The following is a 56177-nucleotide window of genomic DNA, read 5'->3' as shown; positions in this document are numbered from 1 at the left end:
GGCAAGCCATCTGGCGCAGCAGGCGGAACGCGCCGAGCAGGCGCTGGAGGCCGCGCGCATTGGTGTGGAGCAGGGCGGTGAAGTGATCAGCGGCACGGTGCGCCTGACCTGTACTGACTCGGTGCTGCAAGGCTTGCTGTTACCGGCGCTGGCGCAGTTCATGCCGCAGTACCCAGCGTTGACCCTGGAACTGAGTACGTCGAATGATTTCGCAAACCTCAGCCGCCGCGACGCGGATATCGCCCTGCGCCTGACCCGCACGCCGCCGGAGCATCTGGTGGGCCGGCGCCTGGGCAATGTGGCGTATCAGGTGTGCGCCAGTCCGGGTTTCGCCCAACAGCACGAAGGCCGCGAGCTGGCAGACCTGCCCTGGATTGCCCCGGATGACTTTCTGCCCGATCACCCCACCGTCGTCTGGCGCCGCGAGCAACTGCCGGGCGTGCGTCCCAGCTATCGCTGCAACAGCATGTTGTCGGTCACCGAACTGGTACGCGCGGGGTTGGGAGTGGCGGCGTTGCCGGACTTTCTATTGGGCAACGGCCTGCAACCGCTGGGCCCCGCATTGGCGGGGCACGACACGGCGTTATGGTTGCTCACACGCCCCGATTGTCGAGCGCTGCGCTCGGTGGTGACGCTGTTTGACGAGCTGGGGCGACACCTGCGGTTACCTTAGGTTTTTCGCACAAAGTGCTCGTGCATTTCGCTAGTCAGGCTTTCGATGTGTTCTGTCAGCTGTTTGGTCATTTCCGTCAGCCGGGTGTTTTGTTCGAGCAGTTCCAGCAACTGTTTGGTGGTTTGCGCGGCCTGGGCCTGGCGCTCGGTGTTGGCGATGGCCAGGGCTTCACGGTGTTGCGCGTCGGCATCTGACTGCGCTTTGTCGCGAGCCGCCTGGCGGGTCTGGGCCAGCAGGATCAGCGGCGCGGCATAGGCCGATTGCAGGCTGAACGCCAGGTTGAGCAGGATAAACGGGTACACGTCGAAGTGCGTGACGCCGGTCATGTTCAGCACCACCCACAACACCACGATGGCGGTTTGCGCGCCGAGGAAGGTGGGCGTGCCGAAGAATCGGGCGAACGCTTCGGCCTTGAGCGCAAAGGTGTCGTTGCCGAAGGTCGGTGCCAGGTGGGCATGAGGGCGGTGGAAACGCAGGTGGTCGACGGGAGCGGTTTCGGTCTTTTCTGGGGTCATGGCAGGCTCGGATCATTTGCTTGAAGACAAGCAAGCACTATAGACCGAGCCCCCAGCGCTCCGTATGAAGATCGGGTCAGTTGCCACCGCGCTCATTGGCGAATGCACTCACCGCTTGCACGGCCTCGCTGGTGCCTTCGCGGATCTGCACGATGACGGTACCGGCTTGGTTAGCCAGCTCCACACCCAGGGCGGCGCGGTCGCGGGTGCCGTCCATGCTGTGGATGGCCTGGCGGGTTTCGTCCTGGATCATCGCGATCATGCTGGAGATTTCCGCCGTGGAGCCGCTGGTGCGCGCAGCCAGTTGCCGCACTTCATCGGCCACCACGGCAAACCCGCGACCTTGCTCGCCGGCCCGCGCCGCCTCGATGGCGGCGTTGAGCGCCAGCAAGTTGGTCTGGTCGGCGATGCCGCGAATGGTGTTGACGATGGCGGTGATCTGCTGCGAGCGCTCGCCCAGCTTGGCGATCAGCTGCGAGGAGCCGTCGATGTCCGCCGCAATATCGCGCATGCCGCTGGCGGTTTGCTGGATCACTTCGGCGCCTTTTTCGGCAATGTCCCGGGTGTTCAGGGAGATGTGGTACGCCTGGGCCGCGCTGGCGGCGTCGGCGGTATGTTGCTGCACCATGGCAGTCACGTCGGAGGCGAACTTGACCACTTTGCACAGGCGCCCGCCGGCGTCGTACACCGGGTTGTAGTTGGCTTCGAGCCACACGGCCTGGCCGTTCTTATCCACCCGTTCGAACTGGCCGCTGAACATTTCGCCTTGGTTCAGGCGCTTCCAGAAGTCGCTGTAGGTCGAGCTGCTGGCCACGGCCGCGCTGCAGAACATGCGGTGATGCTGGCCCTGGATCTGCGCCAGGGTGTAACCCATGCGCTGCAGGAAATTGGTGTTGGCCGTGATGATGGTGCCGTCGAGGTTGAACTCGATCACCGCCATGGCGCGGCCGATGGCGGCCAGTTTGGCATTGGCTTCGCTTTCAGCCTGCAGGCGCGGCGTGACGTCCATGGCGTACTTCACCACTTTGGTGACTTGGCCTGCTTCGTCACGCACCGGGTTGTAGCTGGCCTCCAGCCAAACCGATTGGCCATCGCCCGCCACCCGTTCAAAGGTGCCTGACTGGAACTGGCCATTACGCAGGTTCGACCACAACTGGTTGTACTCGGCGCTGCGGGCGAATGCGGGGGTGCAGAACATACGGTGGGGCTGGCCCTCGATCTGCTCGGCGCGGTAGCCCATGGTCTGGAGGAAGTTGGCATTGGCCCGCAGCACGGTGCCGGACAGGTCGAATTCGATCACCGCCATGGACCGCTCGATGGCATCCAGCAGGCTGGCCTGTTGGGCGACGGTGTGTTGCAGGGCATTGATGGTTTTTTTATGGGCGTTGAATAGCATGTTCGGGTGCTCGGGCAAGCAAGCTACTGGATTTCCTTGGGTATGCGCCTGCCCCCGTAAGGCATTCGCTATACGGTTGACTTGCTCATTGTCAGCTTCCTTGTGCCGACAGCGGGGGTGGAACAACGGGTTCAGAGTGATCAGCCTGGCAAGAAGTTCGCCTCAGGGGCAGGACCTTTTTTGGGTAGCCGACAAGTGGTGGCATTATGCTTTCTCCTCGCGCACAGGCAGGAAGATTCAGACGAGGAGTCGTAGGACAACCTCAGGCGGAATGAGCGATCACTGCTTCGCTGATGTTGACCCGGTTGCGTCCGGTGTCCTTGGCGGCATACAGCGCCCGGTCCGCCGCATTCAGCCACATGGCGGCGTCGGTAAAGAAGGGTTGGAAATCAGCCAGGCCGATGCTCAGGCTCACGCGCAGCTCAGGGATCTGCGGGTTGCGGTAATTGCTGAAGGTCTCGCGCATGCGTTCCATCACCTGTGCCGCCTCTTCCAGCGGAACTTGCGGAAGAATCACGCAGAACTCATCGCCCCCGTAACGCCCGGCCAGGTCGTTTTCACGCAGGTTGCGTCGCAGTTCCAGGCTCAGTTGGCGCAGGACGGCGTCGCCGACGATGTGGCCGTGAGTGTCGTTGATCTGCTTGAAGTGATCGATATCGATCAAGGCGATGGTGGCGTGGCTTTGCTGCTGTTGGCACTTATGAAATTTAAGGTGCAGCAAGTCTTTCCAGGAGCCGTGGTTCAGCAGGCCGGTGAGGCTGTCGGTTCGGCTGAGGGCACTGAGTGCGCGTTTGTGTTCCGATAATTTGATCGCCAACTGGTAGCAGACCGTGCCGATGGCCATGGGGTAGAGCGTCAGCATCGGCAGGCAGGTGTAGACCTGGGTGAGGCTGACGTTGGGGTTGAACCGGATGCCGAAAAGCGCGCACGCCACCCCGATACCGGCCATTTGCGCCAGCAGCCCGCGCAGGAACAGCCGCTTGCCACCCGCTGCCACGTTGTTCATGGTCATCATGGAAAGGATGGTGACGGTTGTCAGTGGTGTGAACTGCGTGGCAGCGGCCCAGAACCCGCCGAACAATGAGTCGTACAACAGGTTGCGTTGCTCGGTCTGATAGGGGAATTGCGACCGCACTGAGAGTTGGTAGGCCACATGCGCCCAGGCGAAACCGTTGAACAGCAGGAATACCCAGACCCAGCCCGGCATTGCGAGCGGATAAAGTGCGCCTGTGACACTGATGCAGCCGATGCCCAAGCCGATAATCCTTGGCTTGTAGATACGTCTGGCAAATGAAAGCCCTTTGCCTCGTCTGTTTTCCATAATTTCCTGGAGCCGTTCTTTTTCTGCAGGTGCGGCAAGATGCGTCAGCGGGTCGAACCGTTGATCGGATAATAGTTGTGAATATTGTCAGTTATTCGCGTGGGAATAATCAGTGTCCTTCCAAGCCATTTGTGTAGGACGGCGTGCGAATATGTCAAAAACGACCAGGAATGTCGTTCACACATCAGGTTTTTACGGTTGGCGGGATTGGCTGACTTCGTAGCCGGCCAGGAACAGGTCGATGGCCGACTCGATAACACTGGCCTGACTGGCGGCGTCCAGGACCGGCTGCCCCAGGGTAATCTGCGGCCAGAAGGCAAACGCCTTGAGCAGGCTCTGAATCTGGTGGGCGGCAAAGGCCGGGTCGCTGCAATTGAGTCGACCGTCTTCCTGGGCTGCACGTACCCATTGGGTAAAACCTTCTTCGCGCTTGCTCAGGCGGGTGACCATGTCTTGCGCACGCTCCGGCGAATGGATGGTGGCGGCGATGGCGACCCGGGCCAGGTCGAGGAAATTGGCATCCGCCATCATCTTCATCTTGGCCTCCAACAAGCCGCGCAATTGTTCGCGCAGCGGGCGGTCGCTGGCGTAGCTGACGTCGAGTTGGGCCACACTGCTGGCCCAGAGTTGATGAAGAATTTCAGCGAACAACTCTTCCTTGCTGGGGAAGTGGTTGTACACCGTACGCTTGGAAACGCCGGCGGTGGCGGCGATTTTGTCCATGCTGGTGACCTCGAAACCGTTCTCGCGAAATTCAGCGATGGCCGCGGCCACGATGGCTTCTCGTTTGCGGTCGGTGAGGCGTTGAGGGGCAGTCATGGAGGGCGCTCGGCTGGTCAAGGAAAGTTACACTCGGTAGTTTACTTGCTGTGTATTTTGTTGCAATCTTGAAACTACACTGTGCAGTGTAATTCAAGAGCGGTCTGTAGGAGTCACCTGTAAATGGCCACGATTTCGTCCCGTGTCGATTCTTCGCCGGCAGCGCCCAAGCAAGACCTGGGGCACTTCAGCAACGAGGCGCCCGTACAGCAGGGCGGCTTCGGCAAGACCTTGCGTATTTTCTGGAACATGCTGTTCAACAAGCCGCGCAGCACGCGGCCGGTGGGGCAGATTCCGGTACAACCGCTGACCCGCGAGCAGTTGCTGGCGGCGCCTGATCACAGCGTGTTCCGCCTCGGGCATTCCACTGTCTTACTGAAAATGCGCGGCAAATTCTGGGTGACCGATCCGGTGTTCGCCGAGCGTGCGTCGCCGTTCAGTTGGGCCGGCCCCAAGCGTTTCCACCAGCCGCCGATCAGTCTTGAAGAGCTGCCGCCGCTAGAGGCAGTGATTCTTTCCCACAACCACTACGACCATCTTGACCGCAAGGCTGTCGTCCAATTGGCCGATAAGACCCGCTATTTTCTCGCGCCGCTGGGTGTCGGGGACATTCTGGTGAAATGGGGCGTGGACGCCAGCAAAGTGCGCCAGTTGGATTGGTGGCAGGGCACTGAGGTGGACGGCATTCGGTTTGTTGCCACGCCAGCGCAGCATTTTTCCGGGCGCGGTCTGTTTGATGCCAACCAGACCTTGTGGTGTTCCTGGGTGATGATCGATGGGGCGCGGCGGATTTTTTTCAGCGGCGATACCGGTTACTTCGACGGCTTTAAACGCATCGGCGAACAGTACGGCCCGTTTGACCTGACGCTCATGGAAACAGGTGCTTACAACGTCGATTGGCCCCACGTGCACATGCAACCTGAGCAAACCCTGCAAGCGCATATCGATCTCAAAGGCCGCTGGTTGCTGCCGATTCACAACGGCACTTTCGACCTGGCGTTCCATGCCTGGCACGAACCGTTCGACCGCATCATGGCCCTGGCCTGGGAGCGCAACGTGTTTATCACCACACCGCAGATGGGCCAGGCGTTCAGTTTGAACCAGCCTGAGCGCGGGTATGCGTGGTGGCTGGAGGTGGAAAATCAAGGTGCAGAGGAGCGCCTCGTCAGCTGAAGGAAGAGGCGTCGGAAAAAGGAGTTTTCAAGCTGTTTCAGAGCTGCGACAGACGCCAGTCAACGGTGCGATGATCCCCGGAAAGTCATTTCTCGGGGACGGTTTTTATGGAGAGTAAGTGTCAGAAATATTGGCAGGCGGGTCTGGCTTGCCCGACGGGCCAACCTGCTTCAGTGCTCGCTGAAGCGTCTGGCCTGGCGACTACGCTCAACGAGCAAGTGAATCCGCGAGGTATCGCTTTTGGTGTCGAGCCGCTGGCTCGTGACAACCCAGGGCGAAGCGTCCCCATTCCTGGATATGACGCGCCAAGTCTTCCCCTGAAACCCTCGCGGGACCCGTCGCTGTCACTGATTGCCTTGAGTGGAGTTGATCCTTCTGGGCCTGTGATGGTGGAAGTCCCCCTGGTGGAAAACAACACGACCTTCACGGCGGATCACGCGCTCGGCGGCAGACGCGTGGGGTTTGCCGAGCGGTTTGTGGGGGGTAGCCAACATGAGCAGATCGAGCACCCCCCCTCTTTCCTGAGAGCCTTGGATGTCTTGCGCCGGTCTGGAACCGAGCTGGTACCGGTGCCTGCGCACCGGGCCAACCACACCCTGCATTCGCGCAACGAAATCGACGAGCTGGTGCGCGCATTCCGCCTGGACGCGTTGGTTTCCGACAGCCGCAGCAGCGCATTCCACGGAGCGTGCTGGAGTGGTTATCCAGGGTTTTGCGAGCCCCTTGGGGAGGGTGCGACGCTGTGGTTCTACGGCGCACGATGGGCCAAGGATTGGTTGCCGGCCTTGGTGCAGGGGTATCGACGCGCTCGTCGCGCGGCGGATCTGCTGGCTGAGCCACCCGCTGCGTTGAACTATCCCACACGCTGAATCGCCTGCGTCGCGCTGCCTGAGAGGAGTGGAGTTTTTAGACTGGGCCACGGATCAACGTTGGTCCTTCTTCATTTCTTACTCCTCAGGAGGTCGTATGTTAGGTATCGCGTATGGGATGGGCTCCATGGTCCGGCAAGTCGTACAGTCCTTTGCTGGAGACTACTCACCCGCTGCTTCAACACCCGTGCCCGCTGGCACTGAGTACCTAAGTGTCAAAGAGCTTGGCACGCAAATGGCCCAGCCGGGCGGACTCACCTCGGCCAGTCTGGTCGCTTACCTGCAGGAGCGGATCGGCAGGTTGGATCCGCAACTCAGCTCCGTCATAGAGCTCAACCCCAAGGCACTTGAGACTGCGCGTGAGTTGGACCGTGAGCGAGCCAGCGGCAAGGTGCGCGGGCCACTGCATGGCATTCCCATCTTGCTCAAGGACACGATCGAAACCGAAAGTATGCAAACCAGTGCCGGTGCGTTTGGGTTGGTCGGTGCTGCGGCCGGCAAGAATGCCCCGTTGGTGGATTACCTGATCAAGCAGGGCGCGGTGATCCTCGGTAAAACCAATATGACTGAAATGGCGGGGTTCCGTGGAGGTCCGGATGGCTGGAGCAGTCGGGGCGGGCAGACCCGAAATCCTCATCAATCAGATGCCGATGTTGGGGGGTCCAGCTCGGGTTCTGCCGCTGCTGTTGCAGCCGGGTTGGCGCCCTTGGCGGTGGGGGCGGAAACCAACGGTTCGATCATTGTGCCGGCAGCACGCAACGGTATTGTCGGGCTCAAGCCCACTGTCGGCCTGTTGGACCGCAATGGGATTATTCCCGCGAGCCATCATCAGGACACACCGGGCCCGATGACGCGTTCGGTGTATGACGCTGCCCTGATGCTCAATGCCATGTCTGGCGTTGATCCTAAGGACCCGGCAAGTGTGGGAGCGCCTCAAGGTATCGATTACACGCAGTTGCTGGTTCCAAGCGCTTTGAAAGGCAAGCGTATCGGCTATCCCGCCACGTTCTCCAAAGAGGGTGAAACCTTGCCTGTGGAGAACAGCGCGCAGTTCAATCGGACACTGGAAGTGCTTCGCGAGCAAGGCGCGGTGTTGGTGCCGGTCAACCTGCGGCTGGCTGATGCCTCGCGCTACGACGAGTTGCTGCTCTCGGATGTGAAGGAGGAGCTGAACACCTACCTGGGCAAACGTTCGGGGTTACCGGTCAAATCGTTGACCGAGTTGATCCGGTTCAATGATCTACGTGACGGCAGTGAGACGGATCATCAGCCAGTGCTCAAGGAAATCAGCGCCTCAACCCTGACGCCAGAGGAACGCAAGCCACTTTGGGATGCGCTCATTCAGGATTTCAGAAACACGATCGATGACCCGATCAAGGCAGAAAACCTGGACGCGATGGTGTCGGATTTCGACACCAATAGTTACTTCGGTGTCGCGGCGGCTGGCTATCCTGGAATCGCCGTACCGTCTGGTGTAGATGAGGATGGCCTACCCACCAGTGCCTACTTTTTTGGTACCCAATGGACCGAACCCACCTTGCTGGCAGTGGCCCATGGGTATGAGCAGGCCGCTCAGGTAGCGGTTAAACCGGATCTTTGATGCCATAACGTGCCGCTGGGGAGCGATGCGACAGGTTGGGCCCCAGGGCCAGGCGTGCTGTTTCGTAGGCGTCCCAGTCGAGGCTGTCGGGCAATGACGGGATGGTCACCTTTTCGCCCTGGGCAAGGCCTGCCAGTGCCGCATCCACCAGATTTTCCGTGCTCATGACGATGGTGTCGGGAAGGTTGTTCACGGGCAGCCCCGCAACATCCCAGAACTCGGTGGCGGTGGCGCCTGGCAGCACCACTTGAACACTGACCCCCTTGTCACTCAGCTCATGGTCGAGGGATTCGCTGAACGCCTGCACAAAAGCCTTGGTGCCGGCGTACACACCATTCAACAACTTAGGCGCGACCGCGACGATCGACCCGATGTTGATCAGGGTGCCACGACCCTGGGCGACAAAATTGGTCGCGGCGGCTTTTGCCAGGCGGGTGAGCGCGAGGACATTGAGCAGGATCATGGCGTCCATCTTGTCCGGGTCAGAGGCCAGCAATGACGCCGTCGCACCAACGCCGGCGTTGTTCACCAGCAGGCTGATGCGGCTGTCTTCAAGCAGAATCTGTTCAATGCGTGCCAGGTCGGCAGGCAAGTTGAGATCGGCGGCCACTACCTGGATGTCCCGTTGGGTCTCGACTTTCAGTCGGGCCGCCAGTTGGTCGAGTCGTTGCTGATTGCGTGCCACCAGAATCAAGTCGTAACCCTGGCGAGCCAGACGGTCGGCATACACGGCACCGATCCCGGACGAAGCTCCAGTGATCAGGGCATAACCTTTGGATTGAGTCATTGCAGTTGCTCCAGAAGGGCTGGGGAAGGGCGGCCTTGTTGGAGCCAAGATTATGGGTGTAATGTATTGGCTGCAATGTCGTATATCCCTCCTTTCGGGACATGAGGTTTCGCCATGGTATCCATCGGTATTCTGCTGTTTCCCGGGTTCCAGATGCTCAGCCTGGGCACCAGTACCGTGTTCGAATTCGCCAACTTCGAGTTGGACCAGCCGTTCTATCGCGTGGACCTGTTGTCGGAACATGGTGGGCCGATCAAAAGCTCCATGGGCTTCGCCATCGCTACCATGCCCTTCGGCCAACAGCACTACGACACATTGCTGGTGGTGGGAGACAACGAACTGCTGCAAGCAACGCCCGGCATGCTCACTTACCTGCAGCAAGCCATGCTCACTTCGCGTCGCGTGACATCGGCCTGCACCGGCTCCTTTTATCTGGCCGCCGCCGGGTTGCTGGAGGGCCGCAAAGCGACGACCCATTGGTACCACGCCCACACCTTTCGTCAGGCCTACCCGAATGTACGGCTGGAGGAAGACCGGATCTTCACCGTCGATGGCCCGCTCTGGACCTCCGCCGGCCTGACCGCCGCCCTCGACCTAGCCCTGGCCTTGGTCGAGCATGACTTGGGTGTCGAGGTTGCACGTGCAGTAGCGCGTAAATTGGTGGTCTACCATCGCCGTGCAGGCGGCCAGTCGCAATTTTCCGCACTGTTGGAAATCGATCCCAAATCCGACCGCGTGCAAACCGCCCTGGTCTACGCCCGGCAGCACTTGCAGGACGATCTCTCAGTAGAGCAGTTGGCTGAAGTTGCGCACTTGAGCCCGCGCCAATTCAGCCGATTGTTCCGTGCCGAAACCGGCCAGTCACCCGCCAAGGCTATCGAGCGGTTGCGCATCGAGGCAGCCCGCCTGCTGCTTGAATCTGGCGATCACTCCATTGACATCATCGCCCGCGAAACCGGCTTCGGCGACCCGGAGCGCATGCGCCGCGCCTTCCTGAGGGCCTTTGGCCAACCGCCGCAGATGATGCGTCGGGCGCTGCAACTGCAGGCTTGAGGCTTCCCGCATTACGCTAAAGCCCTTGGATAGGAGTGCTCTGCTCGGGTGGCAATCAGGCAAACAGCACTTCGATACGCCCCTGAGCACGAGATGCAGGCGCTGCACTGATAACGATCTGCACATCACGTCCTAACAGTGATAAGCACTCGAGCATTTTTGCCTCACTGATGCCTCTGAACTTTCCGCGAAGCATTTCGGAAACCTTCGGTTGTGACAAACCAAGGATGACCGAAGCCTGAGACTGGGTGAGATTACGGGCTTTGAGGATCTCGCCGATCTTTGCCGCGAGCTGCGCCTTGACCTGCATTTCACTGGCATCAGGTTGGCCAATATCCTCATAGACATTGCCACTGCTTGCTTCAATCTCAATCGCCTTGTGATGCTTGTGCATGATCCTGCGCCGCCTTGAGTCGCTGTTTGATCAGTTGTGTATCGTGTTGCGGGGTTGCAATGCCTTTAGTCGACTTTTTCTGGAAGCAATGAAGCACATAGACAGCAGAGCCAAACCTAACGGTGTAAACCCCTCGATAAGTATTGCCGTCGAAATCCTCGACGATCTCCAACACAGCATTACTGGCAAACCCTTTCAACGCCTTTGCCTGTGAATGCCTACCACCCTCCTGAGCAAGGTGCAGCGCAAAGCCAAATACGTCTTGCACAGCGCAGGGCATCAATTGGAGATCTTTTTTGCTAGCGCCCACCCACAAGAGTGGCTTCCATGAACTCATGAGAGAATATACCTAAATAGGGATAAGCGTGAGTGCAGGCTGAAAATTTACTCTGCCGTCTCAAATGCAACTTCAGTGGGGGGTGTGAGCAACGATCCCCTCACACTCATCCCCCACCCCGGCGCAAACCCTGGGAAGAACACCAGCCCTTCAGCCTCCAACCGAAACGCCAAGGCCAGGCGGGTTTCATCACCTACGTCATGATGGTGTTCAAACTGTTGAACCGCTTCAACCGCCACACCGGCCTGGCAAGCCAGGTCTTCCCGGCTCCAGCCCAGCATCGCGCGGGCCTGAACGCTGTGCTTGGCGGTGAATTGATGCAGGACGATCTGCTGTTCTACGAAAGAGCTCATTGCCAGAGAGGGCATGGGTTTTCTCCAGGTTCGACGGGGGAGGACAAACTATACTGTGTTTTTGTACAGTTGTTTTGACCGCTCATCAACTGGATTCTCGCGGACCCGCTATTCCACCCCTGGCGCCTCCCGAATGATCAGATGGTCCAGATTTTCGATGTTCGCGCTGAAGACCCCGAACGTTTGCTCGGGGTTCTTCTTGCTCGGCACCTGTTTCAGTTCCGGCGTCACCCCATAGAAGAAGCAGTACAACGCGCGCTCGCTGTCCACCGCTGCCTTGATCTGCTCTAAAAATGCTTTGCGCTTGCGGTAGTTCTCGATGAGCTTTTTGCTCAAGTAAACGTTGACCGAGTAGGGCTTCTTGTCGAGCCACACCTTCTTTTCGAAGTCGATGCGAAAGCTGCTGGTGTAGTCCTTGATCGCCTTGATCTTGCCCCAGTAGATCAGGCCCTTGTTGTCCTGCAGGTATTCGATCTTCTTGAAAAACGTCCAGTAGGTTGCGGCGTGCTCACCGATCTTCAACGGCATGGACTTGAGCTTGTCCTTGTCGTCGATGTTAGACACGAAACATTCCACCGGGTGGGCGAACACGCTGGTTTTGTCTGGAGTGCTATCACTGGCGCTGTGGGATACATAGCTTCGATTTAAAGGCGCCTTCACGGGATCGTGTGAGAAGTTTCCCTCTGCCCCGACAAGCGGCGTTTTGCGTTCGTACTGACGACGGGTGAGTACAAACTCCGATGGGAAATTGTCCTCACGCTCGTCTTCATTTTCACCTGTCGCAGCCTTGTGAGTGCTGGCGTAACGGCAACCGTCGATATGCCGGGTGCTGGTCTTGTTCTTGAAATGCGGCGTGCGCAGGTAATTGACGTTTTTGGCGTTGAAGGTGCTCAGCGCGTTGCCGGTATCAAACGCCGCGCGACACTCATCATTGGGGCAGAGGAAGCTGTCCTTGTCTGAATCGAAGTCGGTTGTTTCGTCGAAATTCAGGTCTCGTACGTCGTAGATCGACAGCTTGTCATCGAGACTCAGGCTGTAGGCCGTGTCGAATTTCATGGGGCTCGGGTCCGTGAGAGGTTTCGCTATTAATAGCGGGATCTTACGTAAATATCAGCAAGAACCTGCAACCCGTCGCCCGCTCAAGAAACACAGCGTTCCGCCCACCGCCGTCAACCCGGCCAGCGCATAAAACATCGTGGTCGGCGGTGAGTTGATCAATAGATAGCCACAAATCACCGGGCTCAGCGCGCCGCCAAAGGCCGCCAGGTTCTGTGCGCCGTAGTAGCTGCCCCGCAGCGACTCGGGGGCGAGGGTGTCGATAAACAGGAACTCGGACGGGAAGATAATCATCTCGCCCAACGTAAACACGAACATCGCCACACACCACGACAGCAGGCTGTCGGCCTGGCTGAAGCCGATCAGGCCACCGATGAACAGCGCAGTGCCCAGCAGGATCCAGTAGCGCAATTGCTCGCGCTTGAGGAAGCGGCCGATCTGGTATTGCAGCAACATCACGGTAATGGCGTTACAGGCTAGGACTGCGGAAAGAATCTTCAGCGCATCATCCGGGTTGTGGATCACCAACAGAAATTGCGACAGGTACAAGGTGTAGCGGCCATGCACGATGGTGCTCAACAGGCTGCCGCCGGTGAACAGCACCAGGCTGCGGTCGTTGCGCAGGGTCTTGAGGGTGCTGAGAAAACTCAAGGGTTTGCTGCTTTCATCACGCTGGGTGGGCGGGATGCCGATCATCAGGAACACGCTGATAAACGCAATGGCGCTGGACAACATGAACGGCAACAGCGGCATCTGCCCGGCAATCACCACGCCGACCATAGGGCCCGTGGCATAGCCGATATTGGTGAGGGTGTAGCGCAGGGAAAACACCTTGGCGCGCTGCTCAACCGGCAGGTTTTCGCTGATGATCGCCTTGGAGCCGATCAGGAACAGCGCCGATGCCGACTCGGTAATCACCAGCGTCAACGTGGTGAGGTAGAGGTTGGTGGCAAAGGTCAGCAACAGAAAACCAATGGAACTGGAGAGCATCGCCAGGATCAGCAATTTGCGCTTTTCCATGCGGTCGATGACGTAGCCGCCATACAAACCCATCAAGGTGGCGGTGAATACCGCGATGCCCATCAGCAAGCCGATGTCCTGCTGGTCGAGGCCCAGGCGTCGGCTCAGCAGCAAGGTCATCAAGGGACTGGTCATGGCCCGGCTGATGACGATGGTCAGCGAGCAAATCATCAGGCGGCGGATTACCAGGGAGTAGGTGGCCACGGCGGGGCGAGTGTCCTTATTGTTTTTACAACGCAACACACATCAAATGGGGGTGCAGGCAAGCCAACTCCCCCATTTAGATCGGGTTACTGGCCAGAGTTGATGGTGATCTTCTCTACAGCACCTTGCTCCAGATCCCACTTCTTCAGGATCTTGCCGTACGTGCCGTCATCGATCATGCCCTGTAACGCTTCACTGATCGCGGTGACCAGTTCCGTGTTGCTCTTCTCGATCCCCAGCCCGGTGAATTGCTTGGAAATCGCCAGGCCCACCGGCTTGTACTTGCCCTTGTCCAACGACATCAAATAAGGAATGGTCTCGCTGCCCTGCATCGCCGCATCCAACCGGTTCTGCTGCAACTGCGCCCGCGCGTCCGCCGAACCTTCAGTGCCGATCACCACGATCGCTGGCTTACCTGCCGCTTCGCAGTTTTCCTTGCTCCACGCGGCAATTTCCGACGGCCAGGTGGTACGGCGGCTGGTGCCGACTTTTTTACCGCACAGGTCAGTCAATGCCTTGAGGTCTTCACGCTTGGCCAGGGTGTACAGCTGCGGGCCGCTGGTGAAGTAGTCGATGAACGTCACGGATTTCTGGCGTTCGGCGGTGTCGGTCATGCCGGACAGCACGATGTCCACGCGCTTGGTGGTCAGGCCGCTGAGCATCTGCTCGAAGCCGGTTTCCTGCCACTTGATCTTCACGCCCAGGCGCTCGGCCAGGGCGTTGCCGAGGTCGAAGTCCAGGCCGGTGATCTTGTTGGTGGCCGGGTCCTTGAAATCCATCGGCGGATAGTTCGGCACGATGGCCGCGCTGATCTCACCCTTGTCCTTGATGACCGCCGGCAATGCCGCGAATACACAGGTGGAGGCCATCAGGCCTGCAAGCACGGTAGGGATGAACAATCTTTTCATTGGGGGCGTTCTCGTTTGTTTTTTAGTTAAGTGCGAACGGCAGAAATAAAGCTTTGGGTACGTGGGTTTTGTGGGCTTATTAGAATTTCTTCGGGGCTGCCGGCTTCCACAATCTGACCGGCATCCATGAACACCATGCGGTTGGACACTTCACGGGCGAAGCCCAATTCATGGGTGACCACGATCATGGTCATGCCGGTGGTGGCCAAATCGCGCATCACCGACAGCACTTCGCCTACCAGCTCCGGGTCGAGGGCTGACGTGGGTTCGTCAAACAGCATCAATTTGGGGCGCATGGCCAACGCGCGGGCAATCGCCACACGTTGTTGCTGGCCGCCGGACAACTCCACCGGGTAAGCATTGCGCTTGTCCGCCAGGCCGACGCGGGCCAGCAGTTCCAGCGCATCTTCGATGGCTTCCTTGGGCGAGCGCTTGAGCACCTGGCACGGGCCTTCGATGATGTTCTGCAACACGGTCATGTGCGGGAACAAGTTAAAGCGCTGGAACACCATACCGGTCGCCAGGCGCTGGCGGGCGATCTGCGATTCATTCATCTCATGCAGTTTGTTGCCGACGACGCGGTAACCCACCAGTTCGCCGTCGACCCACAGGCCGCCCTTGTCGATTTTTTCCAGTTGGTTGACGCAACGTAGCAGGGTGCTTTTTCCGGAACCCGACGGGCCGATGATGCACATCACTTCGCCTTGCTCGACCTCGATATTGATGTCGCGCAGCGCGTGATATTGGTCGTAATACTTGTTCAGGTTGACGGCCTTGACGATGCTTCTCATGGGGCAAATCTCCTCAACACAGGCTTACGAACGCTTGCCGGCGCCGCGGGCAAAACGACGCTCGAGGCGGCTTTGGCCAAATGAAAGAACAGTCACCACCGCCAGGTACCAGATGCCGGCCACAATCAGCAGCTCCATGACCCGTGCGTTGGCGTAGTAGATGTTTTGCGCGTTATGCAGCAGCTCCGAATACTGGATCACACTGGCCAGGCTGGTCATTTTCACCATGCTGATGAACTCGTTGCCTACAGGCGGAATGATCACGCGCATCGCCTGCGGAAGAATGATCCTACGCAGCGCCTGAAGGCTTGGCATGCCGATGGACTTGGCGGCTTCGTATTGGCCGGTGTCCACCGACAGCAAACCCGCGCGCACCACCTCGGCGGTGTAGGCGCCCTGGTTGATACTCAAGCCGAGCAGGGCGGCCACGAATGGCGTCATCAGGTCGACGGTGTCGATGCTGAACAGGCCGGGAATCGCGATCACCGGGAAGATCAACGCCAGGTTGAACCACAGCAGCAGTTGCAGGATCAGCGGCGTGCCGCGGAACAGCCAGGTGTAGGTGATGGCCACGTAACGCAGGATCGGGTTGGCCGACATGCGCATGATCGCCGTGATCACCCCGATCACCACACCCAGTGCCATCGCCAAAATCGACATGACAATGGTGTTCACCAGACCCCACAAAATGGCCTCAGACGTGAGGAACTGCCCGATGTAGGACCATTCGATCTGGCCGTTGGCGAATGCACGCAACAGCGCGGCCAACACGATCACGATCAAGGTGGCAAAAAACATCCGCCCGTAATAGCGACGCGGCACGTGTTCGTACTGCGTGATATCGAACTGGTTCTCGGACAACTTGCGCTCGGCTTCCAAGCGCTCTGCCGGGGTTTGGTTCATGGTGTTACTCCAAAACTAACAACGCTCTAACTGCTATACGCGGTCAAAATGTGGGAGCTGGCTTGCCTGCGAAGGCGCCAGCCCCAACGCCGCAGATTTAAATCCTGAAGCCCTGATAACTCTTTGCCCACTGCTGTTGAGCCGCTAATGCCGACTTCAACCGCCCAATCTGCTCCCGAACCCGCTCCGGCGCCGTCCCACCCCAGCCACTGCGGGCGGCAATCGCCGCTTCCAATGTCAGGCAGTCGCGCACCTCAGGGGTCAACCGAGCATCCACCTCCGCCAACATCGCCGGCGAGGCTTCCCACAATTCAATCTCATGCTTCTCACAGGCCTGCACCAAGGCGCCAGTAATCTCATGCGCCTCTTTGAACGGCACACCACGGGTGGCCAACCAATCGGCCACTTCCGTCGCCAAGGTAAAGCCCATCGGCGCCTGACGCCGCAGTTCTTCCACCTGCACTTTCATGGTCGCAACCATTCCAGCCATCGCCGGCAACACCAGCAGCAAGGTGTCCACACTGTCCAACACACTGTGCTTGTCTTCACTCAAATCGCGGTTGTACGACAGTGGCAACGACTTGAGCGTCGACATTAACCCCGTCAGGTTGCCAATCAACCGCCCCGCCTTGCCTCGCGCCAGTTCAGCGATATCCGGGTTCTTTTTCTGCGGCATGATCGAGCTGCCCGTAGCGTAGGCATCGTCCAGCACTACCCAGCGAAATTGCCGCGAAGACCACAGGCAAAACTCTTCGGACAAGCGCGAAATATTCACCCCGAGCATGCCCGCGACAAACAGGAATTCCGCCACGTGGTCACGGCTGGCGACTGCGTCAATGGAGTTTTCGCACGGCCCGGTGTAGCCCATTTCCTTGGCTGAATGCTCTGGCTGACGGGCAATCGCAGAACCTGCCATGGCGGCCGCACCCAACGGCGACAAGGCCGTGCGCGCATCCCAATCCACCAGACGTTGCACATCGCGCAGCATGGACTGAGCGTGAGCCAGCAGATGATGGGCGAACACAATCGGCTGCGCCTGCTGCAAGTGGGTGAAGCCGGGGCAAATGCTCTCGATATGCTGCTCGGCCTGATCCACCAGCGCCTGCTGCAAACCCAGCACTTCAGTGGTGATGGTGCGCGCATGGTCCCGTAGGAAAAGTCGCAGGTCATTGGCGGTCTGGTCGTTACGCGAACGCCCGGCGCGCAGCTTGCCGCCTAGGGCGCCGAGCCGCTCGGTCAATACGCGCTCGATGAAGGTGTGTACGTCCTCATCATCCAGGGTCGGATGCAGATTGCCGGCAGCGAAATCTGCGCCAATACCGTCCAGTGCCTCCAGTGTGCGCAGGGTCTCCGATTCGTCCAGCAGGCCGGCGCGCTGCAACTCCCGGGCATGGGCACGGGAGCCGGCCAGGTCGTAGGGCGTCAGGCGAAAATAGCGCTCAGGGCAACGGGACAATGCGGCCAATGCAGCAGACGGACCGGTCTTGAAACGAGCGCCCCAAAGGCGGTCGGTGGGCTGGGACATGGGTATTCCTCACGCTTGTTTTTAGAAGAGTCGGAGGCAGTAAAAATAAGTTTTCAACTAGACTGAACCAGCGTCTGACGCGCCGTATTCAAGGTTGCCAAGGGCGGATGTTTATGTTCATTATCGCCGCCTGGCTATGTTCAAGGATTGGGTTGAAGCCTGTTGAATATGGCACTTGAGGTCAACGCGTATTATGGAAACCCCACTTTCCACTTCTGGAAACCTACCGCCAAAACCCGGCTCAAGACCGCCCCTGCAACTGAGCGGGCTGGACTTCAAATTGCTGCGCGTGTTCATGGCCGTGGTCGAAGCGGGCGGCTTCAGCGCCGCGCAAAACGAGCTGAACGTGGGCCTGGCGGCGATCAGCAAACAAATCTCCGACCTGGAAATCCGCATCGGCATGCGCCTGTGTACACGGGGGCGGGAAGGGTTCGGGTTGACCGAAGAAGGCAAGCTGGTATATCAAGCCTCCATCGAATTGTTTACCTCGGTGGACAGTTTTCGCGACAAGCTTAGTTCGGCGCAAAACGAGCTTATTGGTGATCTTAGTGTCGGCGTTATTGATAACACGGTTTCCGATGTTAATTCCCCGCTGATTACCGCGTTGGGGACATTACATAGCGAATCACCCAAGATTAGATTGCGCCTACATGCCTCGCAATTGGACGAAGTTGAACGCGGCGTGGTGGAAGGGCGGCTGATTGTCGGCATCGTGCCTGTGTACCAACGCCGCGAAGAATTCGACTATTTCCCGCTGTACGAAGAAAAGGCTCACGCCTACTGTGCTGTAGGACATCCACTGTTCAACGCGAGCGACATCACGCCCGACGTACTGCGCCAATACGAAGTAGTGAACCACCGGTATGCGATCCACCGCGACAAGGTCAACTTCGTCACTTACGACAGTCAGTCCGCCTCAGCGTCCCAGGTCGAAGCCGTCGCCATTTTGATCCTCACTGGTCGTTTCCTGGGCTTCTTGCCAGAACACTACGCTGCGCCACTGGTAGGGGAAGGGCGCCTGCGCGCACTGTGCCCGGAGCAAGTTCACCTGAGCACCGCCTTCAACCTCATCCTGCGCCACAACGCCCCCAGAAGCCCGATGGTAAAAGCCTTCGCCACAGCGCTGGGCGTGGACCTCAAAGCCACGACATAAACACCCGTTGAACACCGATTAACGGGCTGACAAGGATCAAATGTGGGAGTTGTCGAGCCCCAGCGAGGCTACGAAGGGATCGACCCGGGTTCCCTGCCGAATCAGCCATCAGCATCGATACATTTTTCGGCTGGGCAACAAAAGACCTGACTTGTATTGTCACCCGCTAACCCAAAGGTGGGATGCCCATGACTCAAACAAAAAACAGCCCCCCAGCAAGAAGCACCTGGGACAGCTATTTTCTCCATGGCGAATCAGTGTCTGACGACTTTATGTCTAAGGGTGACCGATTGGAGGTTCTGGAATTGAATCAGATAGTTCAGGAACGGCTCGACGCCAGTGAAACGCCCATTCATGTGCCCCTCGACGATCTGATCAACGAGGCTGAGACAGAAACCGTCCTCAAGAATTGAGTTAGGCATCGACGCAGAGCGCGTATAAAAAAGCCCAATCTTCCAGATTGGGCTTAATGAAAACGAGATTTCGGGGCAACGTAATTTAATCTCTAACCCCTAGCACCCCATGCTAGTGCGCGATTACCGCAGCTGCTTGCGCTTCTTCTTCGCATGAAAATGCCGAAAATGCGCATCCTGCGCCGCCGCCAGCAACTCCCTATCCCCACGCGTATCGCCCCAGGCCCGCAGCCGATACTCGCCCAAATCCCCATACACCGCCTCAAGCCGCAGCACCTTGTTCTCACAGCGGCAGTTGTTCCCGGTGAGCTTGCCGGTCAACACTCCATCCACCACCTCAAGCTCAGTCCCGATCAACTTGATCCCGAGCCGATTCGCAAACGGCTGCAACACCAACGCCGGCGACGCCGAACACAGCGTGACCTCCGCCCCGGAGCCCAACTCCTGCTCCACCGACAACACCCCCGTCGGCCGCATCAGCCGCGCCCAGGTCTTCTGGCAATACTCCTCGGCCTTTTGCTGCACCCACGCCTTCTCCACCCCGGTCATAAAGGTGCGGATCAACTGCGCCTTCAACTCATCCCGGCTGATCTGCCGCACCAAAAAGCGCAGCCCTGGCACCGCCAGCTTGACCATCCGGCCATAGAACTCGCCAGGGCCAAAGGCAAACTTGAGGAAGGGCACGAAACTGTCGTGGTGGGTCAGGGTGCCGTCGAAGTCAAAGACGGAAAGTACTTTGGCGTCAGCGGGGCCGGCTTCGAGCATGTCTGGGGTCACGGGTTGGCCTCGGTCCTATCTGGTATTTTTTGAGTGTGCATCAGGTGTGACAGCGGGAGTTTACTCCCGTGCCAATCTTCCGACTTTGGCGTAAAGCCACATCGGTGAAGGCATCCCGATCACTACGCTGATGGCAATTGGGGTACAAGGCTACAGCATTGGTGATGCGATCCGAACCCTTTGGGGCGAGGTGGTCAGCTTGATGTGCTTCAAGACGTGGCCATTCACCGGGCATAAAAAAGCCCTGAACGTGTCAGGGCTTAATGGGGTTGATGGGCTGAGGAATCAATCCCAGCTCAGCGCGCCGCCAGTCTGGTACTCGATCACACGGGTTTCGAAGAAGTTTTTCTCTTTCTTCAAGTCCATGATCTCGCTCATCCATGGGAACGGGTTAGTCGTCCCTGGATACTCTTCCTTCAAGCCAATCTGCGACAGACGACGGTTAGCGATGAACTTGAGGTAGTCCTCCATCATCGCCGCGTTCATCCCCAGCACGCCGCGCGGCATGGTATCGCGCGCATATTCGATCTCCAGCTGCGTCCCTTGCAGGATCATCTGGGTCGCTTCTTCCTTCATCTCGGCATCCCACAGGTGTGGGTTTTCGATTTTGATCTGGTTGATCACGTCGATACCGAAGTTCAGGTGCATCGACTCGTCACGCAGGATGTACTGGAACTGCTCGGCGACGCCGGTCATTTTGTTGCGACGGCCCATGGACAGGATCTGGGTGAAGCCGCAGTAGAAGAAGATGCCTTCCAGCACGCAGTAGTAGGCGACCAGGTTGCGCAGCAGCTCTTTGTCGGTTTCGACGGTGCCGGTTTCGAATTTCGGATCGGAGATCGAACGGGTGTATTTCAAACCCCAGGCGGCTTTTTTCGCGACCGATGGGATCTCGTGGTACATGTTGAAGATCTCGCCTTCATCCATGGCCAACGATTCGATGCAGTACTGGTAGGCGTGGGTGTGGATCGCTTCTTCGAAGGCCTGGCGCAGGATGTACTGGCGGCACTCCGGGTTGGTGATCAGGCGGTACACGGCCAGCACCAGGTTGTTGGCGACCAGGGAGTCGGCGGTGGAGAAGAAGCCGAGGTTGCGCATGACGATGCGACGTTCGTCGTCGGTCAGGCCTTCGGGGTTTTTCCACAGGGCGATGTCGGCGGTCATGTTGACCTCTTGCGGCATCCAGTGGTTGGCGCAACCGTCGAGGTACTTCTGCCAGGCCCAGTCGTACTTGAACGGTACGAGTTGGTTGAGGTCGGCGCGGCAGTTGATCATGCGTTTTTCGTCAACGGCGACGCGGGCGGCGGAGCCTTCCAACTCGGCGAGGCCTTCGGCGACGTCGAGTTTGTCGAGGGCGGCTTTGGCGCGCACGATGGCGGCGGAGTCACTGGCGGTGACGGCGCGGGCTTCGATGGCGGCGGCGGCGCCAGCACCGTCGAGGCGATCCATGTTGGCTTCGGTGGCGTGGCCGGCGTTGGCTCCTTTGGTGGCTACTTCGCCTTCTTCTTCTTTGTCGAATTCGTCCCAGCTCAGCATGACGTGTCGTCTCCTGCGTGAGGGCTCAAAGGTGCCCGTGTGAAACCGGATGGTTGGGTGTTCACACGGCCCTGAGGCCGCGGTGGATCTTAAGGAATCGTTTGTTGCAGCTAGCGCACGCATTAAACGGAATAGGGTTACGGGTGGTCTGCGTGAGGCTTGAGGTGCGGAGCGGTAGGCGCTTGCTCCCGCGGGAGGCCTCAGGTCTGGCTCTTCATCCCTGTGTAAAGGGATATTGCAGGCCCGATTTACCCGCGCATTATAGGGAAAAAATCGACTTTGTGTTGTGGCGGATGGTCACGGATCGCAGACAAAAAGCCTGCTTTTAGAGCCAGGATGAGGATTTACGGGGGGATCGTTGCCTCAGGTATTTTAACGACGAGTGCGCATCTCCGATCGTCGGCAAACTGCCATGTGCCTTGCCTATGGCAATTCTCAAGCTTACATTGCATATGTCAGGCATAGGTCGGAGTTGAAGTCATGCGTACAGTCTCAATTTTCAAAAACGGAAAGAACCAAGCCATTCGGCTTCCAAATGATATGGCTTATGAAGGTGTTGGTGAGCTCGAAATTACGCGCAATGGTGACACCATTACGCTGCGTCCTGTCCGGCCAAGCTGGGGGTCGCTGAGTGATCTGCCGAAGGCGGACGAAGATTTTCTCCGGGAGCGTCAGGACGTCATTGGCGATGAAGGCAGGTTCAATCTGTGACGACATACATGTTGGATACCTGCATTTGCTCTTTCATCATGCGTGAGAGGCCTGAGTGTGTGCTTGAGCGACTGGCGGCAGAGGTTGCGAGGAGCAATCGGATAGTGATCTCGGCCATAACCTATTCAGAAATGCGGTATGGGCAGATTGGTAAGAAGGCTTCTCCCAAGCACAAGACATTGGTCGACGAGTTTTTGAGGCGACTTGATGAGGTATTGCCTTGGGGGCTCGCAGCTGTGGATGCGACGGTCGAGGTGAAGCGAAGCCTCGCTGAGGCCGGGTTGATCATTGGTCAAAACGACACAGCCATTGCAGGGCATGCAATTGCCGCGGGGTGTACGTTGGTGACTAACAACGTTAGGGAGTTCAGCCGTGTGCCGGGGTTGTCTTACGAGGACTGGGTTCACTGATAAAGGTGGGAAGGAAGGGGATGGCTGAAGCCGTCATCGCTGGCAAGCGAGCTACTACAGTTGATTTGCGATGGTTCTTAGCCGCAAGAACGATTTCTTGCGGCGAATAAGATCAGGTTCAGATCGAACGCATCAGGTTATTATCCGTTAGAGCAACCATTGCCCATCACGTGGTAATTAAGAATATGACGCTGACCTTGTGAGTCTTCATATTCCATCTTCACCGGTACAACTTCGCAGACTTCCGGGATAGTGCTCATGGACAATACTTTGGCAACATCCAAGTGGGTGCTGTAAGTGTAGTCCTCGACGATCGGGGTGTTGCGGCTAGCTACGTCAGTCGGGGCTTCGTCGGCCAGGGCGGCGGTGGCGCACAAGCTGCTGAGGGCCATAACTACTAAAGCTTTCATTTCTCTATTTACCTTATTCAGGGCGAGTGGGGTCACGGGGCCCTTGTGAGGCCGCGTGTGTAACTTAAAGTTGGGAAGTTCGGATTAACGTTGCCTTCGTGGGGGCTGTTGCGTTGTTAATCGCTGCTGTGTTGACCACAGTGTCGTGTTGACGGAAGTGATTTTAGGCTTCCGGGTTATATTCATATACCCGTCCTTTTGATAAACACTATTGGCGGTTTTTGTAACAATCCCGTGGTAAAGCTTTTTTCACAAAGCCGCGAAGCGCCGCAGCCCGCGGGCTAGAGGTGCACAAGGGGATATCAGGGCAATTTGTAGGGGCTTGTTACTACCATCGTCGAATGGTTCTATAGGTCGGCCCCGGCTACAACAGGGCCATACAACAACAACTATGTCACCGAGGTAAGAAAGATGAGTGCGGCTTCCCTGTACCCCGTTCGCCCCGAAGTAGCAGCCAACACGCTGACCGACGAGGCGACCTACAAGGCCATGTACCAGCAGTCGGTGGTCAACCCCGATGGCTTCTGGCGCGAGCAAGCCAAGCGCCTTGACTGGATCAAGCCTTTCACCACGGTGAAGCAGACCTCGTTCGACGATCACCATGTCGACATCAAGTGGTTCGCCGATGGCACCCTGAACGTTTCCTACAACTGCCTGGACCGTCACCTCGCCGAGCGCGGTGACCAGGCGGCCATCATCTGGGAGGGCGACGACCCTGCCGAGAGCCGTACCATCACCTACCGCGAACTGCACGAAGAAGTCTGCAAGTTCGCCAACGCCCTGCGCGGCCAGGATGTGCATCGCGGCGACGTGGTGACTATCTATATGCCGATGATCCCCGAAGCCGTGGTCGCCATGCTGGCGTGTACCCGCATCGGTGCGATCCATTCCGTGGTGTTTGGCGGTTTCTCGCCGGAGGCCCTGGCCGGTCGCATCATCGACTGTAAGTCGAAGGTGGTGATCACCGCCGACGAAGGCATCCGCGCCGGTAAGAAGATTCCGCTGAAGGCCAACGTCGACGACGCCCTGACCAATCCGGAAACCAGCAGCATCCAGAAGGTCATCGTCTGCAAGCGCACCAATGGCAACATCAAGTGGAACCAGCATCGCGACATCTGGTACGAAGACCTGATGAAAGTGGCGGGCACTGTGTGTGCGCCAAAAGAGATGGGCGCCGAAGAAGCGCTGTTCATCCTCTACACCTCGGGTTCCACCGGCAAGCCCAAGGGCGTGCAGCACACCACCGGCGGCTACCTGCTGTATGCGTCCCTGACCCATGAGCGCGTGTTCGACTACCGCCCAGGCGAAATCTACTGGTGCACCGCCGACGTCGGCTGGGTCACCGGCCACACGTATATTGTCTACGGCCCGCTGGCCAATGGCGCGACCACGCTGCTGTTCGAAGGCGTGCCGAACTACCCGGATATCACGCGGGTGGCGAAGATCGTCGACAAGCACAAGGTCAATATCCTCTACACCGCACCGACTGCAATCCGCGCCATGATGGCATCCGGCACCGCTGCGTGCGAAGGCGCAGACGGCTCCAGCCTGCGTCTGCTCGGTTCGGTGGGTGAGCCGATCAACCCTGAGGCGTGGGACTGGTACTACAAGAACGTCGGCCAATCCCGTTGCCCGATTGTCGACACCTGGTGGCAGACCGAAACCGGCGGCAACATGATGAGCCCGCTGCCGGGCGCCCATGCGCTCAAGCCGGGTTCGGCGGCACGGCCGTTCTTCGGCGTGGTGCCGGCGCTGGTGGATAACCTGGGCAACCTGATCGAAGGCGCTGCTGAAGGCAACCTGGTGATCCTCGATTCGTGGCCAGGCCAGGCACGTACGTTGTACGGCGACCATGACCGCTTCGTCGACACCTACTTCAAGACCTTCCGTGGCATGTACTTCACCGGTGACGGTGCGCGTCGTGACGAAGACGGTTACTACTGGATCACCGGTCGCGTGGACGACGTGTTGAACGTGTCCGGCCACCGCATGGGCACCGCCGAGATCGAAAGCGCCATGGTTGCCCACCCGAAAGTCGCCGAGGCTGCCGTCGTCGGTGTGCCGCACGACATCAAGGGCCAGGGCATCTATGTGTATGTCACCCTCAAGAACGGCGAAGAGCCCAACGAAGCCCTGCGCCTGGAGCTGAAAAACTGGGTGCGCAAGGAGATCGGGCCGATTGCTTCGCCGGACGTGATCCAGTGGGCACCGGGCTTGCCGAAGACGCGGTCGGGGAAAATCATGCGCCGTATCCTGCGCAAGATTGCCACGGCCGAGTATGACGGGTTGGGCGATATCTCCACTCTGGCGGACCCAGGTGTGGTCGCGCATTTGATTGAGACGCACAAGACTATGAACGTCGCGTAAGGCGCGATAGTCAGTAAAAGCCCCATTTGGCGTAGGCCGGGTGGGGCTTTTTTGTGTTCAGGGCAGGCTGTTGTGGTGAGCGACCTCTGATCGGAGGTCAATAAATATCGGTTTCTCTCGTAGGAGGTTTCTGAATGTTACCGTCGAACGCAAATGTGTAACCCGCCGCTCAAACATGAGGCAAAGTGCTACGCCCATGCCCCGAAAAACCGCGTTTTAGACGCCCCGGTAAATAAGATTAAACGCCAGACTTGCCGTGCTAGAAGGGTTTGCGAATAATAGGCCCGCAATTTGCAGCGTCTACAGGTTTAATGTCTTTTGTCTCTGCATAAAAAACAGAGGCTGTCAATGAGCTGGAACCGCTTTCTCGGTGCTTCTGTAAATTGTTGTCGCATTGAGGAAATATCGGCTTCCGGCCTGTCGTTAGAATGCCGATCACTCGCTCGTCGTCTCCAGTGTGTAGCTGGTGTAGGACGCAGCACCGCAATTCGGTTTCCCTTAAGTCGCATCGTGGGCCATGGCTCATACTGCTGTTTTGCCCTATACCGATGGAGTCCCAAGATGAAGAAACTCGTGCTGTTGGGCGCCCTGGCGCTGTCCGTGCTGTCCATGCAGGCTTTCGCTGAAGGCAAGCCCCTGAAAATTGGTATCGAAGCGGCTTACCCTCCGTTTGCCTCCAAAGCCCCCGATGGCAGCATCGTCGGTTTTGACTACGACATCGGCAATGCCCTGTGCAAGCAGATGGACGTGAAGTGCACTTGGGTCGAGCAAGAGTTCGACGGCCTGATCCCTGCGCTGAAAGTGCGCAAGATCGACGCGATCCTGTCGTCCATGTCCATCACGGAAGATCGCAAGAAATCCGTGGACTTCACCAACCGCTACTACCTGAGCCCAGCGCAGTTGGTGATGAAGGAAGGCACCACCGTCAGCGACAGCCTGGATGAATTGAAGGGCAAGAAGATCGGTGTGCAACGCGGTTCGATCCACGATCGTTTCGCCAAGGAAGTCCTGGCCCCTAAAGGCGCCACGGTTGTGCCTTACAGCTCGCAGAACGAAATCTACCTGGACGTGGAAGCCGGTCGCCTGGACGGCACCGTGGCCGACGCCACCCTGCTGCAAGACGGCTTCCTGAAGACCCCGGCCGGTAAAGGCTACGCGTTCGTGGGCCCACAGTTCACCGACGCCAAGTACTTCGGTGACGGCATCGGCATCGCTGTACGCAAAGGCGACAAGGAAAACCTCGACCGCATCAACGCAGCCATTGCCGCGATCCGTGCCAACGGTGAGTACAAGAAAATCCAGGACAAGTACTTCGACTTCGATATCTACGGCGCTGACGCCAAGTAAATCGTCGCAGCGGTCTGTCCGAAATGGCGCAAGCAACAGAATTCCTGAGGTTTGCGCCATTTTTTCATCCCCCTTTTCGAGGACCTGAATCATGTTGAAAGGCTACGGGGCCGTCATCCTCGATGGCGCATGGTTGACGCTTCAGCTCGCCTTGTCGTCCATGGCCTTGGCCATCGTTCTGGGTCTGATCGGGGTCGCGTTGCGCCTGTCGCCGGTGCGCTGGTTGGCCTGGCTGGGTGACTTGTACTCCACGGTGATCCGCGGGATCCCCGACCTGGTGCTGATCTTGCTGATTTTCTACGGCGGTCAGGACCTGCTCAACCGCGTCGCGCCGATGCTGGGCTACGACGACTATATCGACTTGAACCCCTTGGCCGCCGGCATCGGCACTCTGGGTTTCATCTTTGGCGCCTACTTGTCGGAAACCTTCCGCGGCGCCTTCATGGCCATTCCCAAGGGCCAGGCCGAAGCCGGCCTTGCGTATGGCATGAGCAGTTTCCAGGTGTTTTTCCGGGTGATGGTGCCGCAGATGATCCGTCTGGCGATCCCCGGTTTCACCAACAACTGGCTGGTCCTCACCAAGGCCACTGCGCTGATTTCGGTGGTGGGCCTGCAAGACATGATGTTCAAGGCCAAGCAGGCGGCAGATGCCACCCGCGAGCCTTTTACCTTCTTCCTCGCGGTGGCGGCGATGTACCTGGTGATCACCAGCGTGTCGTTGCTGGCCTTGCGTCATCTTGAGAAGCGCTACTCGGTAGGCGTAAGGGCGGCTGATCTATGATCTTCGACTACAACGTCATCTGGGAGGCCATGCCGCTGTACCTTGGCGGCCTGCTGACCACCCTGAAACTGCTCGCCATCTCGCTGTTCTTCGGCCTGCTTGCCGCCTTGCCTTTGGGCTTGATGCGCGTGTCCAAGCAGCCGATCGTCAATGGCGCGGCCTGGCTTTACACCTACGTGATCCGTGGCACACCGATGTTGGTGCAGCTGTTTTTGATCTACTACGGCCTGGCTCAGTTTGACGCCGTGCGCGAAAGCTTCCTGTGGCCGCTGCTGTCCAGCGCGACGTTCTGTGCGTGCCTGGCGTTTGCGATCAACACCAGCGCCTACACCGCCGAGATCATTGCCGGTAGCCTCAAGGCCACGCCCAATGGCGAGATCGAAGCAGCCAAGGCCATGGGCATGTCGCGCTACAAGCTGTACCGCCGGATCCTGCTGCCCTCGGCCCTGCGCCGCGCACTGCCGCAGTACAGCAACGAAGTGATCATGATGTTGCAGACCACCAGCCTGGCCTCCATCGTCACCCTGATCGACATCACCGGTGCCGCGCGCACGGTGAACGCCCAGTTCTACCTGCCGTTCGAAGCCTACATCACCGCCGGGGTGTTCTACCTGTGCCTGACCTTCATCCTGGTGCGCCTGTTCAAGTTGGCAGAGCGCCGCTGGCTGAGCTACCTGGCTCCACGGAAGCATTGATATGGAACGTATCGATCATCGGTTGCCTTGGGGTCACCTGGGCTGCGAGCGCCAACTGAGCGTATTCCGTTTCGGCCAGGGCGAGCGCAAGGCCTATATCCAGGCCAGCCTGCACGCTGATGAATTGCCCGGCATGCGCGCCGCGTGGGAGCTGAAAAAGCGCCTCACCGAACTGGAACAGCAAGGCGCGCTCAACGGCGTGATCGAGTTGGTGCCGGTCGCCAACCCGATGGGCCTGGGCCAACTGCTGCAAGGCAGTCACCAGGGACGTTTCGAGGTGGGCAGCGGCAAGAATTTCAATCGCGACTTCGTGGAGTTGAGCGAGCCGGTTGCCGATTTGCTCAACGGCAAGCTGGGCGATGATCCCCACGCCAATGTGCGCATGATTCGCCAGGCGATGAGCGATGTGCTCAGCGCGTTGCCCGAGCCAAGCAGCCAGCTGCAAGGCATGCAGCGTATTTTGCTGAGCCACGCCTGCACCGCCGATGTGGTGCTCGACCTGCACTGCGACGCCGAAGCCGCGCTGCACATGTACGCACTGCCTCAGCATTGGCCGCAGTGGCGTTCGTTGTCGGCGCATTTGAATGTGAAGGTCGGCCTGCTGGCGGAAGACTCCGGTGGCAGTTCGTTTGATGAGGCCTGTTCGCTGCCGTGGCTGCGTCTGTCCCAGGTGTTTCCTGAGGCGCAAATCCCGTTGGCCTGCATGGCGACTACGCTTGAGCTGGGCGGCCAGGCCGATACCGGGCGTGACGAGGCGATTTTCCACGCCGAAGGTATTCTCGCGTTCCTCGCCGAGCAGGGCCTGATCAAGGGCGAATGGCCTGCTCCGCAATTCGAACCTTGCGAAGGCGTGCCTTTCGAGGGCACCGAATTGCTGTTCGCGCCCCACGCCGGGGTGATCAGTTACCTGCGTAAAGCCGGTGATTGGATCGAAAAAGGCGAGCCGATTTTTGAAGTGATTGACCCCCTGGAAGACCGCGTGAGCACTATTTGCGCAGGCACTTCGGGAGTGTTGTTTGCCGTTGAACGGCTACGTTATGCCCAAGCGGGTTTCTGGCTGGCCAAGGTGGCGGGGCGCGAAGCGCTGCGTCACGGGCGCTTGCTCAACGACTGACCACCTGTTTTTGTGAGAACCGACCGCATGTACAAACTTGAAGTCCAAGACCTGCATAAACGCTATGGCAGTCATGAAGTGCTCAAAGGTGTGTCCCTGGCCGCCGCAGCCGGTGATGTGATCAGCATCATTGGTTCCAGTGGTTCGGGCAAAAGTACTTTTTTGCGCTGCATCAACCTGCTGGAGCAACCCCACGCCGGCAAGATCCTGCTCAATAACGAAGAGCTGAAACTGGTGGCCAACAAGGACGGCGCCATGAAGGCGGCGGACCCGAAGCAGCTGCAGCGCATGCGTTCGCGCCTGTCGATGGTGTTCCAGCACTTCAACCTGTGGTCGCACATGACCGCGCTTGAAAACGTGATGGAAGCCCCGGTGCACGTGCTGGGCATGTCGAAAAAAGAAGCCCGTGAAAAGGCCGAGCATTACTTGGCCAAAGTCGGCGTGGGTCATCGCAAAGATGCGTTCCCCGGTCATATGTCCGGCGGCGAGCAGCAGCGCGTAGCCATCGCTCGCGCCCTGGCGATGGAGCCTGAGGTGATGCTGTTTGACGAGCCCACCTCGGCCCTTGACCCGGAACTGGTCGGTGAAGTGCTCAAGGTGATGCAGGACCTGGCCCAGGAAGGCCGTACCATGGTGGTGGTGACCCACGAAATGGGCTTTGCCCGTGAAGTGTCGAACCAGCTGGTGTTTTTGCACAAAGGCATCGTCGAAGAGCGCGGCAACCCGCGTGAAGTGCTGGTGAACCCGCAGTCCGAGCGTTTGCAGCAGTTCCTTTCAGGTAGCTTGAAATAATCAAGACTGCCGTTGTGCACTGATATAGGGCATGCTTCGCGCTTTGCGCAACATGCACTATGTTGGTGGTTGCCACTTTTGGCCTTAACACTGTTACTCGCTTCGGATAGCCCTCCATGACCGCCCATCGCATTGGTTTCCTGATTTGGCCCAGCACAAAAGCACTCACGCTTGCGCTGGCTGAGGAGGCCTTGCGCGTTGCCCAGCGGGTGCATCCGGACGTGGTCTACGAGCTGTCGTTCCTGCAAGCCGAACCTGCGACCGAAGGCGCCTGGCAACTGCCGGGAGAGCCATGGGCCGGCAAGCTTGAAGGTTTTCAGAAGCTGTTCCTGCTGGCAGATGAACCGCCCACTGTCGTCGCCTCGCAACTGAGCACTGCACTCAAGCAGCTTGTCCGGGCCGGTTGTGTGATCGGCGGTTTGTCGGCCGGTGTCTACCCGCTGGCCCAGCTCGGCCTGCTCGACGGCTACCGCGCCGCCGTGCATTGGCGCTGGCAGGACGACTTCGCCGAGCGCTTCCCCAAGGTCATCGCCACCAGCCACCTGTTCGACTGGGACCGCGACCGCCTGACCGCTTGCGGTGGCATGTCGGTACTCGACCTGCTGCTGGCGGTGCTGGCCCGTGACCACGGCGCCGAGCTGGCCGGTGCGGTCTCCGAGGAACTGGTGGTGGAGCGCATCCGCGAAGGCGGCGAGCGCCAGCGCATTCCCTTGCAAAACCGTCTCGGCTCCAGCCACCCCAAGCTGACCCAGGCCGTATTGCTGATGGAAGCCAACATCGAAGAACCGCTGACCACCGACGAAATCGCCCAGCACGTCTGTGTGTCGCGACGACAGCTTGAGCGGATCTTCAAGCAATACCTCAACCGCGTCCCCAGCCAGTACTACCTGGAACTGCGCCTGAACAAGGCGCGCCAAATGCTCATGCAAACCAGCAAGTCGATCATTCAGATCGGCTTGTCGTGCGGCTTCTCCTCGGGGCCGCACTTCTCCAGCGCCTACCGCAATTTCTTCGGCGCGACCCCGCGCGAAGACCGTAACCAGCGGCGCAGCAGCAGCCCGTTTGAATTGTCGTCGGTGCCGGCCGAGCGCGGCTAGCTCTCACTCCTCCTCCATGGGCTCCGCCAAGGGTTGTTGCACGGGGTTGCCCTGGGCATCCGTGGTCGCTTCGACGACCTCGAAGTCCATTCCGGTCCTTCGGTAGTACTCACGCAGGTATTCAAGACTTTGCGCCGACCAGGGGTTGCCGCTCAGGTCGGAGTCCTCGTGGAAGGTTTGCGACATACTCAGCAAGTCAGGTGTGATCTCGCGGATTTGGTTCTGGCTCAAGTCCAGGTAGACCAGGTTGGCGTGCTGGAACACGCCGGTGGGGAGTTCGGTTATCCGCGTGTTGCGTAAGTGCAGGGAGCTGAGTTGCTGCAAGTTGCTGACGTCCGGTGCGTGACCCAAAGGGTTGTCACTCAAGTTCAGGAACTCCAGGGTCTGCAGGTCGCTCACGGAGCGTGCAGTGGCCGCGGACAACGTAATTGCACATCTGGGCAGTTCCAGCGTAGTCAGCTTGGGCAGCTCGAAGAGCGCGGGAGGCAGGCCGCCCAGAGTGCAGCGGCTCAGGCTCAGCGTTTGCAGGTTGGGGAGGCTGCGCAGGAAGTCATTTACCTGAACGGTGGTTGTCTCAGCGGAAAATTTAAAGCTGGTGACATGCTCAAGGCTTGTGCGCAGTTTAGGCAAGGCGCCCATGATCGGCGTTTCAATGATCAGCGTGTGCGTGGCTTTGTCATCCAGGTTTTCTTCATCCAGCGCACTTTCCCGGCGCCATGCCTCTTCCAGTTGGCGTTTGAAGTTGAGGCGATGGAGTTGGTCTTCGGCACGGGTAGCCATGTCCAGTGGGATCCCCAGGTTCGGATGTTGCGTAGGGACATCAATAGCCCATTCCTGCAGGTCGGCAGTCAGTTGCTCATAGTCCGTTTGGAGGCGGGTGAGTTCTGCGTCCACATCACTCATTCGGCCGGGCAGCGCAAATACGAAGCTGTCAGATGCACTATCGCTCAGGGTTGGATACAGGCGCTGGGCCCAGGCGCGTTGCGCTGCGGGTGCCTGTGCTTTGAAATGTTCCTGGGTGCGCTGGCAGTAGATCTTGATCTGATCCAGCGCCTGCGGCGACAGCGGGTTACCTGACAAGTCAAAGGCCTGGGTAACATCCTCCGGCAATGTGAGCAGGGCATCAGGCAACTGCTCTATAGCATTGGCGCTCAAGTTGATGAGCTGGCGCGGTAGCGTGTTCAGCAGGCTGGGCGGCACTGCTTGCAAGCCCGTGTCTTGCAGCAGAATTGCGCTCAAACCCGGCATACGGGTGAAGTCAGGGAGTTCCCCTACGGGGTTTCCGTTCAAGTTCAAGTGCTGCAAGTCGGGCATGCGCTCCAGGGCAGCGCGGGAGGCGGTGGAGAGGGTGATCGAGCAATTTCTCAAGTTGAGCACCCACAGGTTGGGTAGGTCGAGTATGGCCTGCGGAATGTCCCCCAGCGTGATCTGTTCCAGATTGAGGATGCGCAGTTCAGTGAAGTTGCCGATGAATGCGGACACGTTGATCGCCTGGTCTGTGCCCACCAGCTTCATCGCCCTGATATGACTGAATGGCACGTTTATCGGCGGCAGTTCCCCCGACAGGCTGCTGGGAATCATCAGCGCATGTTCAGGGTCACCCGCCAGTGCCGGCTCACGTCGCCAACTGCGCTCCAGCAAGCTGCGCAGGGCGATTCGCCTGGCGAACTCTGGCGGCGCGAGGTCGGGTGCGTTTTCCCAATAGGCAAGTTGTTGTTGCAACGTTTGCAGCTCGCCGGCCAGTCGGGCCAGTTCGATCTGGCCGGCTTCAAGCGAGCCGGGCAGGCCGTAGATAAACCGATTGAGCCTGTCCTGGTTCAAACTCGGATAGAGTGCTTGAGCGTCACGTAGATCAGTGGGCGGCGCATCGACTTCCCAGTAGGTGTCATAGCGTTGAAAGTAAGCCTTGACCTGTTCCATCGTCTCGCGCGACAGCGGGTTGTCGTGGAAGTCAAATTCGTTTGGACCACTGGGAGCGCGCTCAAAGAGCTCTGCAGGCAGCTCTGCAAGTTGATTGCCGTTGAACATTGCAATGCGCAAATGGGGGCGGCTGACCAAACCCTCCGGCAGATGCGCAATGCCGGTCTGCGAGAGGTCGATTTCAGCCAGTGCGGGCATGGCCTGCACGCTCGGCACCAATCCCAGTGGGTTGTCGAACAACACAAGGGTTTGCAAGCGGCTCATGGACGCGACCTGCGCCTGGCTTGTAGCGGTAAGCGTGATATTGCAACCGCTCAAATCCAGCAGGGTCAAGCGTGGCATGGCGTAGATCTGTGGCGGTGGCGTGCCTAAGTTGAAGCCGTCAAGACGCAGGTGCCGCAGTTGGACAAAACGTGTCAGAAACGCATTGGCGCCTGTGGTTTCGTAGCTTCCCGACAGACTCAGCATTGAAACGTGGTCGAAGCTTGCCGTCATCATCGGCAGTGGGCCGAACGTTGGCGAATCCAGGTGCAGGCTGTACCCGTCGTAGGCCGAATTGTCGGTCGGATGGACAATGGGGGTTTCGCGGCGCCAGCAGCGTCTGAGCCTCGATGTAATGCGGCGGCGGTTGCGCCGTTCGATGCGTTGTTGCATTGCCGACAGAGGGTTGCCAGTACGCGGGTGATTGTTCGGAACCTGTTGTTCCCAGGTTCTGAGGTCCTGGGTCATTCGCGCATATTCCTGGGCGAGCACCGTAATTTCATTGGCTGCGCCACCTGGTAAGGTGTGCAGATGGTTGAGCAGATCCTCGATCTGGCCCGCACGCATCTGCGGATACAGGTTGTGTATGCGAGCCTGCAAGGTGGGTTGCAGGGCAGGTTGTGCGGGCTGGGCTGGGTATCCCGCGTCCATGCCCAGCAATCGCAGCGTATCCAGGACAGGTTCGCGCGGCATATCGACGCCCAGTACCTGGCGCAGTTCATCGCGTGCTAGCGGGCGCTGGCGCAGCTGCTGTTTGAGCACCTGGCCCTGGTTGATGTGAATGCCCAGGGCGTCGCGCTGTGCGTCCGGCAGCGCGTTGAGAATGGCGGTGTACAGATCGGTTTCACCGAACAGCGGGCCTTTTTCATCGTGGGGCACATAGCGGCCCTCAGAGGTGCGCACTAGCGTGCGTTGCACCGGTGCATCATCGGGGCCGACCTGCAGCCAACGCTCGCCCGCAGGCTTGAGATGCCTGGCTTCAAGAAGGATTTGGTCCGACCAGCCCGGCAGCAGTTTCAACGTGTTCAGTGACAGGCGATCACTGTCGATAGTGTCGACGGCCTCCAGATGCAGGCCCTCGTAGGCGCGGTTCACCCGCATCTCGGCCAGCGCGTTGCGGGCCAGTTCGGCGAGGCGTGGCGGCGTGCGCCGGGCGTCCAGGGCCTGCAATTCGCGACCGTTGGCCTCGTCGAGCAGGTGTTCGGCGACCGTCGCCGGCAGGCCCGCAGCGGTGTCTATCAGGTGTTGTGCGTGTGCGGTTTGGGGTATTTGTCTTTGGGCGTAGCGTGAGTCAAACAGCTCGGTGCGATGCTCGACAGCCAGTCCCACAAGCTTTTTGCGCAGTTGCTTTACGCGGTTTTCCAGGCTCAGTTCGGGGTCGGCGGCACGTTCGCCGAACTGCGCACGGATTTCCTCCGGGCTCAGGCCTTGCAGGACGGTCTTGAGCAATTCGCCATTGCCCAGTTGCGTTTCGGGGACCTGCACGGCGGGCATACGGCTATCACCGAATTCCCAAGTCGTGTTGCCTTTGGCATCCACCATGCGCAGGGAGCGGGTCTTGGGCCAGTCGCCGTAAGTGGTGAGCAACTGGAGCATGTCTTGCGGGTCGACTTGTGCGTGCTGTGCCGGGTCATCGCTGTCGAGCCGGTCGATCAGGGTTTGCAGACTGCGGTCGATGTTCAGCCGGGCGAGCGTATCGTTCAGCAGCGGCGGCACCGGTTCACCGCGTACATGGGCTTTTCGCAGGACGTTTTCATGGGTGCCGCTGATGTCCAGCGCCAGGTTTCGGTCGGCTTCGCTCAACTCGCCGACGCTGTGGCCCAGGCGCCGGAGCAAGGTCGGACGGTCCCACTGCAAAGGCGTCTCCAGTTCGCTGTGCCAGGCGCCGGCGCCGTTGTGTTGCAGACGTGGGGTGTAGGCATCGGGACGCGTTGGGTGCTTGATCCCATAGCCTTGGTCATTCGCGAGTTTTTGCACGGCGTACAGCTTGCCCTCCAGTGGTAGCAACGCTTCGCCGCGCACCTGGTGCAGGCCCAGCGGGTCGACGCCCAGGCGCGGCGGCAGCGTGATGTCCTGTTGATAAGAGGTTAGGTCCGGTTTCCAGTAACGGCTGGCGCCGTTGGCAAGGCTGACGGGTTTGAAGCGGTCGATGAACGCCAGTACATCTGCCGGTAACACTTTGCGCAACTCTGCGGCGCCGATGGTGGTACCGGCGCCAAACGCCCCCAATTGCACCAAAGACTGCAACACACTCATCAAGTGGCCGAACGCCTCCTTGGGCAAGCCTTCGGCCCAGTCGACAATGCCTTCGAATACGTCATCGAGCAGTTGATAGGCCATATACCCCAGCATCAATTCTCCGAGCCCTGGGATAAACGGCGCGACAATCAGCAGCGCGGCATTGAGGATCGACGAAGCCACATTCACAAATGAATCCCACAGCGCCCAGCGAGCCTTACGGTCGACGTCTGCGGTGGACACTGCCTGAGTGCGCGCATCGTTGAGGATCTGGTTGAGTTTTTGCTGGTAACTGTGCTGCCAAAAGTCCCCCTCGATAGGTGTGGCGACAAATTGCAGTTTGGGGTCGTCGGTAGGTTCCTTGCGCCATGGCGCCAGGCTGCTCCCACGCTCGGGTGGGTGCCAGGTGATCCGCGCCAGGCGCGGGCTCAACTCGGCGAAAAATACGCCGCGGTGTTCATGGGCGACAAAGCGGCTGAAAAACGCCTGGTAGTCGGCGTCGCGCAATTTGCGGGTCAGTTCCTGTTTGAATGCCAGCGGCGAGGCGTATTCCTTGAGCGGGTGCTGCGGGTCGTCCGGCACGTAGGCGACCAGGCGGGACACGGAGCGGGTTGTTTCGAGGTTGGGGGAGAACAGCAGGATGCCCGTGAGTGGCGCGTTCATCATCTGCAGGTCGTGGCAACGCAGGGCCAGATTGCCGAGTGCCAGATCGCTGCGGCCTTGCAGCAGCCCCTCCACTTGTTGCGCGAAGTCGTCCTGAATATCACCGCGCAGGCGCGCTAGTTGTAGGGCGGCGCGCAGGGCGGCTTTTTGGCTGGCGTCAACCTTGGTGCGCATCACGGCGGCACTGACCGGCTCGTCCAGGCCCAGTTGCGTACGTAGGTAGGTTTGGTAGCGTGCGCCGATGTCCAGTTCGCGGCACAGGCCGGTAAAGGCGACCACGCTGGTTTTTTGTTGGATCGCGGGCAGTGTTTCAAACTGACCGTTGGTGGTGGGCTGGGTAATGAAAGTCGAGTCGGCCTCAAAGGCACCATCGACTGCTTCGCTGTGTTCAAAGTTGTGCAGGGCCGCCTCCAGCAGTGACACCGTCCAAGTGCGCGCTGCGCCGGAGGGCAATGAAAAAATGGGGATGTTGAGCGGGATGTAGAGGCGCAAGTACACCGTTTCGCTGTCAAGATCCAGGCCGAAGCGGGTCAGCAAGGCGTCTTCAAGGATTGCGCGGGCAAAGGTGCTAGGGCCTTGTACATTTTTCAGTGCGTCATCCACGGCATTTTGCGCGCTCCAGTGGGCGGCATTCAGGCGCTTTAATTCAGCGTTCGTGGGGTGCGGTTGTGGTTTGGCTTGGGACAGGGCCAACTGCTTGGCGCTCGATGCGCTGCCCAGCCAGCCTGGGATGGCCTCTTTCAAGAGGTGGTAGTGACTGTCGGGCTGGTCGGTGAACGAAGGCGTACTCATGCTCAATCTCGGATAACAGGAAAGCGCATCAGTAGATCAGCGCGTTTCACGCGGCCGGCTCTAGATAGTTAGTTTAAACTGCGCCATTGCGACGCTATTTGTCGCATTGGCGTAAACCCGCCAAAATCGCGGGTTGGCGCTATAAGAAGTTGTCGCTTGGCGGCAAGGCCGCGCTGAAAACTGTCCTTACAATCCCTGCATCGCCCGCCAGTTCCAGGCAGGCGTTCCTCTTCAGGAGACTCCGATGTCCGTTGAGCAAGCCCCGGTGCAACGTGCCGATTTCGACCAGGTCATGGTGCCTAACTACGCACCGGCCGCATTCATTCCTGTGCGTGGCGAAGGTTCGCGCGTGTGGGACCAGGCGGGTCGCGAGCTGATCGACTTTGCCGGCGGCATCGCGGTCAACGTATTGGGCCACGCCCACCCGGCGCTGGTCGGTGCACTGACCGAACAGGCCAACAAGCTGTGGCACGTCTCCAACGTCTTCACCAATGAGCCGGCGCTGCGCCTGGCCCATAAGCTGATCGACGCCACCTTTGCCGAGCGCGTGTTCTTCTGCAACTCCGGCGCCGAGGCCAACGAGGCCGCGTTCAAGCTGGCTCGTCGCGTCGCGTTCGACCGTTTCGGCACCGAGAAGTACGAGATCATCGCCGCGCTGAACAGCTTCCACGGCCGTACCCTGTTCACCGTCAACGTCGGTGGCCAGTCCAAGTACTCCGATGGTTTCGGTCCTAAAATCACCGGTATCACGCACGTTCCTTATAACGACCTGGCTGCGCTGAAAGCCGCTGTGTCGGACAAGACCTGCGCCGTTGTACTGGAGCCGATCCAAGGCGAAGGCGGCGTACTGCCGGCCGAGCTGGCTTACCTGCAAGGCGCCCGCGAGCTGTGCGACGCGAACAACGCGCTGCTGGTGTTCGACGAAGTGCAGACCGGCATGGGTCGCAGCGGCCACCTGTTCGCTTACCAGCATTACGGCGTGACCCCGGACATTCTCACCAGCGCCAAGAGCCTGGGCGGCGGTTTCCCGATTGCAGCCATGCTCACCACTGAAGCGCTGGCCAAGCATTTGGTCGTCGGCACCCACGGCACCACCTATGGCGGCAACCCGCTGGCGTGTGCGGTGGCTGAAGCGGTGATCGACGTGATCAACACCCCAGAAGTGCTGGCTGGCGTGAATGCCAAGCACGACCTGTTCAAGGCGCGCCTGGAGCAGATCGGCAAGCAGTACGGCATCTTCACCGAAGTGCGTGGCATGGGCCTGTTGCTCGGTTGCGTACTGAGCGAAGCGTTCAAGGGCAAGGCCAAGGACGTGTTCAACGCGGCCGAGAAAGAAAACCTAATGATCCTGCAAGCCGGCCCGGACGTGGTGCGTTTCGCGCCGAGTTTGGTGGTGGAAGAGGCGGATATCAAGGAAGGCCTGGACCGTTTTGAGCGTGCTGTGAAAGTGCTGACGCAAGGCTGATGACCCTTCACCACCTGGCACGCCGGGTGGTGAACCGAATTGTGTGTGTGCCGGGCCCGCCCGGCATTTTTTCCTCTGTGCAGGCTCCAGGCCTGCCTGTTTTTCGAGTTAAGGAGTGACACCATGCTGGTGATGCGCCCCGCGCAAATGGCTGATCTGGGCGAGGTACAGCGTCTGGCTGCGGACAGCCCGATTGGTGTCACCTCCTTGCCGGACGATGTGGAACGCCTCAGCGACAAGATCGCCGCCAGCGAAGCGTCCTTCGCGGCCGAGGTCAGTTTCAATGGCGAAGAGAGTTATTTCTTCGTGCTCGAAGACACCGAGACCGGCAAGCTCGCCGGTTGCTCGGCCATCGTCGCCTCGGCCGGCTACTCGGAACCCTTCTACAGTTTCCGTAACGAGACCTTCGTGCACGCCTCCCGCGAGCTGAAGATCCACAACAAGATCCACGTGCTCTCCCAGTGCCACGACCTCACCGGCAACAGCCTGCTCACCAGCTTTTACGTGGTGCCTGAGCTGGTCGGTTCGCCGTGGTCGGAACTCAATTCCCGTGGCCGCCTGCTGTTCGTGGCCAGCCACCCCGAGCGCTTTGCCGACTCGGTGGTGACCGAGATCGTCGGCTACAGCGACGAGAACGGTGACTCGCCGTTCTGGGACGCCATCGGCCGCAACTTCTTCGACCTCAACTACGCCGCCGCCGAGCGCCTGTGCGGGCTGAAAAGCCGTACCTTCCTCGCCGAGCTGATGCCGCACTACCCGATCTACGTGCCGCTGCTGCCGGACGAAGCCCAGGAAGCCATGGGCCAGGTGCACCCGCGTGCGCAGATCACCTTCGACATCCTCATGCGCGAAGGCTTCGAGACTGACCATTACATCGACATCTTCGACGGTGGCCCGACGCTGCATGCACGGGTGTCGGGCATTCGTTCGATTGCCCAGAGCCGCGTGGTACCGGTGAAGATCGGTGAGATGGTCAAGGGTGTTGGTCGCCAGTACCTGGTGAGCAACGCGCAGTTGCAGGATTACCGCGCGGTGATGCTGGAACTGGACTACGCGCCGGGTAAACCGGTGACGTTGGACCTCGCAGCGGCCGAAGCCCTGGGTGTTGGCGAAGGCGCGAGTGTGCGCCTGGTAGCGGTTTAAAAAGAGAGTTTCGCGGGTGGCTGACAACAGCGGCCCGTTCGAGGAGATAGCATGATCGTTCGTCCCGTACGCAGCAGCGATTTACCGGCCCTGATTGATCTGGCGCGCAGCACCGGCACCGGCCTCACCACCTTGCCGGCCAACGAAGAGCGCCTGACCCACCGTGTGGGCTGGGCCGAGAAAACCTTTCGCGGCGACGCCGGGCGCGGCGATGCCGACTACCTGTTCGTGCTGGAAAACGACGAAGGCCGCGTGGTGGGGATTTCCGCCATTGCTGGCGCCGTTGGCCTGCGTGAGCCCTGGTACAACTTCCGGGTCGGCCTGACGGTCAGCGCCTCCCAGGAACTGAATATCTACCGCGAGATCCCGACGCTGTTCCTGGCCAACGACCTCACCGGCAACTCCGAGTTGTGCTCGTTGTTCCTGCACGCCGATTACCGCACCGGCCTCAACGGCCGCATGCTGGCCAAGGCGCGTATGTTGTTTATCGCGGAGTTCCCGCAACTGTTTGGCAACAAGATCATTGCCGAGATGCGCGGTGTGTCCAACGACGCCGGACGCTCGCCGTTCTGGGAGAGCCTGGGCCGGCATTTTTTCAAGATGGAATTCAGTCAGGCCGACTACCTCACCGGTGTGGGCAACAAGGCGTTTATCGCCGAGCTGATGCCGAAGTTTCCACTGTACAGCTGCTTCCTGTCCGAGGATGCGCGCAACGTGATCGGCAAGGTCCACCCGGACACCGAGCCGGCGCTGAGCATGCTCAAGAGCGAAGGCTTCAGCTATCAGGGCTATGTCGACATCTTCGATGCGGGACCTGCGGTGGAATGTGAAACCACCAAGATCCGCGCCGTACGCGATAGCCAGTCGCTGGTGCTGGCGATCGGCACGCCGGGGGACGATGCCACGCCGTTCCTGATCCATAACCGCAAGCGCGAAGAATGCCGCATCACCGCCGCACCGGCTCGTCTGGCGGCAGGCACGCTGGTGGTGGATCCACAGACCGCCAAGCGCCTGCAACTGGTGGTGGGTGATCAAGTGCGTGCTGTTCCGTTGTCCGCTGCTCGGGAGTCGAAATAATGAATTCGCTGTATATCGCAGGTAGCTGGCTGGCTGGCCAGGGTGAACTGTTTGAATCGCGCAACCCGGTGACCCAGCAAATGCTGTGGGCCGGCAATGGCGCCACGACCGAGCAGGTCGAGTCCGCCGTGCAGGCTGCGCGGCAGGCGTTTCCGGCCTGGGCCAAGCGCCAGCTGGAAGAACGTATCGCTATTCTGGAAACCTTCGCCGCCACCCTGAAAAGCCGCGCCGACGAAATCGCCCGTTGCATCGGTGAGGAAACCGGCAAGCCGCTGTGGGAATCGGCCACTGAAGTCACCAGCATGGCCAACAAGATCGCGATCTCGGTGCAAAGCTACCGAGAGCGTACCGGCGAGAAGAGCGGCCCCCTGGGCGACGCCACCGCCGTGCTGCGCCACAAGCCCCACGGCGTGGTGGCGGTGTTTGGCCCGTACAACTTCCCTGGTCACTTGCCGAATGGGCATATCGTCCCAGCGTTGCTGGCGGGTAACACCGTGCTGTTCAAGCCGAGCGAGCTGACCCCCAAGGTTGCCGAGTTGACCGTGCAATGCTGGATCGAAGCCGGGTTGCCGGCGGGTGTGTTGAACCTGCTGCAAGGCGCGCGGGAAACCGGTATCGCGCTGGCGGCCAACCCTGGTATCGACGGGTTGTTCTTCACGGGCTCCAGTCGCACCGGCAATCACTTGCACCAGCAGTTCTCCGGGCGCCCGGACAAGATCCTTGCGCTGGAAATGGGCGGCAACAACCCGTTGGTGGTCGACGAAGTGGCCGACGTGGATGCGGCGGTCTACACCATTATTCAGTCGGCGTTTATCTCGGCCGGCCAGCGTTGCACCTGTGCCCGTCGCCTGTTGGTGCCGGAAGGCGCGTGGGGTGATGCGTTGCTGGCGCGCCTGGTGGCGGTCAGCTCGACGATTGAAGTGGGTGCGTTCGACCAGCAACCTGCGCCGTTCATGGGCTCGGTGATCTCCCTCGCGGCGGCCAAAGCCTTGATGGACGCCCAGGAATTGATGCTCGCCAATGGCGCCGTGGCGCTGCTGGAAATGACTCAGCCCCAGGACCAGGCCGCCTTGCTGACCCCCGGCATCATCGACGTGACTGGCGTGAGCGAGCGCGAAGACGAAGAACTGTTCGGCCCGCTGTTGCAGGTGATCCGCTACGCTGATTTCGAAGCGGCGATTGCCGAGGCCAACAACACCCAGTACGGCTTGGCCGCCGGTTTGTTGTCGGACTCCGAGGCACGCTACCAGCAGTTCTGGCTGGAAAGCCGCGCGGGCATCGTCAACTGGAACAAACAGCTGACCGGCGCCGCCAGTACCGCGCCGTTTGGTGGAGTAGGGGCGTCGGGCAACCATCGCGCCAGTGCCTATTACGCGGCGGATTATTGCGCGTACCCGGTGGCCTCGCTGGAAACCCCAACCTTGGTGGTGCCGGCAACCCTGACCCCGGGCGTGCGCTTGTCTTAAGGGTGCAATGAAACCCTGTGGCGAGGGAGCTTGCTCCCGCTGGGGCGCGAAGCGGCCCTAAGATTTTGGGGCCGCTGCGCAGCCCAGCGGGAGCAAGCTCCCTCGCCACAGAAGCTTTGTTATTGATGCCTATAAAAATACAGATGTTCGTGGAGCCTCGCCGATGAAATCCTATGAAGTCAATTTTGACGGTCTAGTGGGGCCGACCCATAACTACGGCGGTTTGTCCTTCGGCAACGTCGCGTCCCAGAGCAACAGCCAGCAGCATTCCAACCCCAAGGAAGCGGCGTTGCAGGGCCTGCAGAAGATGAAAGCCCTGATGGACATGGGTTTTGTGCAAGGTGTGTTGGCACCTCAGGAGCGTCCTGATGTGGCCGCCTTGCGCAGCCTGGGTTTCAGCGGCACCGACGCCCAAGTGATCCAGCAAGCGGCCAAGGATGCGATGCCGTTGCTGGTCGCGAGCTGCTCCGCATCGAGCATGTGGGTGGCCAACGCCGCCACCGTCAGCCCAAGCGCCGACACCGTTGACGGCCGCGTGCATTTCACCGCCGCCAACCTCAACTGCAAATACCACCGCAGCATCGAGCACCCGACCACCAGCCGTGTGTTGGGCGCGATGTTTGCCGATGATAAACACTTCGCCCATCACGCCGCATTGCCGGCGGTGGCGCAGTTCGGTGATGAAGGCGCGGCCAACCACACGCGCTTCTGCCGTGACTATGGCGAAGCGGGCGTCGAGTTCTTTGTGTTTGGTCGCAGCGCGTTCGATCCCCGTTACCCGGCGCCGCAGAAATATCCGGCGCGCCAGACCCTTGAAGCCTCTCAGGCCGTCGCACGCCTGCACGGTTTGAAGGATGACGGCGTGGTCTACGCCCAGCAGAACCCGGCAGTGATCGATGCGGGCGTGTTCCACAACGACGTGATTGCGGTCGGCAACGGCGAAGTACTGTTCTATCACGAGGACGCATTTCTCAATACCGAGCAGATGCTCGCCGAACTGCAAGGCAAATTGGGCAAGTTGGGCGGCAACTTCCAGTCCGTCTGCGTGCCCCGCGCCCAGGTCAGTGTCGAAGACGCGGTACGTTCCTACCTGTTCAACAGCCAATTGTTGAGTCGCGCTGACGGCTCGATGCTGCTGATCGTGCCGGAAGAGTGCCGTGCCAATGAGCGCGTCTGGCAGTACCTGCAAGGACTGACCGCTGCCGGTGGCCTGATCCGCGAAGTGAAGGTGTTCGACCTCAAGCAAAGCATGCAGAACGGCGGTGGCCCGGCGTGCCTGCGTTTACGTGTGGCGTTGAACGAAACGGAACTGGCGGCGGTGAATCCAGGGGTTATCATGACCGCGCCGTTGTACGAAACACTGACTCAGTGGGTAGGCAAGCACTACCGCGACAGCCTGCGCGAAAGCGACTTGGCTGACCCGCAATTGCTGCTTGAATGCCGGACGGCACTGGATGAACTGACGCAAATCCTTAAACTGGGCGCTGTTTATCCTTTCCAGATCAATTAAACGCCGCATGGCTGAGAGCTACTTATGACCACCGACACCCTGAAACTGATTCTTGAAGACACCGACGGCACCCAGCTGGAAACTTCCTGCACCCGCGTCGCCGTGGTCTGGCAGGGCAAGGAGATCTGGATCCAGCACGACGGCCGTGGCCAACTGCTGATCGGTGTGGACGTGGAAGAAGGTGACGCCGAATACGCTAACCTGCTGATGCGCCCACTGGCCACCAACCTGATGAGCCTGCAACTGGAAATGGAACCGGCCGACGTTGAAGGTGATGACGACGATCACGTCCACGGCCCAGGCTGCAACCACTAAGGAAGCTGCGTATGCTCGCCCTCGGCAAACTGCTTGAACTGACCCTCGCCGGTCGCGAACCGGCGCAAAAAATTCAACTGACTGTCGACGGCGTGCAGATGCGCTGGCTCAGCGAGGGCGCGCTTGAAGTGCGCCCACCTGAAGCGAAGGACAATGGCGGCGACCTGTTGCTGTCGTCCGGCATCCATGGCAACGAAACCGCGCCGATCGAACTGCTCGACCGCCTGTTGCATGGCATCGCCCGTGGGGAGATCAAACCCCGTACCCGTATTCTGTTCCTGTTCGGCAACCCCGAGGCCATGCGCCGCGGCGAGCGTTACCTGGAACTTGACGTCAACCGGCTGTTCAACGGGCGCCACGAAAAAAACATCGGCCCCGAAGCGATGCGTGCCGCTGAGCTTGAGCAACTGGCTCGCAGCTTCTTCAGCCAGCCTGGTCGTTCACGCCTGCATTACGACCTGCACACGGCCATTCGTGGCTCGAAGATCGAGCAGTTCGCGTTGTACCCGTGGAAGGAAGGCCGTCAGCATTCGCGCCATGAACTGGCCCGCCTGCGCGCTGCCGGCATGGAAGCGGTGCTGTTGCAGAACAAGACCTCGATCACCTTCACCGCGTTTACCTACGAGCAATTGGAGGCTGAGGCTTTCACCTTGGAGCTGGGGAAGGCGCGGCCGTTCGGGCAGAACGAGGGGGTGGACGTGTCCCGCCTGGAAACCCGCCTTAAGCAGATCATTGAAGGCAACGAGCCGGAAACCGAGAGTCTGGATGGCCTGCAACTGTTTGCCGTGTCCCGTGAAATCATCAAGCACAGCGATTCGTTCCTGATGCACCTGCCGGCGGATGTGGAGAACTTCTCGCCATTGGCGCAAGGCTATCTGCTGGCCGAGGATGTGGCCAAGACCCGCTGGGTGATTGAGGAGGAGGGTGCGCGCATCATCTTCCCGAACCCGAAGGTGAAGAATGGTTTGCGAGCGGGGATACTGATTGTGCCGACCACGGACGCTGGCCTGGCCTGAAAAAGAAAAAACCCGGTTTTTACACCGGGTTTTTTGTGTCTCTTAGACGGCTACAGCCCGTGGCTCGCTGCGACGGATCGCACGCACCTTGTGCAGGGTGTCGGCGCAGGTGCGCGCGGCTTCCTGGCCCTTGTGCACAAAGTGATCGTGGAAGAACGCGTGGTGTTCGCTGCCCGCATGGAAGTGATGCGGTGTCAGCGACACCGAGAACACCGGCACTTCGGTTTCCAGCTGAACTTGCATCAGGCCGCTGACCACCGATTGGGCGACGAATTCGTGGCGGTAGATGCCACCGTCCACCACCAGCGCGGCAGCAACGATACCGGCGTAACGGCCGGTCTTGGCCAGCAGCTTGGCGTGCAGGGGCATTTCAAAGGCGCCGCCGACTTCGAAGAAATCGATGTCCGATTCCTGGTAGCCCTGGGCGATCATTTCGGCGAGGAAGCCTTTACGCGATTGGTCGACAATATCCTTGTGCCAGCAGGCTTGGATAAATGCGACGCGCTCGCCGTGGTGGTTTTTGCTTTTGCTGTCGATTGCGGTGGGTTGCATGTTCTGACTCCTGTTTAAGAAAAAAACAGGGCGTTATGAATCGAATGGGATTTAAGGGTACGCAAGACGAGCGGCCCTTAGGTGCCAATCCCGTTCTCTCTTCATCCGGACTATGACCGTCGGCCCCGGGATCACACCGGGTCTGCTGACCTTGTCGCCGTCGTGCCGGAGCAGTTCGAGGCGCCAAGCGCTCGCGGGCTATACACATTGCGTGTAATTACCGCCGGTGGGGAATTGCACCCCGCCCTGAGAACGTTGCCGCCAGAACCCTGGCGGCGGAGAGTTTTTAACACGCTTTTTCGAAAACTGCACGATTGCCGTATCGATAACCTATATCGGTTTGTTTGGTTGGTATTCGATTGAATGCAATGGGGGCTTGATATTCCGTGGCATTGCCCGCAGTAATCACACTCAAAAGGAACTTACTCAACCCTTCAGAGGCTTGTTTCATGTCTGTGATCGACCTGCGCAGCGACACCGTGACCCAACCCACCCCCGGCATGCGGGACGCGATGGCTGCTGCCGTCAGCGGCGATGACGTGTATGGCGAAGACCCCAGCGTCAATCACCTCGAAGCCGAGCTGGCCAAGCGCCTGGGCTTTGCCGCTGCGTTGTTCGTCCCGACCGGCACCATGAGCAACCTGCTGGCGTTGATGGCCCATTGTGAGCGCGGCGAGGAATACATCGTCGGCCAGCAGGCCCATACCTACAAATACGAAGGCGGTGGCGCGGCGGTGCTCGGTTCGATCCAGCCGCAACCCCTGGACGTGCAGGCCGATGGCTCACTGGACCTGGACCAGGTACTGGCGGCGATCAAGCCCGACGACTTCCACTTCGCCCGCACCCGCTTGCTGGCGCTGGAAAACACCATGCAAGGCAAGGTATTGCCGCTGGATTACCTGGCAAAGGCACGGGCGTTCACCCGTGAGCATGGCCTGGCCCTGCATCTGGATGGCGCGCGGCTCTACAACGCAGCGGTCAAGCTCGGCGTGGAGGCGCGCGAGATTGCCCAGCATTTCGATTCGGTGTCGGTGTGCCTGTCCAAAGGCCTCGGCGCACCGATTGGCTCGGTGTTGTGCGGCTCCACGGCGTTGATCGCCAAGGCCCGGCGCCTGCGCAAGATGGTCGGCGGCGGCATGCGCCAGGCCGGCTCGTTGGCGGCAGCGGGGTTGTATGCCCTGGATCACCAGGTTCAGCGCCTGGCCGATGACCACGCCAACGCCCAATGGCTGGGCGATGCGTTGCGCCAAGCCGGTTATGAGGTGGAGCCGGTGCAGACCAACATGGTCTACGTGCAGATCGGTGACCAGGCCCAGGCCTTGAAGACATTTGCCGCCGAACGCGGGATCACGTTGAGCGCCGCCCCGCGCCTGCGCATGGTCACGCATTTGGATGTCAGCCGGGCGCAGATCGAGCAGGTCGCGCAGACATTCGTCGAATTTTCGCGGAAATGACAGTGCAGACCGTCTAATTGAACGTTTCAATCGTATAAACACGCTGTACCACCGGCAAAGGGCCGATATAATGCGGCCCTTTGCCGTCGCTCCGTCTGATGATGTTGCGCACTGGCCTTTGGCCGCAGCCTCCGTGGAAGAACCTAATGAAAAGCGCAGAAATCCGTGAAGCCTTCCTTCGCTTCTTCGAAGAGCAAGGTCACACCCGTGTCTCCTCCAGCTCCTTGATCCCAGGCAATGACCCAACCCTGCTGTTCACCAACGCGGGGATGAACCAGTTCAAGGACTGCTTCCTGGGCCAGGAAAAGCGCGCATACACCCGCGCCGTCAGCAGCCAGAAATGCGTCCGCGCCGGTGGCAAGCACAACGACCTGGAAAACGTCGGCTACACCGCCCGTCACCACACCTTTTTCGAAATGCTCGGCAACTTCAGCTTTGGCGATTATTTCAAGCAAGACGCGATCAACTTCGCCTGGACCTTCCTCACCGGCGTGCTGAAGCTGCCGAAGGAAAAACTCTGGGTCACCGTCTACGCCAGCGATGACGAGGCCTACGACATCTGGACCAAGGAAGTCGGCGTGCCGGCCGAGCGCATGGTGCGCATCGGCGACAACAAAGGCGCCCCGTACGCCTCCGACAACTTCTGGACCATGGGCGATACCGGTCCGTGTGGCCCGTGCACCGAGATCTTCTACGACCACGGCGCTGACATCTGGGGTGGCCCACCGGGCTCGCCAGAGGAAGACGGCGACCGTTACATCGAGATCTGGAACAACGTGTTCATGCAGTTCAACCGCACCGCCGATGGTGTGTTGCATCCGTTGCCAGCGCCGTCGGTAGACACCGGCATGGGCCTGGAGCGGATCAGTGCGGTGATGCAGCACGTGCATTCCAACTACGAGATCGACCTGTTCCAAAGCCTGCTGGCCGCAGCAGCCAAGGCCATTGGTTGCGCCAATGAAGACCAGGCTTCGCTGAAAGTCGTCGCTGACCACATCCGTTCCTGCGGCTTCCTGATTGCTGACGGCGTGTTGCCGTCCAACGAAGGCCGTGGCTACGTGCTGCGTCGCATCATCCGTCGTGCTTGCCGCCACGGTAACAAGCTGGGCGCCAACGGCAGCTTCTTCTACCAGATCGTCGCTGCCCTGGTGGCCGAGATGGGCGAAGCCTTCCCGGAGCTCAAGCAGAACCAGGCGCACATCGAGCGCGTACTGAAGGCCGAAGAAGAGCAGTTCGCCAAGACCCTGGAACAGGGCCTGAAGATCCTTGAGCAAGACCTTGCCAACCTGCAAGGCATCGTGGTGCCGGGTGATGTGGTGTTCAAGCTCTACGACACCTACGGTTTCCCGATGGACCTGACCGGCGACATTGCCCGTGAGCGCAACCTGACCCTCGATGAGGAAGGTTTCGAACGTGAGATGGAAGCCCAGCGTGTGCGCGCTCGTTCGGCCAGCTCGTTCGGCATGGACTACAACAGCCTGGTCAAGGTTGACGTGGCCACCGAGTTCACCGGCTACAAGGCCACCCGCGGTTCGGCCAAAGTGGTTGCCCTCTATAAAGAAGGCCAGTCGGTTGACGTATTGAATGAAGGTGACGACGGTGTGGTGGTCCTGGACCAGACGCCGTTCTACGCCGAATCCGGTGGCCAGATTGGCGACTGTGGTTTCCTGAAAGCCGCGTCCGGTCGTTTTGACGTGCGCGACACCACCAAGACCGGCGGCGCATTCCTGCACCACGGTGTGCTGGCTTCGGGCAGCCTCACCGTCGGTTCGCCGGTGGATGCACAGGTGGACGCCGATGTGCGTCACGCCACCTCGCTGAACCACTCGGCCACGCACTTGCTGCACGCTGCGCTGCGTCAGGTCCTGGGCGATCACGTGCAACAAAAGGGTTCGTTGGTCGACAGCCAGCGCCTGCGCTTCGACTTCAGCCACTTTGAAGCGATCAAGCCCGAGCAGATCAAGGCCCTGGAAGACATCGTCAACGCCGAGATTCGCAAGAACACTGTGGTAGAAACCGAAGAAACCGATATCGAGACTGCAAAAGCCAAGGGCGCCATGGCGCTGTTCGGCGAGAAGTACGGCGACAGCGTGCGCGTACTGAGCATGGGCGGCGACTTCTCGGTAGAGCTGTGTGGCGGTATCCACGCCAACCGTACCGGTGACATCGCCCTGCTGAAGATCATCAGCGAAGGTGGCGTGGCGTCCGGTGTGCGTCGTATCGAGGCGGTCACCGGCGCTGCGGCCCTGGCCTACCTGAATGCGGCAGAAGAACAACTCAAGGAAGCGGCCAGCCTGGTCAAGGGCAGCCGCGACAACCTGATCGACAAACTGTCCGCTGTGCTGGAGCGCAACCGCGCCCTGGAGAAACAGCTGGAGCAGTTGCAAGCCAAGGCAGCCAGCGCGGCGGGCGACGATCTGTCGGCTTCGGCGGTGGACGTAAAGGATGTGAAGGTTTTGGCCGCACGCCTGGACGGTCAGGACGGCAAGGCGCTGTTGGCCTTGGTCGATCAGTTGAAGAACAAGCTCGGCCGCGCAGTGATCCTGCTCGGCGGTGTCCATGAGGATAAGGTCGTTCTGGTTGCCGGTGTAACCAAGGACCTGACTGGCCAACTCAAGGCCGGTGATTTGATGAAGCAAGCCGCCGCGGCAGTGGGCGGGAAGGGCGGTGGTCGTCCGGACATGGCGCAAGGCGGTGGTGTAGACGCCGGCAGCCTGGACGCAGCCCTGGCCCTGACCGTGCCGTTTGTCGAGGCAGGTATTTAAGGCACTGTTAACCGGCCCGTGGTCTAGTCACGGGCCTGTTCGGTGCTGGTTGATTGGATATTAGGCGCCCCTTTACGGGCTGAGGCGGCTTAGAAATGGCTTTGATCGTACAGAAATTTGGAGGCACCTCGGTCGGTTCTGTCGAAAGAATCGAGCAGGTGGCCGACAAGGTTAAGAAATTCCGCGATGCCGGCGACGACCTGGTGGTGGTGCTGTCGGCCATGAGCGGCGAGACCAATCGCCTGATCGATCTGGCCAAGGCAATCAGTGGCGATCAACAGCCGCTCCCGCGTGAGCTGGATGTGATCGTGTCCACCGGCGAGCAGGTGACCATCGCCTTGCTGGCCATGGCGCTGAACAAGCGCGGTGTGCCGGCGGTGTCCTACACTGGCAGCCAGGTGCGCATCCTGACCGACAGCGCGCACACCAAGGCGCGCATCCTGCAGATCGACGATCAGAAAATCCGTACGGATCTGAAAGCCGGTCGCGTGGTAGTTGTAGCGGGCTTCCAGGGCGTGGACGAGCAGGGCAACATCACCACCCTTGGGCGTGGCGGTTCGGACACCACCGGCGTGGCGCTGGCAGCGGCGCTGAAGGCCGATGAATGCCAAATCTACACCGATGTGGACGGCGTCTACACCACTGACCCGCGAGTGGTGTCCGTGGCTCAGCGCCTGGACAAGATCACCTTTGAAGAGATGCTGGAAATGGCCAGCCTCGGTTCCAAGGTGTTGCAGATCCGTGCGGTGGAATTCGCCGGCAAGTACAACGTTCCGCTGCGCGTATTGCACAGCTTCAAAGAGGGTCCGGGCACCCTCATTACTATTGATGAAGAGGAATCCATGGAACAGCCGATCATTTCCGGTATCGCTTTCAACCGTGATGAAGCCAAGCTGACTATCCGTGGCGTGCCAGACACCCCGGGCGTGGCCTTCAAGATTCTGGGCCCGATCAGCGGCGCGAACATTGAAGTCGACATGATCGTGCAGAACGTTTCGCACGATAACACCACCGATTTCACCTTCACCGTGCACCGCAACGAGTACGATGCGGCGGAGCGGATCCTGCAGAACACTGCGAAGGAGATCGGCGCTCGTGAAGTGGTCGGCGATACCAAGATCGCCAAGGTGTCGATCGTGGGTGTGGGCATGCGCTCTCACGCGGGCGTTGCCAGCCGCATGTTCGAAGCCCTGGCCAAGGAAAGCATCAACATCCAGATGATCTCCACGTCGGAAATCAAGGTCTCGGTGGTGATTGAAGAGAAATACCTGGAACTGGCTGTACGCGCTTTGCATACCGCTTTTGAGTTGGACGCTCCGGCCCGACAGGGCGAGTGATGCAGTGCCAGGAAGGCGCGGTTTACCGCGCCTTTCCTTTTTTTGTAGGACGCATGTTCTTTTGCGTGCGCTCGACAATACTTAGGCGGGTAGGGCTATGGCCTTTGGGTTGTAGGTCGAAGGCCTTTTTTTTGCAGACTGTTGTTCCTGAACTGAAATGCGTGAGGAGAAAGGTATGCTGATTCTGACTCGTCGTTGCGCAGAAAGCCTGATTATCGGTGATGGCGAAATCACCGTGACCGTGCTCGGCGTCAAAGGCAATCAAGTGCGTATCGGGGTTAACGCTCCGAAAGAGGTAGCGGTACACCGCGAGGAAATCTACCTGCGGATCAAGAAAGAGAAGGACGAAGAACCAAGCCTTTAATTTTTATCGTTTTTTATGTTTGCAAACGGGGATGAACGTGGTTAATATACGCCCCGTGTTGCGGAGAGCTGGCCGAGTGGCCGAAGGCGCTCCCCTGCTAAGGGAGTACACCTCAAAAGGGTGTCGGGGGTTCGAATCCCCCGTTCTCCGCCATTATTTGCTTAGTACGTTGCAATCTGGTTTTTTCGCTAAGTTGTTGAAAATTAACGAAAAAATAGCTTTACATAGAGATTGAACGGCCTATAATGCGCGGCAACAAATGCACTCGTAGCTCAGCTGGATAGAGTACTCGGCTACGAACCGAGCGGTCACAGGTTCGAATCCTGTCGAGTGCACCATTTAAGAGTCAGTTGCAGTAATGCAGGTGATTCGGTTACAACCAGTTGTGATCTGGTCTAAAAACACAATCTGCACTCGTAGCTCAGCTGGATAGAGTACTCGGCTACGAACCGAGCGGTCACAGGTTCGAATCCTGTCGAGTGCACCATACAAACAAAAAGCCCGCCTAGTGCGGGCTTTTTGCCGTCTGGGGTTTGTGTAGGATTTTTTCTTTTTCTCTCGCCTTCATGTGTTCTCCTTCTCCACTGCGTCGTCGCAGTTCATAGATGCAGCCAATGCTCAGCTTTGGCTCGCAAGCACTTGTTCTTTCCAGTTTTTTGACGTTTAAAGTGGCCGGGCGGTGTATCATTGCGCCCGTCAGCCCCGCCGGGGCTTGTGGAATACCTCCATGGACTTACCCAGTAGTTGCTCAGTACCCCGCTTTACCAATCATGAATTGACTGATTGATCCTTCCGGCGTGCCCCGCTGCTGGGAGTGGAGTTCGCCTATGACCGAAGTAGAAGTAAAGAAAACACAAGAAAGCCTGCAGGATCGCCTGGCTCAAGTCATCGAGCTGCTGCAGCGCCAGCGTGTGGTCGAAGACCTTACGCATCGCCAGGACGGCCCGAACAACAACCTGGTCGAAAACCTGGTTCACCGGCAAAACCTCGTTGAGCTGCAACGCAAGCTCGACGACCTGCACTCCGCCGACGTCGCCTACATTCTCGAAGCGTTGCCACTGGATGATCGACTGACCCTCTGGCAGTTGGTCAAGGCTGACCGCGACGGCGACATCCTGCTCGAAGTATCCGACTCGGTCCGTGAAACCCTGATCGCCGACATGGACGATCACGAGCTCCTGGCTGCGGCCAAGGAGATGGACGCCGACGAGCTGGCTGACCTGGCTCCCGAACTGCCCCGTGATGTTGTCCATGAGCTGATGGAGGCCCTCGACGGCCAGCAGCGTGAGCGTGTGCGCTCCGCGCTGTCCTACGACGAGGATCAGGTTGGCGCACTGATGGACTTCGAGATGGTCACCATCCGCGAAGACGTCAGTTTGGAAGTGGTCTTGCGTTACCTGCGTCGTCTCAAGGAATTGCCAGGCCATACCGACAAACTGTTTGTGGTCGACTATGAGGGCATTCTCAAGGGCGTGCTGCCGATCAAGCGCCTGCTGGTCAACGACCCTGAGAAAAAAGTGGCCGACGTCATGGCCAGTGATCCGGTGAGTTTTCACCCGGATGAAGACGCCTACGAGGCTGCCCAGGCGTTTGAGCGTTATGACTTGATCTCGGCGCCGGTGGTCGACAAGAACGGCAAGTTGATCGGCCGTTTGACCATCGATGAAATGGTCGACCTGATTCGTGAAGAGAGTGAGACCGAAGTCCTCAACATGGCGGGTCTGCGTGAAGAGGAAGACATCTTTGCCTCGGTCTGGCGGTCACTGCATAACCGTTGGGCGTGGCTGGCCGTTAACCTGATCACCGCTTTTATTGCGTCGCGGGTTATTGGCTTGTTCGAAGGTTCGATCGAGAAGCTGGTGGCGCTCGCTGCGCTGATGCCGATTGTGGCCGGGATCGGCGGCAACTCGGGTAACCAGACGATTACCATGATTGTGCGCGCCATGGCGCTGGACCAGGTCAGTACGGCGAACTCGTCGCGCCTGCTGCGTAAAGAGTTGGCGGTAGGTCTTATCAACGGCCTGGTGTGGGGCGGTGTGATTGGTGTGGTGGCCTACTTGCTGTATGGCAGTTGGTCGCTCGGTGTGGTGATGACCGCCGCCATGACCCTCAACCTGCTGCTGGCGGCTTTGATGGGGGTGTTGATCCCGATGACCCTGGCCCGTCTTGGGCGCGACCCGGCAATGGGTGCCAGCGTGATGATCACGGCCATGACCGACAGTGGTGGCTTCTTCATCTTCCTGGGCCTGGCAACGATCTTCCTGCTCTGATTCCACCCTGCGGGGGAAAATCTGCCCCCGCCTCAAATCTTCTTCCCGAATTTCGCGCAAAAAAAAGCCAGCACATGGCTGGCTTCGGCTTTCAGTTGTAGATCAATTGGCTTCTGCGGCCGCCTCAACGTCGTGCGCGATAAGCGAGACGAGAGCATTTTGCTGGCGGTGGGAGAGCTGACGAAAACGCTGCAGCAGTTCGCGTTCGTGCAGCGACAGCTCGGGGCTGTCCAGGCGCATGCTCAACTCTTCGCCCAGCGCACCTTCCTGAATGAGGCTTTGTTCCAGGCGCGCGATGATTTCGGAGTTCATGCTGCGGTGATGATTGCGAGCCACCTCGGCAATGCGTTCCCGCATTCCGTCTGGCAGACGTACGACGAACTTGTCAGCCGTACGGCTGGAATAAATTGCCTGTTTCAATGGGCGCATATATTTAACCGGTTAGTTCAGGGGAGCGGTTTTTGGAATTGGCCGCAAGATGTGTGTTAGGACAAGGCTTGCAGCCAAATGTTCAACCTGAATTGCAAAGAGGCCGCATCATGCCTCAGATTTGCCAGTTCCTTGGCGTCAATTCTGTGACAAATATTGAACTGCCTAAAGGCTTTATGCCAGCACTCATTTGCATTTTTGCGGACTGGTTGGAAAACTTTTCAACGCGTGAATCTGCGAAGGAACTTCTCGTAAGTCCAGGCCACCACAGGGTTTGAGGCCGCACATCCTATAGCAAAGTGGCCTTTTGCCCTTAAGTTTAAGACTAGTGGCAATTTGCCGATTAGCGAGGGGGAGGCGACATAAGGTAGGAGGGGAGTTAGCGCAGGACGGGGTCGAATTTGATGCGTCGACCCACGATCAGGGTGAGCAGCCATAGGCTGGCGAAGACGCCGCTGGCGATAAATGCAGTGGTTTGGCTGTCGTGGGATTCGGCATTCAGGCCCAGAATCCCTGTTATTGCGGTCAGGCACAAAAACAGCCAGGCAAATTTGTTCATCAAAGCTTCCTCAGAAAACCCAGTGTTCAGAGGCGGGTGCGGACTGAGTGTCTTGGGTCAGGCGCACGGGGGATTGTGCATTAGGTGTCATCACCGCCAGTTGCGGGCGTTGTTGCAGATGATGTGGCACAGCCTGGCTGATCTGCGCAGGGTCATTGCTGCCGGTCGATTGAAAGTGAAACATCAGTAATGCAGCCAGGGCTACGGTGTTGAGGGCTAACAGAAGGGCACTGTTCATGGTCATGTTCTCCGCTTAACGCCGTGGCTTGTTGGGTTTGTAGGAGAAGTATTGCAGGTGTCGTGCCAATCTATTACTTCAATAAAATCAAGTGCTTGAGTCTACTTTAAGCGACTGGAAGGTTGCAATTTGCAATGACGGCGTTTTGGGGGAGTGCATTTTGCACGATGGCCTCACAGGCCCGTGTTTGCGGGGTCAAGGCAGGATAAATAAGGCTGGCATCGACCTACACTCAAAAAGCCCACGGACGACATGACAAAACCCACCTCGGCCGTTAACATGCACGCCGTCCGTCGCCGCGCCTTTAGCGCTGCGGCTGTCATTTGTCCCAGTAGCTCAATTGGATAGAGCATCCCCCTCCTAAGGGGAAGGTTGGCCGTTCGAACCGGCCCTGGGACACCACATTCAAAGCCCCGCACAGTTCCGTCTGGCGGGGCTTTTTTGTGGGCGTTTTCCGAAGATGGGTCGAACCTTGCCGGGTTTATGGGTTCACAGCCCTGGCATCGTGTATTTATAGCAGTCCGTGTATCCCGCGAGCAGCCAGGCAGCGTCAGAGCCTTGAAGCAAAATAATCCCCGGAAACAGCGCATACCGCCTGTCCGGACCCGGCCACCCCGGACTATCATGCCGATAGCCCTGTCTCTCACCGCAAGGAGCCGCTCGGAACGCCGATGCGCCAGATCTGGAAATCTTTTCGAGCCCTTTATTTCGCCTCCTTGATGATGCTGATCGGCTCCGGCCTGCTCAGTACTTACCTGGCCCTGCGCCTGGCGGCCGATCATGTCGACAGCCTGTGGGTCGGTGCGTTGATGGCGGCCAACTATTTTGGCCTGGTACTGGGTGGCAAGATCGGGCATCGCCTGATTGCCCGGGTCGGGCATATCCGTGCCTATGCGACCTGCGCCGGGATCGTCGGTGCGGCGGTGTTGGGGCACGGTCTGATCGACTGGTTGCCGGCCTGGATCGTGCTGCGGATGATCGTGGGCCTTGGCATGATGTGCCAGTACATGGTCATCGAAAGCTGGCTCAATGAGCAGGCCGAC

At 59.3% G+C, this 56177-nt stretch carries 50 protein-coding genes, 4 tRNA genes, 2 pseudogenes and 1 riboswitch (2 of these 57 cut by a window edge); of the genes and pseudogenes, 33 read left to right on the top strand and 23 right to left on the bottom strand.

Going from position 1 to position 56177, the window contains the following annotated elements; translation table 11 throughout:
• Positions 1-673 carry the 3' portion of a LysR family transcriptional regulator gene (locus OZ428_RS26315; protein WP_269131803.1) on the top strand. The gene continues 206 nt to the left of window position 1, outside the view, so the window shows 673 of its 879 coding nt (coding positions 207-879); its start codon lies off the left edge, out of view; it ends in the stop codon at positions 671-673.
• On the opposite strand, the gene OZ428_RS26310 is transcribed toward OZ428_RS26315, so the two are convergent.
• The 5 genes and pseudogenes from OZ428_RS26310 to OZ428_RS26295 all read right to left on the bottom strand — a co-directional run bounded on the left by OZ428_RS26310 (position 670) and on the right by OZ428_RS26295 (position 4724).
• Positions 670-1188, bottom strand: coding sequence for a DUF1003 domain-containing protein (locus OZ428_RS26310; RefSeq protein WP_033896262.1), 519 nt, complete (start codon positions 1186-1188; stop codon positions 670-672). The two genes, OZ428_RS26315 and OZ428_RS26310, sit on opposite strands and share 4 nt — an antisense overlap.
• Before the next feature lie 76 nt (positions 1189-1264).
• Positions 1265-1699: pseudogene (locus OZ428_RS34760) on the bottom strand (methyl-accepting chemotaxis protein); the annotation flags it as partial.
• 117 nt (positions 1700-1816) lie between these two features.
• Positions 1817-2584: pseudogene (locus tag OZ428_RS34755) on the bottom strand (PAS domain-containing protein); the annotation flags it as partial.
• 262 nt (positions 2585-2846) lie between these two features.
• The gene (locus OZ428_RS26300) at positions 2847-3905 is read right to left on the bottom strand and encodes a diguanylate cyclase (protein WP_269131801.1); all 1059 of its coding nucleotides are present in this window, start codon (positions 3903-3905) and stop codon (positions 2847-2849) included.
• Positions 3906-4097: 192 nt separating this feature from the next.
• Positions 4098-4724, bottom strand: coding sequence for a TetR/AcrR family transcriptional regulator (locus OZ428_RS26295; protein WP_033896259.1), 627 nt, complete (start codon positions 4722-4724; stop codon positions 4098-4100).
• Positions 4725-4847: 123 nt separating this feature from the next.
• On the opposite strand from OZ428_RS26295, the gene OZ428_RS26290 reads away from it, so the two are divergent.
• The 3 genes from OZ428_RS26290 (at position 4848) to OZ428_RS26280 (ending at position 8366) form a co-directional block, all read left to right on the top strand.
• The gene (locus OZ428_RS26290) at positions 4848-5897 is read left to right on the top strand and encodes an MBL fold metallo-hydrolase (RefSeq protein WP_269131800.1); all 1050 of its coding nucleotides are present in this window, start codon (positions 4848-4850) and stop codon (positions 5895-5897) included.
• A 386-nt stretch (positions 5898-6283) separates the two neighbouring features.
• The gene (locus tag OZ428_RS26285; protein ID WP_269131799.1) at positions 6284-6766 is read left to right on the top strand and encodes a hypothetical protein; all 483 of its coding nucleotides are present in this window, start codon (positions 6284-6286) and stop codon (positions 6764-6766) included.
• Positions 6767-6863: 97 nt separating this feature from the next.
• Entirely contained in the window at positions 6864-8366 is a 1503-nt protein-coding gene (locus OZ428_RS26280; protein ID WP_269131798.1) for an amidase family protein, read from the top strand.
• Here the strand turns inward: OZ428_RS26280 and OZ428_RS26275 are convergent.
• Positions 8350-9153 carry an SDR family NAD(P)-dependent oxidoreductase gene (locus OZ428_RS26275; protein ID WP_269131797.1) on the bottom strand — a complete coding sequence of 268 codons (804 nt, stop codon included), beginning with the start codon at positions 9151-9153 and terminating at the stop codon, positions 8350-8352. The two genes, OZ428_RS26280 and OZ428_RS26275, sit on opposite strands and share 17 nt — an antisense overlap.
• Positions 9154-9267: 114 nt before the next feature.
• On the opposite strand from OZ428_RS26275, the gene OZ428_RS26270 reads away from it, so the two are divergent.
• Entirely contained in the window at positions 9268-10206 is a 939-nt protein-coding gene (locus OZ428_RS26270; RefSeq protein ID WP_033901940.1) for a GlxA family transcriptional regulator, read from the top strand.
• A 55-nt stretch (positions 10207-10261) separates the two neighbouring features.
• Here OZ428_RS26270 and OZ428_RS26265 read toward each other — a convergent pair whose 3' ends face one another.
• The 9 genes from OZ428_RS26265 to argH all read right to left on the bottom strand — a co-directional run bounded on the left by OZ428_RS26265 (position 10262) and on the right by argH (position 17697).
• Positions 10262-10600: a helix-turn-helix domain-containing protein gene (locus tag OZ428_RS26265; protein ID WP_033901939.1), complete on the bottom strand. Its 339-nt coding sequence runs from the start codon at positions 10598-10600 to the stop codon at positions 10262-10264.
• Positions 10575-10937, bottom strand: coding sequence for a type II toxin-antitoxin system RelE/ParE family toxin (locus tag OZ428_RS26260; RefSeq protein ID WP_269131796.1), 363 nt, complete (start codon positions 10935-10937; stop codon positions 10575-10577). Before OZ428_RS26260 ends, OZ428_RS26265 begins: the two co-directional genes overlap by 26 nt.
• Before the next feature lie 47 nt (positions 10938-10984).
• On the bottom strand, positions 10985-11305 hold the full coding sequence (locus OZ428_RS26255) for a helix-turn-helix transcriptional regulator (RefSeq protein WP_269131795.1): 321 nt from the start codon (positions 11303-11305) through the stop codon (positions 10985-10987).
• Positions 11306-11398: 93 nt separating this feature from the next.
• Positions 11399-12346: a hypothetical protein gene (locus tag OZ428_RS26250; RefSeq protein WP_269131794.1), complete on the bottom strand. Its 948-nt coding sequence runs from the start codon at positions 12344-12346 to the stop codon at positions 11399-11401.
• A 54-nt stretch (positions 12347-12400) separates the two neighbouring features.
• Positions 12401-13570, bottom strand: coding sequence for an MFS transporter (locus OZ428_RS26245; RefSeq protein ID WP_038846739.1), 1170 nt, complete (start codon positions 13568-13570; stop codon positions 12401-12403).
• A gap of 86 nt (positions 13571-13656) precedes the next feature.
• Positions 13657-14478, bottom strand: a complete 822-nt coding sequence (locus OZ428_RS26240; protein ID WP_269131793.1) for an ABC transporter substrate-binding protein — start codon at positions 14476-14478, stop codon at positions 13657-13659.
• Positions 14479-14504: 26 nt separating this feature from the next.
• Positions 14505-15269: an amino acid ABC transporter ATP-binding protein gene (locus tag OZ428_RS26235; protein ID WP_010208290.1), complete on the bottom strand. Its 765-nt coding sequence runs from the start codon at positions 15267-15269 to the stop codon at positions 14505-14507.
• Between the two features lie 24 nt (positions 15270-15293).
• Positions 15294-16172, bottom strand: coding sequence for an amino acid ABC transporter permease (locus tag OZ428_RS26230; protein WP_016979819.1), 879 nt, complete (start codon positions 16170-16172; stop codon positions 15294-15296).
• Between the two features lie 97 nt (positions 16173-16269).
• Positions 16270-17697 carry an argininosuccinate lyase gene (argH, locus tag OZ428_RS26225; protein ID WP_269131792.1) on the bottom strand — a complete coding sequence of 476 codons (1428 nt, stop codon included), beginning with the start codon at positions 17695-17697 and terminating at the stop codon, positions 16270-16272.
• 193 nt (positions 17698-17890) lie between these two features.
• Between argH and OZ428_RS26220 the strand changes: the two genes are divergently transcribed.
• Together OZ428_RS26220 and OZ428_RS26215 are read left to right on the top strand one after the other, a co-directional pair.
• Positions 17891-18850, top strand: a complete 960-nt coding sequence (locus OZ428_RS26220) for a LysR family transcriptional regulator (protein ID WP_269131791.1) — start codon at positions 17891-17893, stop codon at positions 18848-18850.
• A gap of 188 nt (positions 18851-19038) precedes the next feature.
• Positions 19039-19263, top strand: coding sequence for a hypothetical protein (locus OZ428_RS26215; protein ID WP_269131790.1), 225 nt, complete (start codon positions 19039-19041; stop codon positions 19261-19263).
• Positions 19264-19386: 123 nt separating this feature from the next.
• Here the strand turns inward: OZ428_RS26215 and OZ428_RS26210 are convergent, their stop codons facing one another.
• Positions 19387-20028 (bottom strand): HAD-IB family hydrolase, encoded by a 642-nt coding sequence (locus OZ428_RS26210; RefSeq protein ID WP_038846731.1) that lies wholly within the window; start codon positions 20026-20028, stop codon positions 19387-19389.
• A gap of 297 nt (positions 20029-20325) precedes the next feature.
• Entirely contained in the window at positions 20326-21576 is a 1251-nt protein-coding gene (locus tag OZ428_RS26200; RefSeq protein ID WP_005790649.1) for a ribonucleotide-diphosphate reductase subunit beta, read from the bottom strand.
• A gap of 480 nt (positions 21577-22056) precedes the next feature.
• Between OZ428_RS26200 and vapB the strand changes: the two genes are divergently transcribed.
• Together vapB and OZ428_RS26190 are read left to right on the top strand one after the other, a co-directional pair.
• Positions 22057-22287, top strand: coding sequence for a type II toxin-antitoxin system VapB family antitoxin (gene vapB / locus OZ428_RS26195; protein WP_269131789.1), 231 nt, complete (start codon positions 22057-22059; stop codon positions 22285-22287).
• The gene (locus tag OZ428_RS26190) at positions 22284-22697 is read left to right on the top strand and encodes a type II toxin-antitoxin system VapC family toxin (protein ID WP_269131788.1); all 414 of its coding nucleotides are present in this window, start codon (positions 22284-22286) and stop codon (positions 22695-22697) included. The genes vapB and OZ428_RS26190 overlap by 4 nt, the downstream gene beginning before the upstream one ends.
• Before the next feature lie 140 nt (positions 22698-22837).
• Here the strand turns inward: OZ428_RS26190 and OZ428_RS26185 are convergent, their stop codons facing one another.
• On the bottom strand, positions 22838-23107 hold the full coding sequence (locus tag OZ428_RS26185; protein ID WP_033902233.1) for a DUF2790 domain-containing protein: 270 nt from the start codon (positions 23105-23107) through the stop codon (positions 22838-22840).
• A gap of 411 nt (positions 23108-23518) precedes the next feature.
• On the opposite strand from OZ428_RS26185, the gene acs reads away from it, so the two are divergent.
• The 7 genes from acs (at position 23519) to argR (ending at position 31300) form a co-directional block, all read left to right on the top strand.
• The gene (acs, locus tag OZ428_RS26180; RefSeq protein WP_033902234.1) at positions 23519-25474 is read left to right on the top strand and encodes an acetate--CoA ligase; all 1956 of its coding nucleotides are present in this window, start codon (positions 23519-23521) and stop codon (positions 25472-25474) included.
• A gap of 561 nt (positions 25475-26035) precedes the next feature.
• A complete protein-coding gene (locus OZ428_RS26175) occupies positions 26036-26821 on the top strand; it encodes an ABC transporter substrate-binding protein (RefSeq protein ID WP_033901307.1) in 786 nt (261 codons plus the stop codon).
• A gap of 91 nt (positions 26822-26912) precedes the next feature.
• The gene (locus OZ428_RS26170) at positions 26913-27602 is read left to right on the top strand and encodes an ABC transporter permease (protein ID WP_010208305.1); all 690 of its coding nucleotides are present in this window, start codon (positions 26913-26915) and stop codon (positions 27600-27602) included.
• Entirely contained in the window at positions 27599-28297 is a 699-nt protein-coding gene (locus tag OZ428_RS26165) for an ABC transporter permease (protein WP_269131787.1), read from the top strand. The genes OZ428_RS26170 and OZ428_RS26165 overlap by 4 nt, the downstream gene beginning before the upstream one ends.
• A 1-nt stretch (position 28298) precedes the next feature.
• Complete coding sequence (locus OZ428_RS26160; RefSeq protein WP_269131786.1) at positions 28299-29411, top strand: succinylglutamate desuccinylase/aspartoacylase family protein; 1113 nt, start codon at positions 28299-28301, stop codon at positions 29409-29411.
• A gap of 27 nt (positions 29412-29438) precedes the next feature.
• On the top strand, positions 29439-30203 hold the full coding sequence (locus OZ428_RS26155; protein WP_005790637.1) for an ABC transporter ATP-binding protein: 765 nt from the start codon (positions 29439-29441) through the stop codon (positions 30201-30203).
• Positions 30204-30319: 116 nt separating this feature from the next.
• Complete coding sequence (gene argR, locus OZ428_RS26150) at positions 30320-31300, top strand: transcriptional regulator ArgR (protein WP_269131785.1); 981 nt, start codon at positions 30320-30322, stop codon at positions 31298-31300.
• Positions 31301-31303: 3 nt separating this feature from the next.
• On the opposite strand, the gene OZ428_RS26145 is transcribed toward argR, so the two are convergent.
• Positions 31304-37174, bottom strand: coding sequence for a dermonecrotic toxin domain-containing protein (locus OZ428_RS26145; protein WP_269131783.1), 5871 nt, complete (start codon positions 37172-37174; stop codon positions 31304-31306).
• 244 nt (positions 37175-37418) lie between these two features.
• Here OZ428_RS26145 and OZ428_RS26140 point away from each other — a divergent pair, with 244 nt between their 5' ends.
• The 7 genes from OZ428_RS26140 to astE all read left to right on the top strand — a co-directional run bounded on the left by OZ428_RS26140 (position 37419) and on the right by astE (position 45166).
• Entirely contained in the window at positions 37419-38639 is a 1221-nt protein-coding gene (locus OZ428_RS26140) for an aspartate aminotransferase family protein (protein ID WP_269131781.1), read from the top strand.
• A gap of 123 nt (positions 38640-38762) precedes the next feature.
• Positions 38763-39782, top strand: a complete 1020-nt coding sequence (aruF, locus tag OZ428_RS26135) for an arginine/ornithine succinyltransferase subunit alpha (protein ID WP_003175655.1) — start codon at positions 38763-38765, stop codon at positions 39780-39782.
• Positions 39783-39833: 51 nt separating this feature from the next.
• Positions 39834-40859, top strand: coding sequence for an arginine N-succinyltransferase (gene astA / locus OZ428_RS26130; protein WP_016979796.1), 1026 nt, complete (start codon positions 39834-39836; stop codon positions 40857-40859).
• The gene (astD, locus tag OZ428_RS26125) at positions 40856-42325 is read left to right on the top strand and encodes a succinylglutamate-semialdehyde dehydrogenase (RefSeq protein ID WP_269134225.1); all 1470 of its coding nucleotides are present in this window, start codon (positions 40856-40858) and stop codon (positions 42323-42325) included. Before astA ends, astD begins: the two co-directional genes overlap by 4 nt.
• Positions 42326-42488: 163 nt before the next feature.
• Entirely contained in the window at positions 42489-43835 is a 1347-nt protein-coding gene (astB, locus tag OZ428_RS26120; protein WP_269131780.1) for an N-succinylarginine dihydrolase, read from the top strand.
• Positions 43836-43859: 24 nt separating this feature from the next.
• On the top strand, positions 43860-44150 hold the full coding sequence (locus OZ428_RS26115; protein ID WP_003214319.1) for a hypothetical protein: 291 nt from the start codon (positions 43860-43862) through the stop codon (positions 44148-44150).
• A gap of 11 nt (positions 44151-44161) precedes the next feature.
• Entirely contained in the window at positions 44162-45166 is a 1005-nt protein-coding gene (gene astE / locus OZ428_RS26110) for a succinylglutamate desuccinylase (protein ID WP_269131779.1), read from the top strand.
• A gap of 42 nt (positions 45167-45208) precedes the next feature.
• Here astE and OZ428_RS26105 read toward each other — a convergent pair whose 3' ends face one another.
• Complete coding sequence (locus OZ428_RS26105) at positions 45209-45718, bottom strand: 6,7-dimethyl-8-ribityllumazine synthase (RefSeq protein WP_016979790.1); 510 nt, start codon at positions 45716-45718, stop codon at positions 45209-45211.
• Between the two features lie 88 nt (positions 45719-45806).
• Positions 45807-45976, bottom strand: a riboswitch (FMN riboswitch).
• A 191-nt stretch (positions 45977-46167) separates the two neighbouring features.
• On the opposite strand from OZ428_RS26105, the gene ltaE reads away from it, so the two are divergent.
• From ltaE to mgtE, 8 genes are all read left to right on the top strand, one after another.
• Positions 46168-47172, top strand: a complete 1005-nt coding sequence (gene ltaE / locus OZ428_RS26100; protein ID WP_269131778.1) for a low-specificity L-threonine aldolase — start codon at positions 46168-46170, stop codon at positions 47170-47172.
• 146 nt (positions 47173-47318) lie between these two features.
• On the top strand, positions 47319-49937 hold the full coding sequence (gene alaS / locus OZ428_RS26095) for an alanine--tRNA ligase (RefSeq protein ID WP_269131777.1): 2619 nt from the start codon (positions 47319-47321) through the stop codon (positions 49935-49937).
• A 95-nt stretch (positions 49938-50032) separates the two neighbouring features.
• The gene (locus OZ428_RS26090; protein ID WP_010208327.1) at positions 50033-51274 is read left to right on the top strand and encodes an aspartate kinase; all 1242 of its coding nucleotides are present in this window, start codon (positions 50033-50035) and stop codon (positions 51272-51274) included.
• Positions 51275-51449: 175 nt separating this feature from the next.
• On the top strand, positions 51450-51638 hold the full coding sequence (csrA, locus tag OZ428_RS26085; protein ID WP_003175645.1) for a carbon storage regulator CsrA: 189 nt from the start codon (positions 51450-51452) through the stop codon (positions 51636-51638).
• A 62-nt stretch (positions 51639-51700) separates the two neighbouring features.
• Positions 51701-51791 (top strand) — tRNA-Ser (locus OZ428_RS26080).
• 108 nt (positions 51792-51899) lie between these two features.
• Positions 51900-51976: transfer RNA gene (locus OZ428_RS26075), tRNA-Arg, on the top strand.
• A gap of 72 nt (positions 51977-52048) precedes the next feature.
• A tRNA-Arg gene (locus OZ428_RS26070) sits at positions 52049-52125 on the top strand.
• Positions 52126-52465: 340 nt separating this feature from the next.
• A complete protein-coding gene (mgtE, locus tag OZ428_RS26065) occupies positions 52466-53908 on the top strand; it encodes a magnesium transporter (protein ID WP_033901295.1) in 1443 nt (480 codons plus the stop codon).
• A 102-nt stretch (positions 53909-54010) separates the two neighbouring features.
• On the opposite strand, the gene OZ428_RS26060 is transcribed toward mgtE, so the two are convergent.
• The 3 genes from OZ428_RS26060 to OZ428_RS26050 form a co-directional block, all read right to left on the bottom strand.
• Complete coding sequence (locus tag OZ428_RS26060) at positions 54011-54337, bottom strand: Arc family DNA-binding protein (protein ID WP_003193592.1); 327 nt, start codon at positions 54335-54337, stop codon at positions 54011-54013.
• A gap of 379 nt (positions 54338-54716) precedes the next feature.
• Positions 54717-54896, bottom strand: coding sequence for a PA3371 family protein (locus OZ428_RS26055; RefSeq protein ID WP_269131776.1), 180 nt, complete (start codon positions 54894-54896; stop codon positions 54717-54719).
• Positions 54897-54906: 10 nt separating this feature from the next.
• A complete protein-coding gene (locus OZ428_RS26050) occupies positions 54907-55134 on the bottom strand; it encodes a hypothetical protein (RefSeq protein ID WP_033901293.1) in 228 nt (75 codons plus the stop codon).
• Positions 55135-55459: 325 nt separating this feature from the next.
• Here OZ428_RS26050 and OZ428_RS26045 point away from each other — a divergent pair.
• Together OZ428_RS26045 and OZ428_RS26040 are read left to right on the top strand one after the other, a co-directional pair.
• Positions 55460-55536, top strand: a tRNA-Arg gene (locus tag OZ428_RS26045).
• Positions 55537-55805: 269 nt separating this feature from the next.
• Positions 55806-56177, top strand: partial view of an MFS transporter gene (locus OZ428_RS26040; protein ID WP_269131775.1) — the 5' end (the start) only. The gene runs 1014 nt beyond the window's last position; the window shows 372 of its 1386 coding nt (coding positions 1-372); its start codon is at positions 55806-55808; its stop codon lies beyond the right edge, outside the window.

The organism is Pseudomonas sp. GXZC (assembly GCF_026967615.1).
Classification (GTDB): Bacteria; Pseudomonadota; Gammaproteobacteria; order Pseudomonadales; family Pseudomonadaceae; genus Aquipseudomonas; species Aquipseudomonas azotoformans_A.
This window is presented reverse-complemented; position numbering and strand designations above follow the sequence as displayed.

Excerpts from the sequence above, each read along its gene's own strand:
- astA (WP_016979796.1), top strand. The coding sequence starts at position 39,834 with ATGATCGTTCGTCCCGTACGCAGCAGCGATTTACCGGCCCTGATTGAT.
- OZ428_RS26250 (WP_269131794.1), bottom strand. The coding sequence starts at position 12,346 with ATGAAATTCGACACGGCCTACAGCCTGAGTCTCGATGACAAGCTGTCG.
- argR (WP_269131785.1), top strand. The coding sequence starts at position 30,320 with ATGACCGCCCATCGCATTGGTTTCCTGATTTGGCCCAGCACAAAAGCA.
- OZ428_RS26310 (WP_033896262.1), bottom strand. The coding sequence starts at position 1,188 with ATGACCCCAGAAAAGACCGAAACCGCTCCCGTCGACCACCTGCGTTTC.
- OZ428_RS26165 (WP_269131787.1), top strand. The coding sequence starts at position 27,599 with ATGATCTTCGACTACAACGTCATCTGGGAGGCCATGCCGCTGTACCTT.
- vapB (WP_269131789.1), top strand. The coding sequence starts at position 22,057 with ATGCGTACAGTCTCAATTTTCAAAAACGGAAAGAACCAAGCCATTCGG.
- OZ428_RS26215 (WP_269131790.1), top strand. The coding sequence starts at position 19,039 with ATGACTCAAACAAAAAACAGCCCCCCAGCAAGAAGCACCTGGGACAGC.
- OZ428_RS26145 (WP_269131783.1), bottom strand. The coding sequence starts at position 37,174 with ATGAGTACGCCTTCGTTCACCGACCAGCCCGACAGTCACTACCACCTC.
- OZ428_RS26060 (WP_003193592.1), bottom strand. The coding sequence starts at position 54,337 with ATGCGCCCATTGAAACAGGCAATTTATTCCAGCCGTACGGCTGACAAG.
- OZ428_RS26200 (WP_005790649.1), bottom strand. The coding sequence starts at position 21,576 with ATGCTGAGCTGGGACGAATTCGACAAAGAAGAAGAAGGCGAAGTAGCC.
- OZ428_RS26170 (WP_010208305.1), top strand. The coding sequence starts at position 26,913 with ATGTTGAAAGGCTACGGGGCCGTCATCCTCGATGGCGCATGGTTGACG.
- alaS (WP_269131777.1), top strand. The coding sequence starts at position 47,319 with ATGAAAAGCGCAGAAATCCGTGAAGCCTTCCTTCGCTTCTTCGAAGAG.
- astE (WP_269131779.1), top strand. The coding sequence starts at position 44,162 with ATGCTCGCCCTCGGCAAACTGCTTGAACTGACCCTCGCCGGTCGCGAA.
- OZ428_RS26175 (WP_033901307.1), top strand. The coding sequence starts at position 26,036 with ATGAAGAAACTCGTGCTGTTGGGCGCCCTGGCGCTGTCCGTGCTGTCC.
- OZ428_RS26210 (WP_038846731.1), bottom strand. The coding sequence starts at position 20,028 with ATGCTCGAAGCCGGCCCCGCTGACGCCAAAGTACTTTCCGTCTTTGAC.
- OZ428_RS26140 (WP_269131781.1), top strand. The coding sequence starts at position 37,419 with ATGTCCGTTGAGCAAGCCCCGGTGCAACGTGCCGATTTCGACCAGGTC.
- OZ428_RS26155 (WP_005790637.1), top strand. The coding sequence starts at position 29,439 with ATGTACAAACTTGAAGTCCAAGACCTGCATAAACGCTATGGCAGTCAT.
- ltaE (WP_269131778.1), top strand. The coding sequence starts at position 46,168 with ATGTCTGTGATCGACCTGCGCAGCGACACCGTGACCCAACCCACCCCC.
- OZ428_RS26270 (WP_033901940.1), top strand. The coding sequence starts at position 9,268 with ATGGTATCCATCGGTATTCTGCTGTTTCCCGGGTTCCAGATGCTCAGC.
- OZ428_RS26255 (WP_269131795.1), bottom strand. The coding sequence starts at position 11,305 with ATGCCCTCTCTGGCAATGAGCTCTTTCGTAGAACAGCAGATCGTCCTG.
- OZ428_RS26240 (WP_269131793.1), bottom strand. The coding sequence starts at position 14,478 with ATGAAAAGATTGTTCATCCCTACCGTGCTTGCAGGCCTGATGGCCTCC.
- aruF (WP_003175655.1), top strand. The coding sequence starts at position 38,763 with ATGCTGGTGATGCGCCCCGCGCAAATGGCTGATCTGGGCGAGGTACAG.
- OZ428_RS26105 (WP_016979790.1), bottom strand. The coding sequence starts at position 45,718 with ATGCAACCCACCGCAATCGACAGCAAAAGCAAAAACCACCACGGCGAG.
- OZ428_RS26230 (WP_016979819.1), bottom strand. The coding sequence starts at position 16,172 with ATGAACCAAACCCCGGCAGAGCGCTTGGAAGCCGAGCGCAAGTTGTCC.
- acs (WP_033902234.1), top strand. The coding sequence starts at position 23,519 with ATGAGTGCGGCTTCCCTGTACCCCGTTCGCCCCGAAGTAGCAGCCAAC.
- OZ428_RS26300 (WP_269131801.1), bottom strand. The coding sequence starts at position 3,905 with ATGGAAAACAGACGAGGCAAAGGGCTTTCATTTGCCAGACGTATCTAC.
- OZ428_RS26290 (WP_269131800.1), top strand. The coding sequence starts at position 4,848 with ATGGCCACGATTTCGTCCCGTGTCGATTCTTCGCCGGCAGCGCCCAAG.
- OZ428_RS26055 (WP_269131776.1), bottom strand. The coding sequence starts at position 54,896 with ATGAACAAATTTGCCTGGCTGTTTTTGTGCCTGACCGCAATAACAGGG.
- argH (WP_269131792.1), bottom strand. The coding sequence starts at position 17,697 with ATGTCCCAGCCCACCGACCGCCTTTGGGGCGCTCGTTTCAAGACCGGT.
- OZ428_RS26280 (WP_269131798.1), top strand. The coding sequence starts at position 6,864 with ATGTTAGGTATCGCGTATGGGATGGGCTCCATGGTCCGGCAAGTCGTA.
- OZ428_RS26285 (WP_269131799.1), top strand. The coding sequence starts at position 6,284 with ATGGTGGAAGTCCCCCTGGTGGAAAACAACACGACCTTCACGGCGGAT.
- astB (WP_269131780.1), top strand. The coding sequence starts at position 42,489 with ATGAAATCCTATGAAGTCAATTTTGACGGTCTAGTGGGGCCGACCCAT.
- OZ428_RS26260 (WP_269131796.1), bottom strand. The coding sequence starts at position 10,937 with ATGAGTTCATGGAAGCCACTCTTGTGGGTGGGCGCTAGCAAAAAAGAT.
- OZ428_RS26295 (WP_033896259.1), bottom strand. The coding sequence starts at position 4,724 with ATGACTGCCCCTCAACGCCTCACCGACCGCAAACGAGAAGCCATCGTG.
- OZ428_RS26220 (WP_269131791.1), top strand. The coding sequence starts at position 17,891 with ATGGAAACCCCACTTTCCACTTCTGGAAACCTACCGCCAAAACCCGGC.
- OZ428_RS26090 (WP_010208327.1), top strand. The coding sequence starts at position 50,033 with ATGGCTTTGATCGTACAGAAATTTGGAGGCACCTCGGTCGGTTCTGTC.
- OZ428_RS26275 (WP_269131797.1), bottom strand. The coding sequence starts at position 9,153 with ATGACTCAATCCAAAGGTTATGCCCTGATCACTGGAGCTTCGTCCGGG.
- csrA (WP_003175645.1), top strand. The coding sequence starts at position 51,450 with ATGCTGATTCTGACTCGTCGTTGCGCAGAAAGCCTGATTATCGGTGAT.
- OZ428_RS26115 (WP_003214319.1), top strand. The coding sequence starts at position 43,860 with ATGACCACCGACACCCTGAAACTGATTCTTGAAGACACCGACGGCACC.
- OZ428_RS26050 (WP_033901293.1), bottom strand. The coding sequence starts at position 55,134 with ATGAACAGTGCCCTTCTGTTAGCCCTCAACACCGTAGCCCTGGCTGCA.
- OZ428_RS26160 (WP_269131786.1), top strand. The coding sequence starts at position 28,299 with ATGGAACGTATCGATCATCGGTTGCCTTGGGGTCACCTGGGCTGCGAG.
- OZ428_RS26265 (WP_033901939.1), bottom strand. The coding sequence starts at position 10,600 with ATGCACAAGCATCACAAGGCGATTGAGATTGAAGCAAGCAGTGGCAAT.
- OZ428_RS26185 (WP_033902233.1), bottom strand. The coding sequence starts at position 23,107 with ATGAAAGCTTTAGTAGTTATGGCCCTCAGCAGCTTGTGCGCCACCGCC.
- OZ428_RS26235 (WP_010208290.1), bottom strand. The coding sequence starts at position 15,269 with ATGAGAAGCATCGTCAAGGCCGTCAACCTGAACAAGTATTACGACCAA.
- mgtE (WP_033901295.1), top strand. The coding sequence starts at position 52,466 with ATGACCGAAGTAGAAGTAAAGAAAACACAAGAAAGCCTGCAGGATCGC.